This window comes from Kitasatospora sp. NPDC056076, from assembly GCF_042266305.1.
In the GTDB taxonomy this organism is placed as follows: domain Bacteria; phylum Actinomycetota; class Actinomycetes; order Streptomycetales; family Streptomycetaceae; genus Kitasatospora.
Genome location: NZ_JBHJWG010000031.1, coordinates 57,059 through 105,631, shown reverse-complemented (window position 1 = coordinate 105,631; position 48,573 = coordinate 57,059). Strand labels below are relative to the sequence as shown.

The following is a 48,573-nucleotide window of genomic DNA, read 5'->3' as shown; positions in this document are numbered from 1 at the left end:
TCCGATAAACAGCGCACGCCGAATAAGCACCGAGCCGAGACGCGTAAAAGCGAAACGACCGGCACGAACCGGAAGTGGTGATTCAAGGGATTGGCTGCCTCGGGACCGTCCGCGCAGTCGCGTGTCCGGTGCTCCCTTTCGGGCAGCTCGAAGAACTGTACGCGCATCTGAGTCCGGATGCAAACGGCCTGCAAAAGGGGGCAGGCCGGACCCCGGGGAGAGGGGTCCGGCCTGCCCGGTGCGAGAGCTCGGCGAGCCCTGCGGGCTCAGCTGTTGGTGGGGAAGCCGAGGTTGATGCCGCCGTGCGAGGGGTCCAGCCAGCGCTGGGTCACGGCCTTGCCGCGGGTGAAGAACTGGACGCCGTCGGGGCCGTACGCGTGGGCGTCGCCGAACAGCGAGGCCTTCCAGCCGCCGAAGGAGTAGTAGGCGACCGGCACCGGGATCGGCACGTTGATGCCGACCATGCCGACCTCCACCTCGAACTGGAAGCGCCGGGCCGCGCCGCCGTCGTTGGTGAAGAGGGCGGTCCCGTTGCCGTACGGGTTGGCGTTGATGAGCGCCAGGCCCTCGTCGTAGGAGGCGACGCGCACGACGGAGAGGACCGGGCCGAAGATCTCGTCGTTGTAGACGGACATGCCGGGCTTCACGTGGTCGAACAGCGTGGGGCCGAGCCAGAAGCCGTCGGCGGTCGGGCTGCCGTTCCTGTCCTCGGCGGTGACCGGGTGCTTGCGGCCGTCCACGGCGAGCTCGGCGCCGTCGGCGAGGCCGGACTCCACGTAGGAGGTGACCTTGTCACGGTGCTGGCCGGTGACCAGCGGGCCCATCTCGGAGTCGCCGTTGCAGCCGGGGCCGACCTTCAGGGTGGCGATCCGCTGCTTGATCTTGTCGACCAGCTCGTCGCCGATCGGGTCGACGGCGACCAGGACGGAGACCGCCATGCAGCGCTCGCCGGCCGCGCCGAAGCCGGCGTTGACGGCGGCGTCGGCGGCGAGGTCGAGGTCGGCGTCGGGCAGCACCAGCATGTGGTTCTTCGCGCCGCCGAGGGCCTGGACGCGCTTGCCGTAGCGGGTGCCGGTCTCGTACACGTAGCGGGCGATCGGGGTGGAGCCGACGAAGCTGACGGACTTGACGTCCGGGTGCTCCAGCAGGCGGTCGACGGCCACCTTGTCGCCGTGCACGACGTTGAAGACGCCGTCCGGCAGGCCGGCCTCCTTCCACAGCCCGGCCAGGAAGTTGGCCGCGGACGGGTCCTTCTCGGAGGGCTTCACCACGACGGTGTTGCCGGCCGCGATGGCGATCGGGAAGAACCACATCGGCACCATGGCCGGGAAGTTGAACGGCGAGATGATCGCGACCGGGCCGAGCGGCTGGCGGATCGAGTAGACGTCGATGCCGGTGGAGGCCTGCTCGGTGAAGCCGCCCTTGACCAGCTGCGGGATGCCGCAGGCGTACTCGACGACCTCCAGGCCGCGGGCGATCTCGCCCAGCGCGTCCGAGTGCACCTTGCCGTGCTCGGACACGATGATCTCGGCGAGCTCGTCCCGGCGGGCGTTCAGCAGCTCGCGGAAGGCGAAGAGCACCGTGCTGCGCCGGGCCACCGAGGCGGTGCGCCACTCGGCGAAGGCCGAGGCGGCGGCGGCCACGGCCTGGTCGACCTCGGCGATCCCGGCGAAGTCGACCTGGCCGGCGACCTGGCCGGTGGCCGGGTCGAAGATGTCGCCGCGGCGGGGCGCCGCACCGGCGGTGGCGACCGACCGGCCGCCGATCCAGTGGGTGATGTGCTTGCTCAAGTCCGTCTGCCTCCGAAGTCCCGGGCGGCGTCCTGCCACCGGTCCGGTCTGGCGCCGCCCGCGAGAGGGTCGGGCGACGGAATTCACGGGGCTACCGCGCTCGTCCCCCAGTCTGGTCGCCTCCGGAGTGCGGCTCAACGAACAGGCTGACGGGGATCGCGGATTCAGCCTTACAGGTCGTCCGGTCGCTGCGCCGAACGGGTGGGGCCACGGCCCGGGCGGCTCAGGACTCCTCGTCCTCCAGGTACGGGTCGTGCAGCCCGTCCGCCGCCTCCTGGGTCTCCAGCAGGTCCAGCCGCAGGTCCTGCGCCCAGGCCAGCGCCCACCGCTTGAGCCCGTCCACGGCGCCGGCCTCGACACCGCGGGCACGGAACCGGCCGTCCGCCGCCTCGGCCAGCGTCTCCAGCCGGTCGGCGAGCCCGCTCGGCTGGAAGTCCGGGTCCAACTCGGCGGCCAGGGCGAGCAGTTCCCCCTCACGGTAGTTGCGGGTGAGGGCGTGCACGTCGATCAGGTCCCGCGGCATGCCCCGGTCGACCAGCAGCGCGGTGGTGAGCGCGGCCGCGTCCTCCAGGGCCACCACCGGCAGCACCAACGGGGGCCCGTCCGCCTCCGGGGCGCCGAAGTCCAGCCGGACCGGCCGGTGGCCGAGCGGCTCCTTCCGCAGCTCCACCGAGTGGGTCCGCCCGCCCAGCGCCAGCCGTACGGTCAGCTGTTCCAGCCGCGGCGTGCCGGGCCGCTCGGCGACCCCGCCGCCCGCCGCGCGGTACGCCCCGGTCAGTGCGGCGGCCACCTCGGGCAGGTCGGCGCCGCCGGTGGCCAGGGTGAGTCCGTCCTGCCGGCAGGCCGGGACCCCGTGGGCGCGCAGCGCGTGCCCGCCGGCCAGCGCCAGCCCGTACCGGGTGCAGACGGGCTCGGCGAGGGCGGCCAGGCGCAGCTGGGCGGGGCCCGGCCGGAGGGAGGCGTCGACGGCGTGCGGGGCGGTGGTCACGCCTCCAGTCTGGCCCGGGCGCCCGCCCCGCGCGCTGCCACCCGCCAAGCGCCCGCGAACCGGCGCTCGCCACCGCGACCCGCCCGCGACCCGCCACCCGCGACCCGCCACCGGCGCCCACGGCCCCCCGCGCTACCGGCCGCCGAGCCCGGCCGCCGCCTCGTGCAGGGCCAGCTCCAGCAGCACCGGGTCGTTGAGCCGCCCGGACCCGTCGGGCGGCACCAGCCAGCGCACGCCCCGGCTGCGGCGCCGGGGGTGCGGGACGACGATCCAGGTGCCCTCCCCCGCGCAGCGCACCCCGGTGCCGACCCAGCGGGCGGCGGTGCCGACGGGCACCAGGAAGCTGACGTGCTCCTCGCCGAAGTCGGTGAGGACCGGGCCGCAGAAGCCGGTGTCCAGCACGTCCAGTGCCGGTCGCCCGAGCCGCCCGGGGACGGCGAGGACGTCCCAGCGGCGCCCGGCCGGTAGCAGGACCAGGCCCAGCCCGGTGCGTTCCCACTGCTCCCGGAAGTCCTCCGGGTCCGCTGCCACCTGGGCGAGCCAGTGCAGTCCGGTGCTCTCCATGTCGTGTCCCCGCTCCTCGCCGTTTCCTACGGTCGGACGCGGCGGGAGTGCGAGACCCGCCGTCACCGAGGAGAGGCGGACGGCGGGTCCCTCTTACACGGGTCGCGGGAGATACCCCCGATCGGTGGCGGTCAGCTGTCGAAGCCGAGCCCCATCCGGTCGAGGGTGCGCAGCCAGAGGTTGCGGTGGCCGCCGTTGCGGTCGGCGTGCTCCAGCGAGCGGGTGGTGATCTCGATCCCGGCCCAGCGCACCGGTTCGGGCGGGAACGGCAGCGGCTTGGAGCGCACCATGTCCAGCGAGGTGCGCTCGGTGCGCTCGCCGGCCAGCAGGTCGAGCATCACCTCGGCCCCGAAGCGGGTGGCGCCGACGCCGAGCCCGGTGTAGCCGACGGCGTAGGCGACCTTGCCCCGGTAGGCGGTGTCGAAGAAGGCCGAGAACCGGCTGCAGGTGTCGATGGCGCCGCCCCAGGCGTTGGTGAAGCGCAGCCCCTCCAGCTGCGGGAAGCAGCGGAAGAAGTGGTTGGCCAGGGTGCGGAAGGTCTCCGGGCGCTGGTCGTACTCGTGCCGGACGTGGCCGCCGTAGTGGTAGACGGCGTCGTAGCCGCCCCAGAGGATCCGGTTGTCGGCGGACAGCCGGAAGTAGTGGAACTTGTTGGCGCTGTCGCCGAGCCCCTGCCGGCCGCGCCAGCCGATCGAGGCGAGCTGCTCGTCGCTGAGCGGCTCGGTCATCAGGGCGTAGTCGTACACGGGGACGACGTACGGACGGACGCGCTTGAGCAGGGACGGGAAGACGTTGGTGCCGAGCGCGACCCTGCGGGCGAAGACCCGGCCGTACGGGGTGCGGGCGGCCGTGCCGCTGCCGTGCTCGCGCAGCTCGGTGGCCCGGGTGTGCTCGAAGATCCGGACGCCCAGGCCCAGGCAGGCCTCCTTGAGGCCCCAGGCGAGCTTGGCGGGGTGGACCATCGCCACCCCGTCCTTGTCCCAGAGGCCGCCGAGGAAGGTCGGCGAGTTCACCTCGGCGCGCAGCTGGTCGGCGTCCAGGACGGTGAGGTCGAAGCCGTAGCGGGCGACGGCCTCGGCGACCTCGTGCAGTTCCTCGACCTGGTGCGGCTGGGTGGCGACGTCGATCTCGCCGGTGCGCTCCCACTCGGCGTCGATGCCGTAGCGCTTGAGGGTGGCCTCGATGCCGTCCAGGTTGGCGGCGCCGAGGCGTTCCAGCTGGGCGAGTTCGGAGGGCCAGCGCTCCAGGCCGTTGCCGAAGCCGTGGGTGAGGCTGGCCGCGCAGAATCCGCCGTTGCGCCCGGACGCGGCCCACCCGACCTCGTTGCCCTCGACCAGGACGACGTCCAGCGAGGGGTCGCGCTCCTTGGCGATGAGCGCGGTCCACAGTCCGGAGTAGCCGCCGCCGACGACCAGCAGGTCGCAGGTGGTGTCGCCGACCAGGGCGGGCAGCGCATCGGGCCGGCCGGGATCCTCCAGCCAGAAGGGGGTGGGCCTGGCGTCACTGAGTGCGCGGGCGGATTCCATGCATTATCAGCCACTTTCCACGAATAGGTGATGGTACGTACCACCGCTGACCGACCGTACGTCAGGCGGTGGCCTTGCGGCGGTTGCCGAGCCACTGGCCGGCCACGGTCAGCGCGACCGCGGCCGCGAACATCGCGGTGCCGATGACGTTCACCTGCACCGGGATGCCGCGCTGCGAGGCGCCCCAGACGAACATCGGGAAGGTGACCGTGGTCGGGCCCGAGTTGAACTGGGTGATGATGAAGTCGTCGAAGGAGAGCGCGAAGCTGAGCAGCGCGCCGGCGGCGATGCCGGGGGCGGCCAGCGGGAGGGTGACCCGCAGGAAGGTCTGGACGGGGGTCGCGTAGAGGTCCTGGGCGGCCTGTTCGAGCCTCGGGTCCATGCTCATCACGCGGGCCTTGACCGCCGTCACGACGAAGCTCAGGCAGAACATGACGTGGGCGATGAGGATGGTGGTGAAGCCGAAGGGGATGCGCATGTTGAGGAACAGCGTCCCCAGCGAGGCGGCCATGACGACTTCGGGCATGGCCATCGGCAGGAAGATCATCGCGGTGGTGGCCGAGCGGCCGCGGAAGCGGTAGCGGGCCAGCGCGAAGGCGACCATGGTGCCGAGCACGGTGGCGCCGATGGTGGCGAGCACCGCGATCTGCAGGCTGAGCGAGAGCGACTGGCACATGTCGGCCACGCCGCAGGGGTTGGTCCAGGCGTCGGTGGAGAACTCGTTCCACTCGTAGTTGAACTTGCCGACCGGCTTGTTGAACGAGAAGGCCAGCACGACCAGGTTGGGCAGCACCAGGTAGGCCAGGGCCAGCAGGCCGGCCAGGACCACCAGGTGGGCGCGGACCCACTTCAGGATGCGGGACATCAGACCAGTTCCTCCGTCCCGGCCTTGCGCATGTAGACCGTCACCATGCCCAGGATCAGGGCCATCAGGATGAAGCTCAGCGCTGCCGCCGTGGGGTAGTCGAGCACGTTCAGGAACTGCTTCTGGATGCCGTTGCCGACCATCTGCTCGCTCGGCGAGCCGAGCAGCTGGGCGTTGATGTAGTCGCCGGAGGCGGGGATGAAGGTGAGCAGGGTGCCCGCGACCACGCCCGGCAGCGAGATCGGGAAGGTGACCTTGCGGAAGGTGGTGAACGGCCGGGCGTAGAGGTCGCCGGCCGCCTCGTGCAGCCGGGGGTCGATCCGCTCCAGCGAGGTGTACAGCGGGAGGATCATGAACGGCAGGAAGTTGTAGGTGAGGCCGCAGACCACGGCCAGCGGGGTGGCGAGCACCCGGTCGCCGGAGGTGAGCCCGACGGCGTTGGTGAGGTCCAGGACGTGCAGGGTGTTGAGCGCGCCGACCACCGGACCGCCGTCGGACAGGATGGTCTTCCAGGCCAGCGTGCGGATCAGGAAGCTGGTGAAGAACGGCGCGATGACCAGGATCAGGATGACGTTGCGCCAGCGCCGGCTCGCCTTGAAGGCGATGGTGTAGGCCAGCGGGTAGCCGATGGCCAGGCAGAGCACGGTGGCAATGGCCGCGTAGGAGAACGAGCGGACGAAGTGCCACTTGTACTCGACCAGGGCGTCCCAGTAGGTGGAGACGTGCCAGGTGACCTTGAAGCCCGCCTCCAGCGAGCCGGTCTGCAGCGAGGTGGACGCCTGGTAGACCATCGGCACGGCGAAGAAGACGACCAGCCAGGCGATGCCGGGCAGCAGCAGCCAGTACGGGGTGAGCTTGCGCCTCGGCTTCGGCGCGGGTTCGCCGAGCGGACTGCGGTCCGGAGGCGTGGCCCGGGGGGCGGCCGCCGGGGTGGTGGTGGTCATGCGGCCTCCTCCGCGGTGCCCGCGTCGATCGCCTGCGCGGCGTCCAGGGCGAAGGAGTGCGCCGGGTTCCAGTGCAGCTGCACGGGGGCGCCGGGGACGATCCGGGCGTCGCGCTCCATGTTCTGCTCGAAGACGGTGACCTCCTGGCCGCCGTCGGTGCGCACCACGTACTGGGTGGAGACGCCGATGAAGCTGGAGTCGAGCACCGTGCCGGCGAGCCGGTTGCGGCCCTCGGCGACCGGCTCGGAGGCGTGGCTGATGGTGATCTTCTCCGGGCGCACGCCCAGGTGGACCCGCTTGGCCTCGGTGGCGCAGCGCGCCCTCGGCACCGCGAGCCGGGTGCCGGCCACCGTGAGCAGCAGGTCCTCGCCCGCGCCGCCGGTGACCTCGGCGGGGAGCAGGTTGGACTGGCCGAGGAAGTTGGCCACGAAGGTGGTGCCGGGGTTCTCGTACAGGTCGGCGGGCGCGCCGAGCTGCTCGACCCGGCCGCCGTTCATCACCGCGATGGTGTCGGCCATCGTCATGGCCTCCTCCTGGTCGTGGGTGACGTGCACGAAGGTGATGCCGACCTCGGTCTGGATCCGCTTGAGCTCCAGCTGCATCTGGCGGCGCAGCTTGAGGTCGAGGGCGCCGAGCGGCTCGTCCAGCAGCAGCACCTGGGGGTGGTTGATCAGGGCGCGGGCGACCGCGACGCGCTGCTGCTGGCCGCCGGAGAGCTGGTGCGGCTTGCGCCGCGCGTACTGGCCGAGCTCGACCAGTTCCAGCATCGACTCGACCTGCTTCTTCACGTCCTTCTTGCCGCGCCGGCGCAGGCCGAAGGCGACGTTCTCGAAGATGTCCAGGTGCGGGAAGAGCGCGTAGCTCTGGAAGACGGTGTTGACCGGGCGCTTGTACGGGGGCAGCGCGGTGACGTCCTGGCCGCCGATCAGGACGGTGCCGCTGGTGGGCTCCTCCAGGCCGGCGATCATGCGCAGGGTGGTGGTCTTGCCGCAGCCGGAGGCGCCGAGCAGGGCGAAGAAGGAGCCCTGGGGCACGGTCAGGTCGAGCGGGTGGACGGCGGTGAAGGAGCCGTAGGTCTTGCCGATGCCGGTGAGGCGGACGTCGCCACCGGCCGCGGCGCGCAGCTGGTCTGTCATGGGGTGTCTTCCTGGGTCTTTCTGCCGGCAGTGTCTGGTGGACGCGTGGGGGTCAGGCGCCGATGAGCTTGGAGAACTTCTGCTCGAAGTCGCTCTCCTCGCCCTCGGTGAGGGTGCGGAACACGTGCGCCTTGACCGCCATCTCGGGGGTGGGTACGACCAGCGGGTTGGCCGCGCTGTCCGGGGCGAGGGTGGCGAGCTCGTCCTTCATCCCGGTGACGGCGGAGACGTAGCCGATGCCCGCGACCAGCTGCGCCGCGATCTTCGGCTGATAGTAGAAGTCGATCAACTTCTCCGCGTTCGCCTTGTGCCGCGCCTTGGCCGGGACCAGCATGTTGTCGGTCGAGGCGAGGTAGCCCTTCTCCGGGATGACGAACTCGATGTCCGGGTTGTCGGCGCGCAGTTGGATCAGGTCGCCGCCCCAGGCGACGCAGGCGGCGATGTCCCCGGAGGACAGCTCCTGGCCGTAGTCGTTGCCGGTGAAGCGGCGGATCTGCTTGTCGTCCACGGCCTTCTGCATCCGGGCGATCGCACCGGCGTAGTCGTCGGCGGTGAACTTCGCCGGGTCCTTGTCCATGTCGAGCAGGACCATCCCGATGCTGTCGCGCATCTCGGAGAGGAAGGTGACCCGGCCCTTGAGCTCGGGGTCGTCCAGCAGCTGGGCGACGCTGGTGACCTCCTTGCCCTTGGTCGCCTTCCGGTTGTAGGCGATGACGGTCTGGATGCCGGCCCAGGGGTAGGTGTAGAGCCGGCCCGGGTCCCAGTCGGGGGCGCGGAAGCGGGCCTCGACGTTGGTGATCGCGGTGGTGACGTTCGCCGGGTCGAGCTTCTGCGCCCAGCCGAGCCGGATCAGCCGGGCGGCCATCCAGTCGGTGAGCACCACCAGGTCGCGGCCGGTGTCCTGGCCGGCCGCCAGCTGCGGCTTGACCTTGCCGAAGAACTCGACGTTGTCGTTGATGTCCTCGTTGTACTTGACCTTGATGCCGGTGGCCGCGGTGAAGGCGTCCAGGGTGCCGTGCTTCTCCTTGTCCTTCTCGTCGGTGTCGATGTACAGCGGCCAGTTGGAGAAGTCGACCTCCTTCTCGCTCCCCGAGTGGTCCTCGGCGGCGTTGGCGGTCGAGTCACCGGTCGTCCTGGGGGCGGCCGGGATGCCGCAGGCGGCCAGGGTGCCCGCCCCGGCGGTCAGGGCGGCGGCGCGCAGCAGGGTGCGGCGGCCGACCGCGGCCCGACCGCTGGTCAGACTGCGTTCCCAGGCCCTGCGGACCGGTTCGGGCAGACCGTCGGTGAGCTCGTTGAACGCCTTGAACGCCATGGAACGGGCCTCCTGGGGGAAGAAGGGTGCGTGGGGGGAGCACCCGGGGCCTGCGGGGGGGGTTATCGGTCTCCGAAGACGGTGCGGTGCCAGTCCTTGCGGGCCACCGCGGTGGTGTCGAACATGACGTGCTTGACCTGGGTGTACTCGTCCAGCGAGTACTGGGACATGTCCTTGCCGTAACCGGACGCCTTGTAGCCGCCGTGCGGCATCTCGCTGATGATCGGGATGTGGTCGTTGACCCAGACGCACCCGGCGGCGATCTCCCGGGTGGCGCGCAGCGAGCGGTGCACGTTGCCCGTCCAGGCGGAGGCGGCCAGGCCGTACGGGGTGTCGTTGGCGAGCCGCAGGCCCTCGTCGTCGCCGTCGAAGGGCAGCACCACCAGCACCGGGCCGAAGACCTCGCCCTGGACCACCTCGCTGTCCTGGGCCGCGCCGGTGATCAGGGTCGGCGCGTGGTAGGCGCCCCGGGTGAGGTCGAAGCCGTCATGGCCCTTGTCCGATGCGGGGCCGCCGGTGACGACGGTGGCGTAGGAGCGGGCGCGCTCGACGAACCCGGCCACCCGGTCCCGGTGGGCGAAGGAGACCAGCGGGCCGAGGTCGGTGTGCGGATTGCGGGGGTCGCCGATCCGGACGGCCGCGAAGAGCTCGGCGACGCCGGCCACGAAGGCGTCGTAGAGCGGGCGCTGGACGTACGCGCGGGTGGCGGCGGTGCAGTCCTGGCCGCCGTTGATCAGCGAGGCGGCGACGGCGCCGTGCACCGCGGCGTCCAGGTCGGCGTCGTCGAAGACCACGAACGGGGCCTTGCCGCCGAGTTCCAGGTGGGTGCGCTTGACGCTCGCGGTGGCGAGTTCGGCGACCCGCCTGCCGACGGCGGTGGAGCCGGTGAAGGAGACCATCGCGACCCCCGGGTGGGCGACCAGGTGCTCGCCGGCGGTGCGCCCGGCGCCGGTGACCACGTTGACCACGCCGTCCGGGATGCCCGCCTCGGTGCAGGCCCGGGCGAACATCACCGAGGTCAGCGGGGTCAGCTCGGCCGGCTTGAGGACGATGGTGTTGCCCGCCGTGATCGCCGGGAGGATCTTCCAGGCGGCCATCTGCAGCGGGTAGTTCCACGGCGAGATCGAGCCGACCACGCCGATCGCCTCGCGCCGGACGTAGGAGGTGTGGTCGCCGGAGTACTCGCCGGCCGCCTTGCCCTCCAGGTTGCGGGCGGCGCCGGCGAAGAACGCGGCGTTGTCGACGGTGCCGGGGACGTCGAACTCGGTCGCCAGCTTCACCGGCTTGCCGGTCTGCGCGGTCTCCACCCGGGCGAGGTCGTCGGCGGTCGCGCCCAGGACGGCGGCCAGCCGGGTGAGCGCCTCGGACCGGGCCCCCGGGGTGGCCGAGGACCAGCCGGGCAGGGCGTCCCGCGCGGCGGCGACGGCGGCGTCCACGTCCCCGACGGTGGCCAGCGCGACCTCTTCGACCACCGTGCCGTCGGCGGGGTTGACGACCTGGAAGGGCTCGCCGCTCCCCCGGGCCTGACGGCCCGCGATGTACTGCGCGCCCGCGCCGAAGTCGGTCAGGTCCATCTGGGTTCCTCCAAGTGCCGGCGGTTCGACCGCGCTGCGGCGAAACGCTTCCGCGGTGGGGGTCTGCGGTCCCGCTGACCTTGCCAACTGCGGGGTTGACGTGACAAGGGTCACTTCGACAGTCTCGACACGAAGGGCCTTACAGAGTGCAAGGCTCCTCGCAGGGCAACAGGTCGTCGCGACGATGCATGATTCACCTGACACTCTGTCCCCTCCACCCCCTCCCCTCCCACCTCCCCCGCCCTGGAGGCCCGCGATGCTCCCCACCGTCGCCCGTGTGCTCGACCTGGAGGTGATGCGGCGCGGCCTGCCCCAGGTCGTGGCCGGCGCCGACCGCCTGGAGCGACCGGTCCGCTGGGTGCACGTCAGCGAGCTGCCCGACGTCGCCGGCGTGCTGCAGGGCGGCGAGCTCGTGCTGACCACCGGCATCGCGCTGCCCGAGGACCGCGAGGGCCTGGCCCGCTACGTCCGCGACCTGGACGAGGTCGGCGTGGCCGGCCTGGTGGTCGAGTTCGGCCGGCGTTACTTCGACTCGCTCCCGCGCGCCCTGGTGCACGCCGCCGAGCAGCGCGGACTGCCGCTGATCGCGCTCCGCCGCGAGGTGCGCTTCGTCGCCGTCACCGAGGCCGTGCACGCCCTGGTGGTGAACGCCCAGCTGGAGCAGCTGCGGGTCTCCGAATCGGTCCACCAGGTCTTCAACGAGCTGGTGGTCGAGGGCGCCGAGCCGCCCGAGGTGATCCGCCAGGTGGCCCGGATGGCGGGCGCGCCGGTCGTCCTGGAGAACCTGGCCCACCAGGTGCTCGCCCACGACAGCGCCGGACGCCCCGAGGCCGAGCTGCTGGAGGACTGGGAGCGCCGCTCGCGCGGGGTCCGCCCGCCCGGCCGCACCGGCCACGACCCGCGCAGCGGCTGGCTGGTGACCACCGTCGGCGCCCGCGGCCAGGACTGGGGCCGGCTGGTCCTGGTGCTGGAGCCGGGCCCGTTGGCGGAGGGCGAGGCCCACCCCCACGCCATGCTGCTGGAGCGCGGCGCCTCCGCGCTGGCGCTCAACCGGCTGGTGGTGCGCGACCGGGAGAGCCTGGAGCGGCAGACCCACCGCACCCTGCTCTCCGGCATCCTGACCCACGCGCTGACCGTCTCCGAGGTGGCCCTGCGCGCCCAGGCGCTCGGCGTCCCGCTGGAGGGCCGGCGGCTGGTCGGCGTGGTGCTGCGCCAGCGCCGCGGGCCGATCCCGGCCGCACTGGAGGCCCAGGCACGGCTGCGCGACTTCACCGAGCTGGCGGCCGGCGCGGTGCGGGCCAGCCGGCTCTCCGCCCTGGTCGGCGCGCTGGACGACGAGGGCGTCGGACTGCTGATCGCGCTCGGCGCCCAGCAGGACGAGCACTCCGCGCTGGAGGCCTTCTCGGCCACCCTGCGCCGGATGTCCGCCGAGTCCGGCCGGGAGCCCGCCGACACCCCGGGGCCGGTCGTCGCGGTCGGCTCCTCGGTCGGCTCGGTCCGCGACGCCCGGCGCACCCTGCTGGAGGCCGCCCAGGTCGCCGACGCGGCCCTGCACGACGCGCCCGGCGGGGGCAGGACCGCCTCCTACTACCGGCTGCCGGACGTCCGGCTGCGCGGCCTGCTCCACCTGCTGCGCGACGACGCCCGCCTGCAGACGTACGTGGAGCGGGAGTTGGGCCCGCTGCTGGCCCACGACGCCGAGCACAACGGCCAGTTGGTGCAGATGCTGCGGATCTACCTGGAACAGGGCCGGAACAAGTCGGCGGCGGCCGACGCCGCCCACCTGTCCCGGCCGTCCTTCTACGACCGGCTGCACAAGGTCGAGCGGATCCTCGGAGTCGACCTCGACCAGGTGGAGTCCTGCCTCTCCCTGCACGTGGCCCTGCTCGCGCTGGACGCCGTGCGCCGGTAGGGCCGGGCTGCGCCACTCCCCGGTACCCCTCACACCCCGGTGATGCGCCCCCAGACCTTGTGCAGCTCCGGCCGCTCGGCCGAGGTGACGTCCCGCATGCTGCGCAGCCGGGCGCGCATCTCCTCGGTCGGGAACACCAGCGGGTTCTCGGCGAGTTCGGCCTTGTCCTTGTCCCCGCTGTCCGCCAGCACCTCGCGGGCGGCCGGAACCGGGCAGATGTACTGGACGGCCGCGGCGAGTTCGGCGGCCACCTCGGGCTGGTAGTAGTAGTCGACCAGCAGCTCGGCGTTGCGCTTGTGGACGGCCCGGTTGGGGATCATCAGGCTCTCCGCCCACAGCTCGCCGCCCTCCTCCGGCACCACGAAGGCGATGTCGGGGTTCTCGGCGGTGAGCTGGACGGCGTCACCGGAGTAGGCCTGGCAGGCGATCGCCGCGCCGGAGGCGAGGTCGCTGGTGTAGTCGTTGCCGGTGAAGCGGCGGACGTGCCCGGTGTCGACCATCCTCTGCACCAGGTCCATCGCCTTGTGCGCGTCGTCGTCCCCGAACCGCGCGATGTCCGCGCCCTGGGAGAGCATCAGCAGCCCGAGTGCCTCGTCCAGCCCGGCGAACAGCGTGATCCGGCCCTTGAGGTCGGGCGCCCAGAGGTCGGCGGTGGACCTGAGCTCCCGGCCGAGCGCCTTGCGGTTGTACGCGATGCCGGTGATCCCGGACTGCCAGGGCACGCTGCGCCGGCGCCCCGGGTCGAAGACCGGGTTCGCCAGCTGCGGGTCCAGGTTGGCGGTGACGTTGGGCAGGCCGGCCCGGTCCATCTCCTGCACCCAGCCCAGCGAGACGTACCGCCCGGCCATCCAGTCGCTGATCACCATCAGGTCCCGGCCCGGGTCGGCGCCCTGGGTGAGCACCGGGCTGATCTTGCCGAAGAACTCGTCGTTGTCGTTGATGTCCTCGGTGTAGGTGACCGCGATCCCGGTCCTCTCGCTGAACGCGTCCAGGGTCGGGCGCTTCCCCTGGTCGTCGGTGTCGATGTACTGCGTCCAGTTGGAGAAGTTCAGCCGCTTGTCGTGCTCCGAGCGGTCCGGTGCCGAACGGCGGTCCTCGGCGACGTACGCGGACGGGATGCCGCAGCCGGTCAGCGTGCCGGCGCCGAGCAGCGCGGCCCCGCCGAGCACCGAACGCCGGCGGATGACGGGGGTTTGGGAGGAGCGTCGGGGCAGGGTGGAGCTGCGGGACATGGGAGGCCTTCCGGAGCGTGGAACGGCCCCGGGAACACGCGGGTGCGCCCGGGGCCGTCCTGGTAGGTACGTCAGACGGTGTGCGCGTCGGCCAGCGACAGCGCCTCGTCCAGCACCGCGAGGCCGGCCTTGGCCTCCTCCTCGGTGACGGTGCACGGCGGGACGACGTGGAAGCGGTTCATGTTGACGAACGGCCAGAGCCCGCGCTGCTTGCACGCGGCGGCCAGCTCGGCCATCGGCGCGTTGGCGGCGCCCGCGGCGTTGTAGGGGACGAGCGGCTCCCGGGTCTCCCGGTCCTTCACCAGGTCGAGCGCCCAGAACACGCCGAGGCCGCGCACCTCGCCGATCGAGGGGTGCCGCTCGGCCAGCTCGCGCAGGCCGGGGCCGAGCACCGTCTCGCCGATGTGCTTGGCGTTCTCGACGATGCCCTCCTCCGCCATGGCGTTGATGGTGGCCACCGCCGAGGCGCAGGCCAGCGGGTGCCCCGAGTAGGTGAGCCCGCCGGGGAACGGCCGCTCCGCGAAGGTGGCGGCGATCTCGGCGCTGATCGCCACGCCGCCCAGCGGGACGTAGCCGGAGTTGACGCCCTTGGCGAAGGTCAGCAGGTCCGGCACCACGCCCCAGTGGTCGGCGGCGAACCACTCGCCGGTGCGGCCGAAGCCGGCCATCACCTCGTCCAGGACGAACACGATCCCGTGGCGGTCGCAGATCTCCCGCACCCCGGCCAGGTACCCCGGCGGCGGGACCAGGATGCCGGCGGTGCCGACCACCGTCTCCAGGATGACCGCGGCCACCGTGCCCGGTCCCTCGAAGGCGATCACCTGCTCCAGGTGCACCAGCGCGCGCTCGCACTCCTGCGCCTCGTCCTCGGCGTGGAAGTTGGAGCGGTAGGCGTACGGGCCCCAGAAGTGCACCACGCCGGAGACGCCGGTCTCGTTGGCCCAGCGCCGCGGGTCGCCGGTGAGGGCGATCGCGTTGGCGGTGGCGCCGTGGTACGAGCGGTAGGTGGAGAGCACCTTCTGCCGGCCGGTGTGCAGCCGGGCCATCCGGACGGCGTTCTCGACCGCCTCGGCGCCGCCGTTGGTGAAGAAGATCTTGTCCAGGTCGCCGGGGGTGCGCTCGGCGATCAGCCGGGCCGCCTCGCTGCGCGCCTCGACCGCGAAGCCGGGGGCGATCGTGCAGAGCTTCGCCGCCTGCTCCTGGATCGCGGCGACCACCTTCGGGTGCTGGTGCCCGATGTTGGTGTTCACCAGCTGCGAGGAGAAGTCGAGGTAGCGGTTGCCGTCGTAGTCCCAGAAGTGCGAGCCCTCGGCGCCGGCCACCGCGAGGGGGTCGATCAGCGCCTGGGCGGACCACGAGTGGAAGACGTGCGCGCGGTCGGCGGCCTTGACCGCCTTTCCGGCGGCTGAGTCAGCGGTGGGGATGCTCATGCCGGTAAGGCTAGGGCCGAGCGCCCCCGAAGTGCAGTTTCATCCTGTCAGCCGGACGCACGACCCGCCGACAGGGTGCAAAGCGACAGGGCCCGGGTCGAAAAGACCCGGGCCCCTTGTCAGTTCAGCCGATTGATCAGATCGCGGTCATCCTGCGCCCGACGGCCATGACCCGCTAGATCGCGGTCATGACGTGCTTCACCCGGGTGTAGTCCTCGAAGCCGTACGCCGACAGGTCCTTGCCGTAGCCGGACTTCTTGAAGCCGCCGTGCGGCATCTCGGCGACCAGCGGGATGTGGGTGTTGATCCAGACGCAGCCGAAGTCCAGGCGGCGGGACATCCGCATGGCGCGGGCGTGGTCCTTGGTCCAGACCGAGGAGGCCAGCGCGAACTCGACGCCGTTGGCGTACTCGACGGCCTGCTCCTCGTCGGTGAACTTCTGCACGGTGATGACCGGGCCGAAGACCTCGTTCTGGATGATCTCGTCGTCCTGCAGCAGGCCGGAGACGACGGTCGGGGCGTAGAAGTAGCCCTTGTCGCCGACCCGGTGGCCGCCGGCCTCGACCTTGGCGTGGGCGGGCAGCCGCTCGATGAAGCCGGACACCTGCTTGAGCTGGTTGGCGTTGTTCAGCGGGCCGTAGAGCACGTCCTCGTCGTCCACGCCGCCGGTCTTGGTCTCGGCCGCGGCCTTGGCCAGTGCCTCGACGAAGGCGTCGTGGATCGACTCGTGCACCAGCACGCGGGTGGCGGCGGTGCAGTCCTGGCCGGCGTTGAAGTAGCCCGCCACCGAGATGCCCTCGACGGCCTCGGCGATGTCGGCGTCCTCGAACACCACGACCGGGGCCTTGCCGCCCAGCTCCAGGTGGACCCGCTTGACGTCCTTGGAGGCCGACTCGGCGACCTGGATGCCGGCCCGGACGGAGCCGGTGATGGAGGCCATCGCCGGGGTGCGGTGCTCGACCATCAGCTTGCCGGACTCGCGGTCGCCGCAGATGACGTTGAAGACGCCGGCCGGCAGCTCCAGGTCCTTGAGGACGCCGCCGATGATCTCGGCCAGCAGCACGGTGGAGGCCGGGGTGGTGTCCGAGGGCTTGAGGACCACGGTGTTGCCCGCGGCGATGGCCGGGGCGAACTTCCAGACCGCCATCATCATCGGGTAGTTCCACGGCGCGACCTGGGCACAGACGCCGACCGGCTCGCGGCGGATGATCGAGGTCATGCCGTCCATGTACTCGCCGGCGGCCTTGCCCTCCAGCAGTCGGGCGGCACCGGCGAAGAAGCGGAGCTGGTCCACCATCGGGCCGATCTCCTCGGAGAGGGTCAGCGCGCGGGGCTTGCCGGTGTTGCGCACCTCGGCGTCGACGATCTCGTCGGCCCGGGCCTCGACCGCGTCGGCGATCTTGAGCAGCAGCTTCTGCCGGGTGCTCGGGGTGGCGTCGCGCCAGACCGGGAAGGCGGCGGCGGCCGAGGCCATGGCCGCGTCCACGTCAGCGGCGCCGGACAGCGGCGACGTCGCGTAGACCTCGCCCGTGGTCGGGTCGACGATGTCGAGCGTGCGGCCGTCAGCCGCGTCGACGAACTCACCGTTGATGTAGTTGCGCAGCGTGCGAAGGTCGCTCACGGGTCTCTCCTCGGTCTGGGCCTGCGGCATTGCAGATTCCGGCGCCATGGTACGTCGACGGATCCGGCCTACGAAGGGTGCCGAGTGGCCCGGCCGGGAGCGGCGCGGTCCACTGGTGGCGGAATGCGCGGCGCCCTGCGGGGGCGCGCGCGTACCGTGCCAGAGTAGCCGCAGGACTGCCGGGATCGACAGGCGCGGTGCGCGTCCGCGATGAAATCCGCATGGAATTTCCGGGAGCACGACGAAATCAGCAGTTTCCACGCTTGCGAACAGGGGAACGATCAGGCACAGTGGCCGCGTGGCCAACCGCGACCGGAACGCGAGTGTTCCCCTCGACGCCGCCTCCAAGGCGATCATCGAGCAGCTCCAGGAGGACGGGCGCCGCCCGTACGCCGCCATCGGCAAGGCCGTCGGCCTGTCCGAGGCAGCCGTACGGCAGCGCGTCCAGAAGCTGCTCGACCAAGGCGTGATGCAGATCGTCGCCGTCACGGACCCGCTCACCGTCGGCTTCACCCGCCAGGCGATGGTCGGAATCCGGGTCGAGGGCGACATCGAGCCCGTCGCCGACGCGCTGGCCGCCCTCGACGAGGTCGACTACGTCGTCTGCACCGCAGGCTCGTTCGACCTCCTGGCCGAGCTGGTCTGCGAGGACGACGAGCACCTGCTCGAAATGATCAACAAGCGCATCCGCGCGCTTCCCGGCGTGCGGAGCACCGAGAGCTTCGTTTACCTGAAACTCCGGAAACAGACCTACACCTGGGGCACCCGATGACAGCCGACCCGGCCCAGAAGGACCTTTCCAAGACCGCCTACGACCACCTGTGGATGCACTTCACCCGCATGTCGTCGTACGAGAACTCCCCCGTACCGACCATCGTCAAGGGCGAGGGCACGTACATCTGGGACGACAAGGGCCGGAAGTACATCGACGGCCTGGCCGGCCTGTTCGTCGTGCAGGCCGGTCACGGCCGCACCGAGCTCGCCGAGGTCGCCGCCAAGCAGGCCAAGGAACTCGCGTTCTTCCCGATCTGGAGCTACGCGCACCCCAAGGCCGTCGAGCTGGCCGAGCGCCTGGCCAACTACGCCCCGGGCGACCTCAACAAGGTCTTCTTCTCCACCGGTGGCGGCGAGGCCGTCGAGACCGCCTGGAAGCTCGCCAAGCAGTACTTCAAGCTGATCGGCAAGCCGACCAAGTACAAGGTCATCTCGCGTGCCGTCGCCTACCACGGCACCCCGCAGGGCGCCCTGTCCATCACCGGTCTGCCGGGCCTCAAGGCCCCGTTCGAGCCGCTGGTGCCGGGTACCCACAAGGCGCCGAACACCAACATCTACCGCGCCCCGGCCTTCCTCGAAGGCCCGGACGGCACCGTCGACCCCGAGGCGTACGGCCGCTGGTGCGCCGACGAGATCGAGGTCGCCATCCTCAACGAGGGCGCCGACACCGTCGCCGCCGTCTTCGTCGAGCCGGTGCAGAACGCCGGTGGCTGCTTCCCGCCGCCGCCCGGGTACTTCCAGCGCCTGCGCGAGATCTGCGACCGCCACGACGTGCTGCTGGTCTCGGACGAGGTCATCTGCGCCTTCGGCCGCCTCGGCACCATGTTCGGCGCCGACAAGTTCGGCTACGTGCCGGACATGATCACCTGCGCCAAGGGCATGACCTCGGGCTACTCCCCGATCGGCGCCACGATCATCTCGGACCGCATCGCCGAGCCGTTCTACAAGGGTGACAACACCTTCCTGCACGGCTACACCTTCGCCGGCCACCCGGTCTCCTCGGCCGTGGCGCTCGCCAACCTCGACATCTTCGAGCGCGAGGGCCTGAACCAGAAGGTCCTCGACAACGAGGCCGCCTTCCTGGGCACCCTGAACAAGCTGCGCGACCTGCCGATCGTCGGCGACGTCCGCGGCAACGGGTACTTCTACGGCATCGAGCTCGTGAAGGACAAGGTCACCAAGGAGTCGTTCAACGACGACGAGGTCGAGCGCGTGCTCTACGGCTTCCTGTCGAAGGCCCTCTTCGACAACGGCCTGTACTGCCGCGCCGACGACCGTGGCGACCCGGTCATCCAGCTGGCCCCGCCGCTGATCTCCGACCAGTCGACCTTCGACGAGATCGAGCAGATCCTGCGGACCAGCCTCACCGACGCGTGGGCGAAGCTCTGATCCCCTGAGCCCTCTTCCCCACCCTCCGCCGAAGGGCGGTCCCGCACCCGCGGGGCCGCCCTTCGGCGTTCACACAACGCCACGCAACATCACAGTCGTACGACCAAACATGCCTGAATGCGGGTGATTTGCCCGTGATGGACCAGAGCGCCGCAACCGCGACCGGCCCCGGTCGTTCTAATCTGACGACTGTCATATCCCTGCGGCCACCCAGGATGGAACCTCATGTCAGCGGCACCGCCTGACAACGACGTGCTGTGGGCCCGAGGGATCGTCAAGTCCCACGACGGCACCCCCGCCCTGCGCGGCATCTCCATCGGCGTCCGCGAGGGCGAGGTGCTCGCCGTCACCGGCCCGCGCGGCTGCGGCAAGAGCACCCTGCTCGGCTGCCTCTCCGCCCAGCTCCCGGTCGACGAGGGCGAGGTCTGGTTCAACAGCTCCCCCGTCCACACCCTCGGCCGCGCCGGACGCGAACGGCTGCGCCGCGACCGCTTCGGCTTCGTCGGCTCCGAACCCCACCTGGTGCCCGAGCTCAGCGCCCGCGAGAACGTCGCCCTGCCGCTGCTGCTCGCCGGCGCCGGCAACAAGGCCGCCTACACCGCCGCCGACGAGTGGCTGGAGCGCCTCGACGTCGGCGACATCGGCCGCCGGCGCCCCGACCGGCTGGTCCAGAGCCAGCGCCAGCGGGTCGCCGTGGCCCGCGCCCTCGCCCCGCTGCCGCCCGTCGTCTTCGCCGACGACCCCACCGCCCCGCTGCACCGCGAGGCCGCCGACCAGGTCCTGCGGATACTGACCAGCGCGGCCCGCTCGCACCAGCTCACCCTCGTCCTGGCCACCCACGACCCCGAGCTCGTCCGGTTCGCGGACCGCTCCGTCGCCCTCGTCGACGGACGGCTCACCGCCCCCGCCGCCCCCGTCCCCCGCGGCGCCGCCGCCCCGGCCGCGACCGGTGCCTCCGCCGTCACGGCCACCCGCCGCTGACCGCCTCCAGTCGCTGACAGAGCCGAGCCGCTGAAAGAGTCGACGTGTTCTACCTCCGTCTGGCCCGGGGCTACCGGGTGACCGACCTCGGCCGCTGGCTGCTCACCACACTGGCGGCCGCCGCCGTCGCCGCCTTCCTGCTGCGCTCCCTCGGCCGCGCGCTGAGCGACCCGCTCGGCGGCGCCGACGCGCTGGCACGACTGCTCTGGTGCCTGCCGCCGCTCGCCGCCGTCGCCTGGTTCGCGGCCGTCGCCGCCCGCTCGGTGCCCGCCCGACGGCCCGAGCGGATCGCCGGCCTCACCGCCGCCGGAGCCGGCTCCCGCCGGATCCGCACCCTGATCGCCGGTGAGGTCGCCCTCGCATGCACCCTCGGCAGCGTGCTCACCCTGCTGCTCTTCCTGGTGCTGCGCAACGACATCGCCGGCCCCTCGCTCGCCCCCGACCTCGGCATGGGGGTGCCGCTGCCCGCGGCCGCACCGGTCACCCTGCTCGCGCTCGTCCCGCTCACCGCAGGCCTCGCCGCCGGCTTCTCGGTGCCCGTCGCCGAAACCCTGCCCGGCGGCCGCGCCCGCGGCCGCACCGGCTTCGGCCCGCTGCGGATCGCCGTACCGGTCGGACTCGTGGTGATCGGTGCCGCGCTCGAACTCATCGCCCTGCGGCCCGGCGCCCCCGCCGACGGCCGTCCGATCCACCTGCCCGCCGGACTGGGCACCACCAGCACCGCCGCCCTCGGCGGCTGGGCCGGCGGCGCGCTCGGCCTCGCCCTGCTCACCGGCCCGCTGCTCGCCTGGACCGGACGGCTGCTCGCCCTCGGCCGGCCCACCCCGCTGCGGCTGCTCGCCGGACGCGGCCTCACCGCCCAGGCCCGTCGGCTCGGCCCGCCGCTGGCCGTGCTCACCCTGGTCGTCGCCCTGGTGCTGACCACCGTCCGCTACTGGATCGGCACCCCCGACAGCGCCGACGCGCTGCCCGCCGTCGAGGCCTGCCTGGTGCTCGGCTGCACGGTCGCCGCGGTGATCGCCCGGCTCGCCGAGGTCCGCACCGACCGCCGGGAGATCACCGAGTCGCTGCTGCGCCTCGGTGCCTCGCCCCGGCTGCTGTTCGGCGCGGTCGCCCTGCGCACCCTCGCGGTGGGCACCACGCTGCTGCTGACCGGCGGGGCGACCGCCGCGCTGGCGGCCGCCGGACTGCGATAGGGCGTGCCTCGTGGATCAGGCCGGGCACACCGATCTGACCCCACAAGACACGCCCTGGCCCCCGGCAGGCTCCTACCCGGCTCCTCAGCCCGCCGCGGCGAGCTGGCCGCAGGCGCCGTCGATCTCCTGGCCGCGGGTGTCGCGGACGGTCGTCGGCACGCCGTGCGACTGGAGCCGACGGACGAACTCACGCTCGTCCTCCGGCCGGGAGGCGGTCCACTTGGAGCCCGGGGTCGGGTTCAGCGGGATCAGGTTGACGTGCACCCGGTGGTTCTTGATCAGCCGGCCGAGCAGGTCGGCGCGCCAGGCCTGGTCGTTGATGTCCTTGATCAGCGCGTACTCGATGGAGATCCGGCGGCCGGACTTCTCCGCGTAGTTCCACGCCGCGTCCAGCACCTCGGCGACCTTCCACCGGGTGTTCACCGGGACCAGCTCGTCGCGCAGCTCGTCGTCCGGCGCGTGCAGCGACAGCGCCAGGCGGCAGCTGAGGCCCTCGTCCGCCAGCCGGTTCATGGCCGGCACGAGGCCGACCGTGGAGACCGTGATGCCGCGCTGGGACAGGCCGAAGCCGTCCGGGGCCGGGTCGGTCAGCCGGCGGATCGAGGCCAGCACCCGGTTGTAGTTGGCCAGCGGCTCGCCCATGCCCATGAAGACCACGTTCGACAGCCGCGCCTCGCCACCGGGGATCTCGCCGGCCTTGAGCGCGCGCATCCCGGCGGCGATCTGCTCGACGATCTCGCCGGTCGACAGGTTGCGGGTCAGCCCCGCCTGGCCGGTGGCGCAGAACGGGCAGTTCATGCCGCAGCCGGCCTGCGAGCTGATGCACATGGTGACCCGGTCCGGGTAGCGCATCAGCACCGATTCGACGAGCGTGCCGTCGAACAGCTTCCAGAGCGTCTTGCGGGTGGTGTCGTCGTCGCAGGAGACGTGCCGCACCACCGACATCAGCTCGGGCAGCAGGCCCTCGGTCAGCTTCTCCCGGCTGGCGGCGGGGATGTCCGTCCAGCTCGCCGGGTCGTTCGACATCCGGCCGAAGTAGTGGTTCGAGAGCTGCTTGGCGCGGAACGCCTGCTCGCCCAGCTCGGCGACGGCCTCCTTGCGCTCGGCGGGGCTCAGGTCGGCGAGGTGTCGCGGGGGCTTGGCGCCGCGCGGCGCGACAAAGGTGAGTTCTCCGGGCTTAGGCATGGTTGTTCCAGTGTCGCAGACGCGCGGGGGCCCCGGACGCCTGGCGTCCGGGGCCCCGTCGCGGAACGGTCGGTGGGCGGGTCAGCTCCCGACGAAGGCCGCCAGCAGCAGCCAGACCACCGGGGCGGTCGGCAGCAGCGAGTCCAGCCGGTCCATGATGCCGCCGTGGCCGGGCAGCAGGGTGCCCATGTCCTTGATCCCGAGGTCGCGCTTGATCATCGACTCGCCCAGGTCGCCCAGGGTCGCGGTGACCGCGGCGCAGCCGCCCAGGATCAGGCCCTGCCACCAGCTGCCGCCGTCGATGATCAGCTGCATCAGCACGGCGCCCGCCAGCATCGACAGGCCGATGCCGCCGGCCAGGCCCTCGCGGGTCTTGCCGGGGCTGATCGTCGGGGCCAGCTTGGTGCGGCCGAACTTGTAGCCCACCGCGTAGGCGCCGGTGTCGCTGCAGATCGTGACGATCAGGAAGAGCACGATCCGCTGGGGGCCGTCGTCGGCCGCCAGCATCATCGCCACGAAGGTCGCCAGGAACGGCACGTAGAAGGCGGTGAACACCCCGGCCGTTATGTCCCGCAGGTAGTTCTCCGGCGGCTCGGCCATCCGCCAGACCATCACCGCCAGCCCGGTCAGCGCGAGCGAGGCCGCGGCCCACTCGACGCCGGCCCAGTAGCCGGTGGCGATCATGGCGATGCCGCCCACGACCAACGGGATCAGCGGCGCCTTGATCTGCTTGCGCTCGGACAGCCGACTGGTCAGCTCCCAGACGCCGACCGAGGCCGCGGCCATCACGACGAACAGGAACAGCGCCTTCACCACGAACAGCGAGGCGATGATCACCACGCCGAGGCCGACGCCCACGCCTATGGCGGCCTGGAGGTTACGGCCGCCGCGCTGCTTGCGCGGCTCCGGCTGCGGGGCGGGCTGGGCGGCCACGGGTGTCTCCTGCCCTGGATGGGACGACGGCACGAAGGGGGGCTGCCCGGCCGCCCAGTGGCGCTGCGGCGGCGCGGGATGCACCGGAGCCCCCGGGTACGGCGGGGCGCCGTGGCCGGGGGCGGGGGTGGCGTCGCCGGTTATCGCGCGCAGCACGACCGTCTCCGTCACGCCCGGCGGCGTCCCGGGCTGCTCGGCCCGGCCGTTCGCGGCGCCGTTCGAGGGCCCGCTCGCAGCGCCGTTCGAGGAGCCGTCCCCGGCACCGTTCGAGGAGCCGTCGGAGGGTCCGCTCGCGGCACCGTTCGCCGGCCCGTGGTCGGGCGCACCGGGGTGCGGGCCGGGATCGGCCGGTACGGGAGGCATGACCTGAGTCTCCTCCGCGTCGCCGCCCCAGTACACCGGAGGCTGCTGCGAGTGATCCGAACGGAGGTCCTGGCCCCCCGGGACGGCACCCGGCCCGCCCTGGTGGGCGGTCCGGGGCTCCGGGTGGCCGGGGTGCCCCGGCGCCGGACTGGCCGGCGGCCGGGGTGCCTGCGGCTGCGGCGCCGGGCGGTAGGGCTGGAACTGCTGGTCGGACGGGCCCCAGTAGCCAGGGGCGTCAGGGGCGTCGTTCATCAGACCTCGAGCAGCTCGGCTTCCTTGTGCTTGAGCAGCTCGTCGACCTGGGCCACGTACTTGGCCGTGGTGTCGTCGAGCTCCTTCTCGGCGCGGCGGCCGTCGTCCTCGCCGACCTCGCCGTCCTTGACCAGCTTGTCGATGGCGTCCTTGGCCTTGCGGCGGACGGCGCGGATCGAGACCTTGGCGTCCTCGCCCTTGGTCCGGGCGATCTTGATGAACTCCCGGCGGCGCTCCTCGGTCAGCTCCGGCAGCACCACTCGGATGATGGAACCGTCGTTCGAGGGGTTGACGCCCAGGTCGGAGTCGCGGATCGCCTGCTCGATGGCCTTCAGCGCGGTCTTGTCGAACGGCGAGACGACCGCCATGCGCGGCTCCGGCACCGAGAACGAGGCCAGCTGGTTGATCGGCGTGATGGCGCCGTAGTACTCGGCGACGATCTTGGCGAACATCGCCGGGTGCGCACGGCCGGTACGGATGGCCGCGAGGTCGTCCTTGGAGACGGCGACGGCCTTCTCCATCTTTTCCTCGGCCTCGAGGAGGGTCTCTTCGATCACTGTGAACTCCCTGTCCGGTTCATCTGCTGTTGTCCCGACCGGTGTCGGCATCGGGGCCGGTCGCGGCGGACGCCGTCCCGTACGGCGGGTTGCTGCTCAGGCCCGGACAGAATCCTGGCTGATGAGTGTGCCGATCTTCTCACTCTTCACCGCACGCGCGATATTGCCCTCCGCCAGCAGTTCGAAGACCAGCATCGGGAGGTTGTTGTCCTTGCACAGGGTGATCGCGGTGAGGTCCGCGACCTTGAGGTCGCGCGCGATGACCTCGGAGTACTCCAGTGCGTCGAACTTGACCGCGTCCGGGTTGGTCCGGGGGTCGGAGTCGTAGACGCCGTCCACGCCGTTCTTGCCCATCAGCAGGACGTCGGCGTGGATCTCCAGCGCGCGCTGGACGGCCGTGGTGTCGGTGGAGAAGTACGGCATGCCCATACCGGCACCGAAGATCACCACACGGCCCTTCTCCAGGTGCCGGACGGCTCGCAGCGGCAGGTACGGCTCGGCGACCTGGCCCATGGTGATGGCGGTCTGGACCCGGGTCTCGATGCCCTCCTTGACCAGGAAGTCCTGCAGCGCCAGGCAGTTCATGACGGTGCCCAGCATGCCCATGTAGTCGGAGCGGGCCCGGTCCATGCCGCGGACCTGCAGCTCGGCACCCCGGAAGAAGTTGCCGCCGCCGATGACCACCGCGACCTCGGTGCCGGCGCGCACGACCGTGGCGATCTCACGGGCGATCGCGTGCACGACGTCCGGGTCGACGCCGAGCCCGCCACCACCGGCGAAGGCTTCACCGGACAGCTTGAGCAGCACCCGGCGGCGCGAGCCCGCCTTGGGGTCCTGCGCGGTCTCCTGCGTCTCCTGCATGGACTTCTCCTTTAGTGCACCTGCTGGCTCACAGGCCTGGGCGTGCGGATGCCCGGCCTGCGCGTACACGAGAGGAGGCCACTGCCGCGGGAACCGGTTCGGTGTCCTGCACGGCAATGGCCTCCTCGTCGTTCATGGTGCCGACACGGCCCACCCATGGACGGCTGGCGCCGGGTGAGCCCGTTCGGCGATCCGCCCGCCCCGGTCAGTGGGCGGGGGCGGCTCCCAGCCTAGAGGGGCCGGGGACCGGGTGGAACGTGGCTCAGGCGCCGACGCGGAAGCGGGCGAAGCGCTTGAGGGAGACGCCGGCCTCCTCGAGGACCTTGGCGACGGTCTTCTTGTTGTCCTTGGCGAAGGCCTGCTCCAGGACGGAGTTCTCCTTCACGAAGCCGGTGACGCGACCCTCGACGATCTTCGGCAGGGCGGCCTCGGGCTTGCCCTCCTCGCGGGCGGTGGCCTCGGCGACGCGGCGCTCGTTCTCGAGGGCCTCGGCCGGGATCTCCTCGCGGGACAGGTACTTCGGCGCGAAGGCGGCGATGTGCTGCGCGACGTCCTTGGCGACCTCGGCGTTCTCCTTGTCCAGCTCGACCAGGACGCCGACGGCCGGCGGCAGGTCGGGGCTGGTCTTGTGGAGGTAGACCGCGACGAAGCCGTCACCGTCGAACTGGGCGAAGCGACGGAGGACGATCTTCTCGCCCAGGGTCGCGTTGGCCTCGTCCACGAACTGCTGGACGGTCTTGCCGGCCTCGATCTCGGACGCCAGGGCGGCGTCCAGGTCGGCCGGGGCGCTCTTGGCGAGGTGGGCGGCGATCGCGTCGGCGACCTGGACGAAGTTGTCACCCTTGGCGACGAAGTCGGTCTCGCAGTTCAGCTCGACCAGGACGCCGGACTTCTTGTCCTCGGCGATCAGCGCGGCGACGGCGCCGTTGGAGGCGTCACGGCCCTCGCGCTTCGCAACGCCCTTCTGGCCCTTGATGCGCAGGAGCTCGACGGCCTTCTCGACGTTGCCCTCGGCCTCGTCCAGGGCCTTCTTGCAGTCCATCATGCCGGCGCCGGTGAGCTCACGGAGCTTCTTGACGTCCGCGGCGGTGAAGTTCGCCATGGTGTGAATCTCTTCTCGCGTCTCGCGTGTCTGCGTGGAGTGGCGCCGGGACCGATGGTTCGGTCCCGGCGCGGGAGAGAGGGGCACCCGCCGGTGTCGTACCGGCGAGTGCCCCTCACCCGTGGTACGTCAGGCCTGCTCGGCCGGCGCGTCGGTGGCCGGAGCCTCGGCGACCGGGGCCTCGACGGCCGGGGTCTCGGCAACCGGAGCCTCGGCGGCGGGGGCCTCAGCGGCCGGAGCCTCGGCGGCGGCGGGGGCCTCCTCGGCCTTCTTCTCGCCCTCGATGAGGTCCTTCTCCCAGTCGGCCAGCGGCTGGTCGGCGCCCGGCTCGGCCTTGGTGTCGCCCTTGGCGACACCGGCGCGGGACTTCAGGCCCTCGGCGACGGCGTCGGCGATCACGCGGGTCAGCAGGGTGACGGAGCGGATCGCGTCGTCGTTGCCCGGGATCTTGTAGTCGACCTCGTCCGGGTCACAGTTGGTGTCGAGGATGGCGACGACCGGGATGTTGAGCTTCCGGGCCTCGCCGACCGCGATGTGCTCCTTCTTGGTGTCCACGATCCAGACAGCGCTGGGAACGCGCTGCATGTCGCGGATACCGCCGAGGGTCTTCTCCAGCTTGTCGTGCTCGCGCTGGAGGACCAGGAGCTCCTTCTTGGTGAGGCCGGAACCGGCCACGTCCGAGAAGTCCAGCTCGCCGAGCTCCTTGAGGCGCTGCAGGCGCTTGTAGACGGTCGAGAAGTTGGTCAGCATGCCGCCGAGCCAGCGCTGGTTCACGTAGGGCATGCCCACGCGGGTGGCCTGCTCGGCGATGGCCTCCTGGGCCTGCTTCTTCGTGCCGACGAAGAGGACGCTGCCGCCGTGGGCAACGGTCTCCTTGATGAACTCGAAGGCGCGGTCGATGTAGTTCAGCGACTGCAGCAGGTCGATGATGTAGATGCCGTTGCGCTCGGTGATGATGAAGCGCTTCATCTTCGGGTTCCAGCGGCGGGTCTGGTGACCGAAGTGGACGCCGCTCTCCAGCAGCTCCCGCATCGTGACGACGGCCATTGCCGTGCTCCTCAGGTGTTACGGCCCGACTGTGGCCGCCCTCGGGGGGTTCCCCTCGGGCGAAATGCCTACGGCCGGGTCAGTCTCGGTTGTCCGTGGCGGCCAGGTGACAGCCACGCCTGACGCCCCGATCGTGCCGAGCCGCTTCCACCCGCTCGGTCCGGGGACCGGTCGGGCTCGGCGGACCGAGCGGCACTCGCACCTGGCGGAGGCCGCGGAAGAACCGTGTCCGACCACCGGTGGCGGGGCGTGCGAAGTCGACCCGGTGGACCGGGTCGCGTGTGAAGTGTACGGGAAGCGCCGAGCGGCGAGCGACTTCTCGGGCGCCCGGGGGCCCGCGGGCGGACCGCGCCCGAGCGGCGGATGGCCTGGGGGAAGCCCGGGAAACGGCCGCGGCGGACGGGGCCGCGGCGACCGGCGAACGGGCGCCGGCTGGTCGGCTCCCTGCCCACCGACCGGTCCTCGTATGCCGTTTGTCCACCGGACGGCGGCACCCGTACACCCGTCGGGGGGACGGCGACCGGCGGTGGGGGCGGTTTGTCCACAGGAATCCGGAAGGGGGTGGTCTGGGCAGCGGGGCCCGGCCAGCCTCGGGGCATGACTGGGCGCAGCGGGGTTCGAGGGGCGGTCGCGGAGGCGATCGGGTGGATGGCCGGCTGGATGGCCGGGTGGGCGCGTGGCCGACCGGTGGGGGTGGGCGGGGTGGCCGGTGCGGTGGTCACACGGGTGGTGCGGGGGATCGCACTGGGGGTGGTGCTCGCCCTGATGGCGGGTGCGGGGGTCGCGCGGGCCGCTGCGGCGGGTGAGGGCGGCGCGGGTGCAGGTGGCACGGGTTCAGGCGGCACGGGCGGGGGCTCCACCGGCCGGGGGCCGGCGCGGGCCTGGCCGGTGGGCGGGCCCGGCGGGGTGCTGGGGCGCTTCGAGCCGCCGGCCAAGCCGTGGGCGGCCGGGCACCGGGGCGTGGACCTCGCCGCCGCGCCCGGGGCGGAGGTGCGGTCGGCGGCCGCCGGGGTGGTCGCGTTCTCCGGGCTGGTGGCGGGACGGCCGGTGGTGACCGTCGTCCATCCGGGCTCCGGGACTCCCCCGCTGCGGACCACCTACCTCCCCGTCACCGGCACCGTCCCGGTCGGCACCGGGGTGGCCGCCGGGCAGGTCGTCGGACGGCTCGCCCCCGACGGACGGCACTGCGGCGCACGGGACTGCCTGCACTGGGGGCTGCTGCGCGGGGGCCGCTACCTCGATCCACTGGCCCTGCTGGGCACGGGACGGGCCCGTCTGCTGCCGCTGGGCGGAACGTGAACGCGCGGAACGGCGGCGCGGCAGGGCGGAACGGACGGGGCAGGGGCGCGCGGCGGGGCAGGGGCTCGCGGCGGGACGGAACGAGGAACGGGCGGGGCGGGTCAGGTCCGGTCGAGGCCGTGCAACGCCAGGGCCACCGCCGCGTCCGCGACCGCCTCCGGGGACTCCACCGGGCAGCCCGTACGGTCCCCGCCGGCGAACTGCTCGGTCCGGCGGACGGCCGCCTCCACGATCCCCTGCAGCAGTGCCGCGGCGAGTCGGGGCTGGTCGTGGCCGAGTTCCTCCAGCGCCCGGACGACCAGGCCGACGAGCCCGCCGTGCGCCGCCCGGATGCGCTCGCGCGCGGCCTCGTCCAGCTCCAGCGCCGAGATGGCCGTGACCGCCCGGTGCCTGGGGTCCCCGGCCAGCGCCAGCTGGCCCCGGACGTACGCCTCGATCCGCTCGGCGGCGGTCTCGCAGCTCGCCATCCCGGCCTCGATCTCGGCCGCCCAGAGCGGGAAGTCCACCTCGCACAGTGCCTCGACCACGGCGGCACGGGAGCGGAAGTACTCGTAGACGGAGGAACGCGCCAGCCCGGTACGGGCGGCGAGCAAGGGGAAGGTCAGGGCCTCCATGCCGCCCTCGGTGAGCAGGGCGCGGGCAGCGTCCAGGAGGGCTGCCCGCTGCAGCTGGCGATGCTCGGCCACCGTGGCCGCTCGGATCTTCGGCACGGACCCACTGTACGGAGCCGCGCGCGCGGCCGGAACGGCGCCGCGCATTCGAAGGAGGAGCCGGCCCGGCGGGCGGCTCCGGCGCCCGCTACCGGACGTCCGAGAGCTTGGCCCGCAACTGGAGGACGGACTTGGTGTGGATCTGGCTCACCCGGCTCTCCGTCACCCCCAGCACCTGGCCGATCTCGGCGAGGGTGAGGCCCTCGTAGTAGTAGAGCGTGACCACGGTCTTCTCCCGCTCGGGGAGGGTGTTGACCGCCTGGGCCAGCAGCCTGCGCAGCTCGCGGTCCTCGGCCACCTCGACCGGGTCGTCGGCGCCGTGGTCCTCCAGGGTGTCCACCAGGCTGAGCCGGTCGCCGCCCTCCCCCACCGGGTGCAGCAGTTCGTCCAGGGCCACCACGTTGGCGAGCGACAGCTGGCTGAAGATCGCGTGCAGGTCCTCGATCGCGATGCCCATCTCGGCCGCGACCTCGGGCTCGTGCGGCGTCCGGCGCAGCCGGGCCTCCAGCGTCGCGTACGTCCGCTCGACGGCCTTCGCCTTCTGCCGCACCGAGCGGGGGATCCAGTCCAGGGCACGCAGCTCGTCGATGATCGCGCCGCGGATGCGGCTGATCGCGTAGGTCTCGAACTTGATGGCGCGGTCGATGTCGAACTTCTCGATCGCGTCGATCAGCCCGAAGACCCCGGAGGAGACGAAGTCGGCCTGTTCGACGTTGGAGGGCAGGCCGACCCCGACCCGCCCCGCCACGTACTTGACGAGTGGTGAGTAGTGGAGGATCAGCTGCTCGCGCAGCCGCTGGTCGCCGGTCTCCTTGTAGGAGCGCCAGAGCTCTTCGAGCGCGCTGCGCCCCTGGGCACCGGGCTCCCGGGCGTCCCGGGCGCTCCGGGGCTCCTGGGCGCTCCGGGTGTCCCTGGCCTGCGCCCCCCGCCCCGCCCCGGGCTGGTCCCGGCGGGGCCGGGGCCCGGGTGGGGAGGTGGCGTCCGGCGCCGGGGCGCTCGAAGGCAACCGGGGGGCGCGGGGTACGGCCGCACCCCCCGGCGCGTCCGCCTCGCCGAGCGCCCCGGTGCCGTGGACCGTCTCGACACCGCACGCGGCGTCGGCACGCTGGGCCGGGTCGGCGTCCCTGGTCGTGTCCGCGGGCTGGCCCGGCACCACCGTCGGCCGGCCGCCCTGACGCGACAGGCCCCCCTTCGTCCCCGCCGCCTTGGACGGGAACTCGGTCGCGGGTCGCCGCTCGGTCCGCGGCCCTCCCGCGGACCGAGCGCCACCGGTCACTCTGTGTCCGGGAATGTGTGTGGGCATACGTAGGTCTGCGCCGTTCTGCCGAGTCATGTGCTGATAGGGAAGGCATGTGGAGCGTAGCGTGACCGACTCACTGCAAAGCGCTACCGCCACTCGGTCGTCCCCCGATCCGGTGGCGTTCACCCATCGGATCCGGGCAGACGAGCGGAAGACCCGGATCAGCAGGTCAGCCGGGCCGTCCCGACCCGCCTCCCGCGGGCGCACCCGTGTTCGTACCCCCGGGCGCTCACCTCCTCCGCACCACGCGCCAGTGCGCGCCGTGCCGCTCCACGAAGCCGAGCGAGGCCAACTCGTAGAGCCGTTGCAGGACTTCGTCCGGCGGGAGGCCGGACTGCCGGGCCAGTCGCTCGACCGGAGCGCCTTCGGCCGTGGCCGGTACGGCCTCCAGCACCCGGGCCACCGGTGGTTCCAGCAAGTCCCGCGGCAGCACCGGTCCGCCGCGCTGCGGGGCCAGGTCGTCCCCGATCGCCCCGACCAGTTCGGTGATCTCGGCCGCGTCGGTGACCAGCGTGGCGCCGCCGCTGCGGATCAGCGCGTGCACCCCGGCGGAGAGCTCGGAGGTGACGGGCCCCGCGACGCCCATGGTGTGGCGGTTGAGGTCCCGCGCCCGTCTGGCCGTACTCAGGGCGCCGCTGCGCACGGCCGCCTCGACCACCACCGTGCCCCGGGTCAGCGCCGCGATGACCCGGTTGCGGAGCACGAAGCGGAACCGGTTCGGGTGCTCGCCGGGCGGGAGTTCGCTGACCAGCAGGCCCTGTTCGCCGATCCGCCGGATCAGTTCGGCGTTCCCCTTCGGGTAGGCCACGTCGACCCCGCAGGCGAGCACCGCGACCGTCATCCCGCCGACGGCCAGTGCCCCGCGGTGGGCCGCCGCGTCGATCCCGTACGCGGCCCCGGACACCACCACCCAACCGCGCTCGGCCAGTTGGGCCGCGAGCTCGCCGGCGACGTGCGCGCCGTAGGCCGTGCAGGCCCGGGAGCCCACCACCGCCACCGAGCGCAGGGCGAGCAGCCGCAGTGAACCGGTACCGGTCGTCCACAGCCCGATCGGGCGTCCGTCGCCCAGGTCGTCCAGTTGACTGGGCCATTCCGTGTCCCCCGGAATGATGAAGCGTCCACCGACGTCCCGCACCCGTTTCAGGTCGGCCACCGGGTCGAGCCCGGGGAGTCGGGCCTGGTAGGCGGCCAGCCGGGCCTGGTCCAGCCCGGGGTGGTCGGGGACGGCGCCCTCCCGGATCGCCCGCACCACGTCCACGGCGGGGAGTCCGTCGAGCCAGCGGCCGACCACGGCGTCGCCCGGTTCGCTGAGCCGGTTGAGCAGCACCCGGGCGAGGCGCTCCGCCTCGGGCGCGGCCGCCGGACCGGCTTCGTCCGCGTGGGCTGCCCGGGAGTGCCGCAACAGCTGGTTCATGCCGCCTCCTCGTCCTTCGCCGGGAGCCCCTCGGGCTCCGACCGTGGTCCGGGCCGGTCGTCGGGGCCGCTCCGGCGCTGGGCCGGGATGCCGCCGAGGCGGCCGTGACCGCGCTCGGGCAGCGGCAGCCCCTGCTCGACACCGGTGCGCAGGACCAGGGCGGTGCGCACGTCCCGCTGGTCCGGCCGGTCGCGGCCGGCCAGGTCCGCGACCGTCCAGGCGACCCGGAGCACCCGGTCCAGGCCGCGGGCCGTCAGCAGCCCGCGCTCCAGCTGGCGGGCGACGTCGTTGAGCGCTCCGGCCGAGAGCTGCCAACGGGTGCGCAGTTCGTGGCCCGGCACCTCCGCGTTGGTCCGCCACGGGGTGTGCGCCAGCCGCGCGGCGGCCCGCTCCCGCGCCTCCAGCACCCGGGCGGCGACGGTCGCGGTGGTCTCCGCCGTGGTGTCCCGCTCCATCAACTCGATCCTGGTCACCGGGGCGACCTGGACCTGGAGGTCGACCCGGTCCAGCAGCGGCCCGGAGAGCCTCCCCTGGTACCTGCTGACCATCACCGGAGTGCACTCGCAGCCCTCGCCCCGCCGTGAGTACCGGCCGCACGGACAGGGGTTGGCGGCCAGGCAGAGCAGGAACCGCGCCGGGAGCCGCAGCGAACCGGCCGAACGGGCGATCACCACCTCGCCCGACTCCAGCGGCTGGCGCAGCGCGTCGAGCACCCGCACGGGGAACTCGGGCGCCTCGTCCAGGAAGAGCACGCCCCGGTGGGCGAGGGAGACCGCGCCCGGCCTCGGCAGGCCGCTGCCGCCGCCGACGATCGCGGGCATCGTGGTGGAGTGGTGCGGGGCGCAGTAGGGCGCGGTGTCGATCAGCGGGCGCCCGACCGGGAGCAGGCCCGCCACCGAGTGGACGGCCGTGACCTCGAGCGACTCCTTCTGGGTCAGCGGCGGGAGCAGCGCGGGCAGCCGCTCCGCCAGCATCGTCTTGCCCGCGCCCGGCGGCCCCTTGAGGTAGAGGTGGTGGCCTCCGGCGGCGGCGATCTCCAGGGCGCGCCGGGCCTCGTACTGACCGGCCACGTCCGCCATGTCCAGGCGCAGGGTCCGCTCGTCGGGCAGGCCCCGGACGCCCGCGCTGGGCAGCATCAGCCCGGCCATCAGCGGGTCCGGCCGGCCGCCGAGCAGGTCCGGCGGCTCCTCCGGCGCCTCCGCCCCGGTCAGGACGGCGACCAGCTGGCGCAGGCTGCGCACCCCGATCACCGTCACGCCCGGCACGAGCGAGGCCTCGGGCGCCGTCTGCTCGGCGACCACGACCCGTTCGTACCCGGCGTCGGCCGCGGCCAGCACCGAGGGCAGCACCCCGCGGACCGGCCGCACCCGGCCGTCCAGCCCCAGCTCGCCGATCAACAGCAGGTCGGCGATGGCGGACGGGTCCAGCCGTTCGGCGGCGGCCAGCACGGCGCAGGCCACCGCGAGGTCGAAGCCGCTGCCGCTCTTGGGCACCGAGGCGGGGCTGAGCCCGACGGTCAGCTTGCGCTGCGGCCAGGCCTCCCCGCTGTTGCAGACCGCGGCGCGGACCCGGTCGCGGGCCTCGGTGAGTGCCTTGTCGGGCAGGCCGACCAGGGTGAACGCGGCCACCCCGGGCTCCAGATCGGCCTGGACCTCGACGATCACTCCGTCGACCCCGACCAGCGCGACGGAACAGGTACGGGCGAAGGCCATCTCAGACCACCCCCCGCAGGTGGTCGACCAGGGCCGCACCCCGCGCCCGGTTGACCACGGCCACCAGGTCGATCCGCACCCCGCCCGGTGGGGCGGGCGGCCACTGCGGATCGGACGGCCCGGGGTCGTACCCGGGCCCGGCCAGCCGGGCGAAGTGCTCGGGCCAGCGTTCGGCCAGCCAGCGCTCGGCGAGCCGCCGCAGCCGGGCGGCCTTGGCCCGGTCGATGGCCTCGCTGGGTTGTTGGAAGCCCCGCTCGGAGCGGGTCTTCACCTCGCAGACCGCGACGGTGTCGCCGTCGAGGGCGACGATGTCCAGCTCACCCTCGACGCAGCGCCAGTTGCGGTCGAGGATGCGGAGCCCGGCGTCCGTGAGGTGCCGGGCGGCGACCCGCTCGCCGTAGCGGCCGAGCCCGTTCCTGGTGCTGCGGTCCTCCCCGGCCTCCCCGGCCCCGCCGTCCGCCCCGGTCGCGGCCGCGTTCGGTACGGCCAGGTCCTGCACGGTCTGGTCCTGCTCGATGGTGTTCTGCACGGTGACCACCTCCGCCGAGGAGGCTGCACCACCGTGCACACCGATGCCGGGAAATTCCGTTCCCCTGTGGATAACCCGGGCCTGTGGACAACTCTTGTCACCCGCAGGAGTGAGAAGCCCCCGTCACGCGAAAATCGGCTGGACAACGCGGGACGGAGTCGTCCAACGTCAGTTCCCGAAGCCGGACTCGTCCGAGGGCAGCTCCAGATCGCTCTTCGCGAGTTCCTCGATGTTCACGTCCTTGAAGGTCAGCACCCGGACCTTGCGGACGAACCGGGCCGGCCGGTACATGTCCCAGACCCACGCATCCGCCATCGACACCTCGAAGAACACCTCGCCCTGGACCGAGTGAACCTGCAGCTCGTAGTCGTTGGTGAGGTAGAACCGTCGCTCGGTCTCGATCACGTACTTGAACAGGCCGACGACGTCCCGGTACTCCCGGTAGAGCTTGAGCTCCATCTCGGTCTCGTACTTCTCGAGATCTTCGGCACTCATCCAGGCGTCCCCTCAACTTGTCACGTCCACCCATTGTGGACCACCGCACCCACGCTCAGAGCCGTACCGGATCGACCGGTGGGCCCTCTGCGAGCAGTCGCTCCAGGAAGTCCGCCAGTCCGGCCGGATGGACCGTCTCGGCGGTCCCCCGCAGTTCCTCGACCGTCCACCAGCGCGCCGCGAGCAGCTGGGCGTGCTCGTCCTCGCCCATGCCCGAGTGGTCCAGGCCCGTCTCCGTGGTCCGGGCCAGGTGGAACCACTGCTCCTGCTCGTAACGCTGTCCCCGAAAGGAGAACGACACCGTGCCGTACGCCACCAAGGGCCCCAGGGCCACACCCCGCAAGCCGGTCTCCTCCGCGAGCTCCCGCTCGGCGGCCGCCCGCACGTCCTCCCCCGGCTCCAAGCCGCCCCCGGGCGTGAACCACCACGTCTCGTCGGGCACCGCGGGATCGACGCCCAGGAACAGGAGGATGCGGTCCAGCCCGTCCAGCAGCAGGATCCGCGCCGCCCGGCGACGCTGTGCAGTCATCGCGGCGCTCCACGCTCCTTCGGTTCGCATCGGTGGTGCTACCGATCCTGCCACCCGGCGCGGCCGTCCGGGGCGATGTTCGGCAGAGCGGCCCGACCCGCGACGGCCGTGCTCAGGAGCTGCGCCCCCGGCCGAGCCGGCGCGCCAGGCCGGCCACCCCGCCCACCGCCGAGGTCAGCACGATCAGCGCCGCGCCCGCGACGCTGGCGTAGGCGGCGGGCTCCAGCGGGCCCGGCTCCGCGGCTCGGGGGCCCGCGAAGCCGTCGAAGGCCGAGGTCCGCTCCAGCAGGGCGGTCCGGCCGAGGGGCAGCAGGGTGGCCTCGACCCTCGCCTCGACGGCGGTGGCCGGGACGGTCCCGCCGTCGACCTCCAGGTGGGTGCGGGAGTCCAGCGAGCCGACCCGGTTGTCACCGAGCAGGAACAGCCGGCCCTGCGGCACCGTCACGCTGAACGCATCGCCCTGACGGCCCTGGGTCGCGAGGTACGGCTCGTCCACGGGCTGCCCGTCGACCGTCAGCCGGTGGTCCGCGGCGGTGGTGGCGACGGTGTCGCCGCCGACCGCGACCACCCGCTTGACCATGAGCTCCCCGCCCCAGGCCTGGTCGCGGAAGACCACCACGTCGCCCCGGCCGACGGCGCCGCCGTCGACCTTGCGGGCGAGCACGGTGTCGCCGATCCGGAGCGTCGGGTGCATCGAGGCGGTGGGGATCTTGTACGGCCGGTAGTCGACCGCGATGAGGGCGAATCCGCCGATCATCAACACCAGCCCGAGCGCGATCGCGACCCCCTGCAGCACTGCGGCGGGCCGGCGGCCGGACCGGGCGGGCGCGGCCGAGTGGTCGGCCGGCTGTTCCACGACACTGCTCATCGACACCGTCCACCTTTGGCCGACCGGAGAACACCACTGGCACGCCGGTGGCTCGGGGGCGAACGCCGACGGGCCGTGGCACGTCCGAGCAGATTACTCGTCGGTACCACGGCCCGCGCAAGGGTCGGGGAGGAGCAGGTGGAGCTCAGGACTCCTTCCGGCGCTCCGTCCGGGCCCGCGCCCGACGCACCAGCGGAAGCAGGGCGACGGCACCCACCGCACCGGCCACGGGAGGCGCGGCCGGCAAGGCCGCCGCCAGGCCCTTCTGGTCGAAGGTGCCCGGCACCGGGAGCGTGGACCAGTGGCCGACCGGCCAGGCCACCACGAAGGCACGCCCGATCACGTTGTCCACCGGCACGGTCCCGCCGCCCGGCTGGTCCATGTGGAAGCGGGAGTCCAGCGAGTCCGCGCGGTGGTCGCCCATCACCCAGATCCGGCCGTTCGGCACCTTGATCGGGCCGAAGGGCTGAGTCCCGCAGGGGGTGTTGCCCGGGTAGATGTACGGCTCGTTGAGCGCGACACCGTTGACCTTGACCGGACCGTCGTCCTTGCACTCGACGGTGTCGCCGCCGACCGCGATGACCCGCTTGATCAGGTCCTTCTCGTTGGCGGAGGGCATCAGCCCGACGAAGCTGAGCACGTCCTGGACACCGCGGACGAAGGAGTTGCTGCTCTGCTGGGTCGGCTCGTCGCCCAACCAGCCGCCCGGGTCGTGGAACACCACGACGTCCCCGCGCTCGGGCTCGGCGCCGAACCACGGGGTCAGCTTGTCCACCAGCACCCGGTCGCCGACCTGCAGCGTGTTCTGCATCGACTCGGACGGAATGGAGAACGCCTGGACGAAGAAGGTCTTGATCACCAACGCCAGGATCAGTGCGATGCCGACCAGGATCGGCAACTCCTTCAGGAAGGAGCGCTGCTTGCGCGGCTTGGCCGGAGCCTCCGACTCCGACTCGTCGGTCGGCCCGCTCTCCGGCCGCCCGGGCTCCGCCGGGCCGTCGGCCCCGCTCCCGTGCTCGTCGGCGGTCTGGGCGGCCGTGTCCTCGACCGCGGCGGACGGCGCCGAGGACTCGGCGGACCGGGTCACCCGACCGCCCGGGCCCTCGGGTTCCCCGGCGCCTGAGCGGGCGCCGATCACCAAATCCCCCACAACGTCTCCTCCCTGCTGTGCGGACGCCTGCGCGCCCGCGCTCAGAGTGCCGCACAGCGGGCACCACGCTCACCACGACCGTGAACGCATCAGGATTGCCCACAGCAGGCTCTCCTGACACCAACCCGACCCCGGCTCACGACCGGGACCGCTCCCGGCCGCACCTGCACTTCTCTATCACTCCAGGGCATCCGGCCCGCGGTTCCACACGCGCCGTCCGGCCGTCCGCCGGCCGGGGCGGCTCACCGCGGAGGCCGCCCCGGCCGGCGAACGACGAACGGAAGGATGCCCAACACACCCATAACGAGCGGTGGTTCCAATGGAACCGGCCCAATGCCCATCGATTGCGGCGCAGTTCCGCCGGGCCGCGAGGTCGCGGCGAGAGAGGAGAGTGAACCGGGCTCGTCGAGTTGATGGAGCCGACCCAGCGGCCACCCGATCATGAAGGCGCGACCGACCACGTCGCTCAGCGGGACGGTGCCCTGCCCGGGGTTGCCCATGTGGAAGCGGGAGTCGGCGGAGACGTCGCGGTGGTCCCCCATCACCCACAGCCGCCCCTTCGGCACCGTCACCTTGAACGGCTGGCGGGACGGCGGGTTGCCCGCCGCGAGGTACGGCTCGTCCACCGCACGGCCGTTGACGCTGAGCCGCCCCTGCGGGTCGCAGCACTCGACGGTGTCCCCGCCGACGCCGATCACGCGCTTGATCAGGTCCTGCTCGTTGTCGGACGGCAGCAGCCCGACGAAGGTCAGCACGTGCTTCGCCGGGGCCAGGACCGGACCGTCGTCGGCCGCCTTGTGGTCGCTCTCCAGCCAGCCGCCCGGGTCCTTGAACACCACCACGTCGCCACGCTGCGGCTCACTGCCGAACCAGGGGGTCAACTTGTCCACCAGCACCCGGTCCCCGACCTGGATGGTCTGCTCCATCGAGCCCGAGGGAATCACGAACACCTGGATCATGAAGGTCTTCATCACCAGTGCCACCAGCAGGGCCACCAGGATGATCAGCGGGAACTCGCGCAGCAGCGAGCGCTTGCGCCGTCGGGCCACGCGGCGGGCACTGCGACGACGATCGGCGCGGCCGCGGACCGGCGCGACCGGTTCCGCCCCGGACTCCGCTGCTTCGCCCCCGCCCCCGTCCCCGCCCGGTTCCGGAGCCGGCCGGTCGGCGACCCGGCCCCTACCCCTGGTCCCCACGGCCACCCGTCCCCGGGACCGCGGTGAAGGCCGCGGGCCGGTCCAGGCCGGTCAGGCGCGAGAACGGGTAGACCACCCAGTCCGCCCGGCCGATCACCTTGTCCTCGGGCACGAAGCCGCCACCGGGCTCCCCGAGGTGGTCCCGGGAGTCCCGGGAGGCACTCCGGTGGTCGCCCAGCACGAACAGCTTGCCGTTCGGTACCAGGACGTCGAAGGCCACGGCGGACGGCTGGTCGCCCGGGGCCAGGTAGGCGCTCTCGTCCACCGGCACGCCGTTGACGGTGAGCGGCGCCCCCGGGCCGGTGCTCCGCACCCGGTCCCCGGCGACGCCGATCACGCGCTTGACGTAGACCGTGTCGCCGGCCGGGACCAGCCCCAGGTCCCGGCCAGCCGAGCGGAGGTCGTCCCAGAACCCCGGCGGCTGGGCCGAATCGCGGAGGAAGGAGCCCGTCCCGTCGAAGACCACCACGTCACCGCGCTGGGGGTGCCCGCCGAAGGCGTAGGCGAGCTGGTTGGCGATCAACCGGTCGCCCGGCCGCAGGGTGTCCTCCATCGAGCCCGAGGGCACCGTGAACGGACGGGCCACGAAGGCGTTCACCAGGAGCAGGGCCGCCAGACAGATCCCGGCCAACAGCAGCAGGTCCCGCGAGCGCGACCGCCCGGGCTCCTCGGCCTCGTCCTCGGCCCCCGGCTCGGGCTCCGCCCGCGCGACCCCCGAGGCCTCGGACCCCTCCGCGGCCCCCGAGGCCCCCGGCCCTTCGAGCTGCTCCGGCCCCTCGAGCCGCTCCGGCTGTTCGAGCCGCTCAGGCCGCGCAGCCCGATCCGGCTCGGAAACGACCGCGGACCGCGACAGCGAGTCCGCACCGGTGGGTGCGGGACTGCCGTCGCGGTCCGCGGGTGGTTCGTGCGTGCTCATCGGGCGCAGAGCTTACCTTGCGGTGGCCCGGTCCCTCGGAGCGTTCCGGTCCCCCGGCGCGGCCGGGGGGCGGTGGATCAGCGGTCGCGCTTCTCCTTGATCTTCGCGGCCTTGCCGCGGAGGTCACGCAGGTAGTACAGCTTGGCGCGGCGAACCGCACCGCGGGTCACGACCTCGATCTTCTCGACGACCGGGGTGTGCACCGGGAAGGTGCGCTCCACGCCGACGTTGAAGCTGACCTTGCGGACGGTGAAGGTCTCACCGACGCCGGCGCCGTGGCGGCGGATGACGACGCCCTGGAAGACCTGGACACGGGAGCGGTTGCCCTCGATGACCCGGACGTGAACCTTCAGGGTGTCACCGGCGCGGAAGGCCGGGATGTCGGTGCGCAGCGAGGCAGCGTCGACAGCAGCGAGCTTGTTGCTCATGTTGCTCTCCATCGCAGGCGCCACGGGCCGCCCACGGAAGTTCGTCACAATGGGGTGAGCTGCGGGCCGCATCGGCTGACGGCGATCCCCCCGTGGCGAGGGCGCCGGTCCACGTGCCCCCTACGGAAGGGTGCCAGCGACAGACAGCAGCGGCCTATTATTCCACATCGACGGCCGTGGACCGAAATCGGCCGAGCTCCTCGTCCCAGGCCAGGCCCAGGACGTCGAGCGCCGCCCGGTCCTTCTTGTCGAAGGCCCCGTACTGCCAGCGCCCGACCAGGTCGGGCCGGTTGGCCAGGGTGCGGGCGAAGGCCTGCTCCCGCCGCCAGCGGGCGATCTTGCCGTGGTTGCCGCTGAGCAGGACGTCCGGGACGGTCCGGCCTCGCCACTCGGCGGGCTTGGTGTAGACCGGGCCCTCCAGCAGGTCGGCCATCGCGCCGGGCGCGAAGGAGTCGTCCCGGTGCGACTCGGCGTTGCCGAGCACGCCGGGCAGCAGCCGGGCGATCGCCTCGACCATCACCAGCACCGCGACCTCGCCACCGGCCAGCACGTAGTCGCCGATCGAGGCCTCGACCACCGGCATCCGGGTGGCCGCCTCCTCGATGACCCGGCGGTCGATGCCCTCGTACCGCGCGGGGGTGAACGCCAGCCAGGGGCGCCCGGCGAGCTCCTGGGCGAGCTCCTGGGTGAACGGCCGCCCGCTGGGCGTGGGAACGACCAGGGTGGGCAGCTCGCCCTCGGGGCCGCCGGCCACCACCGCGTCCAGCGCCTCGCCCCACGGCTCGGGCTTCATCACCATGCCGGGGCCGCCGCCGTACGGGCTGTCGTCCACCGTGCGGTGCACGTCGTGGGTCCATCCGCGCAGGTCGTGGACGTGCACGTCCAGCTGGCCGCGGGCCCGGGCCTTGCCGACCAGCGAGATGTTCAGCGGCTCCAGGTACTCCGGGAAGATCGAGACGACGTCGATCCGCATTCCCGACTGGACGGTCCCCGACTGCACGGTCCCCGGCTGCACCATCCCCGACTGCCCATCGGGGGCAGCCGCCGAAGCACTCTCCGAAGCACTCTCCGAAGCACTCTCCGGGGCGGGCACGGGAGCGGGCTCGGGAGCGGCCGTCGGCGCGAGGTCCTGCTCGGCGCTCACTCCGACTCCTCCGGCTCCTCCGAGGCGCTGCCGACGACCTCGGCCTCGTCGAGGTCGATCAGCCCTGGCGGCGGGGTGATCACGGCCCGCTGGTTCTCCAGGTCGATGGTCGGCACGATCTGGGTGACGAAGGGCACCAGCACCTCCGTGCCGTCGGCCTTCTCCACCGTGAGCAGGTCCTGGTACGGCAGGTGGACGACCGCGGTCAGCTCGCCGACCGGGGTGCCGTCGAGCAGCACCACGTCGAGGCCGACCAGCTGGTGGTCGTAGTACTCCTCCGGATCGTCCGGACGCTCCTCCGGGTCGACCTCGGAGATCAGCACGGTGCCCCGCAGCGCCTCCGCCGCGTTGCGGTCCTTGACGCCGGCGAAGCGCAGCAGCAGCCGGCCGCTGTGCACCCGGCCGGACTCGACGGTCAGGGGCCCGGCCGAGGCCGGGTCGGTGAGCAGGACGGCACCGGGGCCGAGCCGGAGTTCCGGCTCGTCGGTGCGGACCTCGACACTGACGTCCCCCCGGATGCCGTGGGCACGGCCGATCCTGCCGACGACGAGCTGCACGGTGATCGTTCTCCTGGAGTTGCTGGGCGAGAAGGCAGAGACAAGGGCAGAGACAGAAGCGGTCACGAAGACCGGTGACGACAGCCGAGGACAGCGGCCGGAGGCAGAAAGCCGGAGACAGAAAAAGGCCGACCGGGACGACATGCGTCCCGGTCGGCCTCAAGCCCGACGGCTGAACGAGCAGCTGCGTCAGCGAATGTTGTCCACGTCGACCAGGTCGACCCGGACGTTGCGACCGCCGAGGGCGCCGACCACGGTGCGCAGTGCGCGCGCCGTGCGGCCACCCCGGCCGATCACCTTGCCGAGGTCATCGGGGTGCACCCGCACCTCGATGGTGTTCCCCCGACGCAGGTTGCGCGAGCGCACCTGCACCTCGTCGGGGTGCTCGACGATGCCCTTCACCAAATGGTCGAGGGCGTCCTCGATCACGATCAGGCCTCGGCGCCGGCGTCGGCCTCAGCCTCGGCCTTGTCCGACTTCTTGGCCTTCGGGGTGATGGCGACACCGGTGGTGGCGTCCTCGAAGCCGGCGACGGCCTTCGCGAACAGGTGCGAGAAGTCCTCGACCTTGGGCTCGGCGACCAGCAGCGGCGCCGGGGCCGGCAGGCCCTTGAACTTCTGCCAGTCACCGGTCAGCTTGAGGATGGCGAGCACCGGCTCGGTCGGCTGGGCGCCGACGGACAGCCAGTACTGGGCGCGGTCGGTGTCGACCTCGATCTTCGAGGGGTTGTAGGTCGGCTGGTAGATGCCGATCTCCTCGATCGCGCGGCCGTCACGCTTGGTGCGCGAGTCGGCGACGACGATGCGGTAGTGCGGGGCGCGAATCTTGCCGAGACGCTTGAGCTTGATCTTGACTGCCACGGGAGTGGATTCTCCTGGTGTTGACGTGGGTGAGCGGTCTCGCCGTCCGCGTGGGGTTGCGGGGCGGTCCGCTCAAGGGACACGCCAGCCGTAGGAGAGAGGGGTCCTGCTCGGCTGCCGAGTACTCAGCTGTCCATTCTGCCATATCGGCGGCAGGGCTCTTCACCCGGCCTTCGCAGACGGAGCCGGGGAGCACCTGTGCCGCGGCCGGGGCGACCGGGCCGGAACAGGGGGACGGTTCAGGGGGACGGTTCAGGGCTCGACCGGGAGCCCCCGCTCCCGGTCAGCCCACAGACTCACCGATGCCACCGGTGCCACCGGTGTCGATCATCCCGGCCGAGCCGACTGCCCGCACAGTCGCCGACCGGTCCCGACCCCGGATTACGCGATCTTGAACGGCTGCTGGCACGCGCCGCAGACGATGGACGCCTGGGCGAGCACCGACGGCACGACGCGGACGTTGCGCCCGCAGCCGCACACCGCCTTGACCCGGACGCCGCCCCCGGAGGAGCCGTGCCGGGCGGCCGGGCCGCGGAACGCGCGGTTGGCGCCGTCGCCGGCCACCGCCTCCTGGTGCGCGCCGAGGGCGCGGTCCAGTCGCTCGATGGTGTCGGCGTAGCGCTCCTGCGTCTCCTTGAGCATGGTCACCTGGGAGAAGCCGCTGCTGGCGTGCGGCTCGACCGGGTGCGCCAGGCCCAGCTCGGAGGCGAGCATCAGGAAGCGCCGGTTGTGGTAGCGGCCGGCCCGCGAGGTGTCCCGGATGTCCCGGGCCGCGGCCAGACCGTGGGCAGCCTCGTGGAGGAGCCGCTCGAAACCGAGCCGCGTGCCACAGGCCGAGGAGGACTCGCCGATCAGTGCCTCGGGCGAGGCCAGGTCGGGGAGGTCCTGGTGGTAGGCCTGGATGTCGCTCCAGGCGGCGGCCAGTTCGGCCGCGAGGACGAGGGGCTGTGTCGTGCTCACGCTAGACCAACGATGCAGAGTGCGCCGATGTTCCGCATGTTCCCGTTCTCCGGGAATTCCCAGGGAACTCCCAGGAATGCACGACTGCGCGCGAATTGCGCGTTCCGGATCTGAGGCAAGACCAACCCCCTGCGGGTTTCGGCCCGTCGCAACGTCGGCGGGCCTCGTGAATTCCGTCCGGGGAGCGGGCTGTCGCCCCCTGGACGTACGGCCCGTGGACCCGTCGAAGTTGACAGGGCCACGGGCCGTACACCGTACCGCTATTCCGTTAATACCGGCAGTTGACCGGCCAGTAGGGATGTCACCTACTCGGCCCCCTCCGGCAGAGTTACCGGATTCTTACCCGCCCGCATTTCGGGCAAATGTCGCCGCCACCGGTCATTACCCGACGACCGCCGACATCGGTGGGCGGCACGCGATCAGTACGCGCACGCCGCGATGACGTCAGTACGAACGCGCGACGATCGCGATATTGCCGTCCTGGTCGTCCGCCTGCGGCACCGAACCGTCGGCCGCGACGATGCAGCGCACCGTGACGCCCTGCTCGGCCAGCTTGGCCTCGCCCTCCGGGCCGAGGTCGGCCCAGGAGATCCGGGCCCAGCCGGTCGCGGCGGCCTCCACGGCCTCGTCGAGGGTCTTGACGTCGACGGTGCGGGACTCGCGGCGCTCGCGGGACTGGCGCAGCAGCAGCGCCTGGTCCTCCTCCAGGAGGCCCGGCAGCAGGGCGGCCAGCGCGTCGATGGAGACCGGCTCCTTGCCGCCCGGGATGCGGCGGGCCAGCATCGCGGTGCCGTTCTCCAGGTCGCGCGGGCCGACCTCGATGCGCACCGGAACGCCCTTGAGCTCCCAGTCGACGGCGCGACGGCCGAACGGGGTGTCGGTGCGGTCGTCGACCACGACCCGGATGCCGACGGCCTCCAGCTGGGCGCCGATCTCACGGACCTTGGCGATGACGGCGTCGTCGCCCTTGATGGCCAGCACCACGGCCTGGACCGCGGCCAGGCGCGGGGGCACCCGCAGGCCGTTGTCGTCGCCGTGGGACATGATCAGGCCGCCGACCATGCGGGTCGAGACGCCCCAGGAGGTCTGCCAGACGTGCTCGCGCTCGGCGCCCTGCAGCTGGTAGGTGGTGTTGAACGCCTTGGCGAAGTTCTGGCCCAGCTCGTGGCTGGTGCCCATCTGCAGCGCCTTGCCGTCACCCATCATGCCTTCGAGGGTGAGGGTGTTGATGGCGCCGGCGAAGCGCTCCTTGGCGGTCTTGCGGCCGAGCACGACGTCGATGCCGAGCACGTTGGTCATGAAGTCGCCGTAGACCTGGGTGTGGATCATCGACGCGTACGCGCGGGCGTCCTCGTAGGTGGCGTGGGCGGTGTGGCCCTCCTGCCAGAGGAACTCGGTGGTGCGCAGGAAGACGCGCGGGCGGAGCTCCCAACGGACCACGTTGGCCCACTGGTTGATCAGCAGGGGCAGGTCGCGGTGGCTCTGCACCCACTTCGAGAAGTACTCGTTGATGATGGTCTCGGAGGTCGGCCGGACGACGACCGGCTCCTCCAGCTGCTTGCCGCCGCCGTGGGTGACCACCGCGAGCTCGGGTGCGAAGCCCTCGACGTGCTCGGCTTCCTTCGTCAGGTAGGACTGCGGGATGAACATCGGGAAGTAGGCGTTCTGGGCGCCCGCCTTCTTGATGCGCGCGTCCATCTCCTGCTGCATCCGCTCCCACAGCCCGTAGCCGTACGGTCGGATGACCATGGTGCCGCGCACCGGACCGTTGTCGGCCAGCTCGGCCTTGTTGATGAGGTCCTGGTACCAGCGCGGGAAGTCTTCCGCCTGAGGGGTGAGAACGGGTGCCTTAGCCATGGGCGGAATGGTACGGGGATCGGCCCCCTCACTTCGAATCGGTATCACACCGACGAGGGGGTGAGGACACCCTCAGTCGTGGCACACCGACCGCGGTCCGTCCGCAGGGGGCGCACGACCGCGACACGCGCGCACCACCCTGCACCCCTCTGGACGCCGGGCCCGACCCGCTGTTCGCTGGAGTGGGGCGGGACTTTGGGGGAGCCGTAGCTGCACACCGAAGGACCGGATGGGAGGCCGCGATGGCTTCAGCTCGGACGACCGGCACGACCGCACGACCAGGGACCGCACGACCAACCGGCGCACGACCGACCGGCGCACGACCGCACCACCCCCCGCAGGAGGCCGCGGGGCCCGCGCGGGCGCGCGACTGGGCGGAGATCCAGGAGCGCATGCTGGTGCCGCTCTACGAGGCGGTGCACGACCGCCTGGAGGTCGGCCCGGCGAGCAGCGTGCTGGGACTGGGCTGCCGGTCCGGACTGGCCCTGCTGCTGGCCGCCGGACGGGGCGCCCAGGTCGCCGGGCAGGAGCCGCGGGACGAGCTGCGCGAGCTGGCCCGGGGGCGTCGGCTGCGGGTGTGCGCGGGGGCCCGGCCGGCCGCCGCCGTCCCCCGCTCGGCCCATTCGCTGGTGACGGTCTTCGACCAGTTGCCCGGCTCCGCCGAGCCCGGGCCGGTGGTCGCCGAGGCGGCCCGGCACACCCTCCCGGGCGGGCACGTGGTGCTCGCCGCCTGGGGACCGCCGGAGCGCTGCGAGAGCGCCCCGGTGCTGGACGCGGCCCGCCGGATGGCCGGACGGACCACCGCCCGCGACCCGTTCGAACTGAGCGCGCCGGGAACGCTGGAGGACCTGCTGGCCCCGGCCGGCCTGCGCCCGGCCGGCAGCGGGCGGGTGAGCTGCCCGTTCGCCTACCCGGACCTCGACAGCGCGGTGCGCGGCCTGCTCTCCACCGGACTGTTCGAGGCGGCCGAGGAGTTCTCCGGTGCCCCGCTGGTGGCCAAGGAGCTGGAGGAGGCGCTGCAGCCGTACCTGCGCCCGGACGGCTCGGTCCGGATGGAGAACGTCTTCCGCTACCTGATCGCCGAGCGGCCGCGCTGAAAGCCCCCGACCCACGGAAACCGGGGGCGCCCGCCACCACGGCGGGCGCCCCCGGCTCCCCGGCTCACGCCTCCTCGGAGGCCTTCCGCGGCACCCCGGCGGCCCGGTAGGCCGCCTCCTCGTCGAGGGTCTCCGCCTCCAGCAGCGCCGCCGCCAGCGCGTCCAGCCGCTGCCGCTCCTCGTTCAGGATCCGCACCGCGTCCTCGTAGCACTCGGCGACGATCCGCCGGGCCTCCTCGTCCACCGCGTCCAGCGTGGTCGGCGCCGCCGAGAGCCCGTACGCGCCCTGGGCGTCCGCGGGCACGGCGGTGAGCCGCCCGACCCGCTCGCTCATCCCCCAGCGCCCGGCCATCCCGCGGGCGATGTTGGTGACCTGCTCCAGGTCGCTCTCCGCGCCGGTGGTGATCACCCCGTAGACCACCTGCTCGGCGGCCATCCCGCCGAGCGCGCCGATGATCCGGCCGCGCAGGTAGGGCTCGGTGTACGAGTAGCGGTCGTTCTCCGGGGTGGAGAGGGTGACGCCGAGGGCCCGGCCGCGCGGCACGATGGTGATCTTGCGGACCGGGTCCGCGCCCGGCTGGAGCATGCCCAGCAGCGCGTGGCCGCTCTCGTGGTACGCCGTCCGCTCGCGCTCCTCCTGCGGCATCACCAGCGGTCGCACGGCGCCGAGTTGGACCTTCTCCAGGGCGTCCGAGAGGTCCCGCTCGTTGACCGCGTCCTGCTCCCGCTTGACGGCCAGCAGGGCGGCCTCGTTGACCAGGTTGGCGAGTTCGGCGCCGGTCATCCCGGGGGTGACCTTGGCCAGCTGGGTGAGGTCGGTGTCGCCGGCCAGCGGGACGGTCCGGGTGTGGATGCGCAGGATCGCGGCGCGCCCCTCCCGGTCGGGCGGGCTGACGGTGATCCGGCGGTCGAAGCGGCCGGGGCGCAGCAGCGCCGGATCGAGCACGTCGGCCCGGTTGGTCGCGGCGATCACGATGACGCCCTCGGAGCCGGTGAAGCCGTCCATCTCGGTGAGGATCTGGTTGAGCGTCTGCTCGCGCTCGTCGTGCCCGCCCATGCCGCCGCCGGCGCCGCGCTGGCGGCCGATGGTGTCGATCTCGTCGATGAAGATGATCGCCGGGGCGACCTTGCGGGCCTCGGCGAACAGTTCGCGGACCCGGCTGGCGCCGACACCGACGATCATCTCGATGAACTCGGAGGCGGAGGCGGAGAAGAACGGCACGTCCGCCTCGCCGGCCACGGCCCGGGCCAGCAGGGTCTTGCCGGTGCCGGGCGGGCCGCTGAGCAGCACCCCGCGCGGCATCTTGGCACCGAGCTTGCGGTAGCGCTCGGGGTGCTTCAAGTAGTCGACCACTTCGGTGAGTTCGGCCTCGACCTCGTCGATGCCGGCCACGTCGGCGAAGGTGGTGCGCTTGCCCTGGTCGGCGGTGACCGGCTTGGGCGGGGCCTTGCGGCCGAGCGGTCCGCCGCCGAGCCCGCCGGCCATCCGACGGGCCAGCAGCACCCAGATGAAGACCAGCAGCAGCATCGGGGCGAGCGAGAGCAGCAGGTTGGTCAGGAAGCTGCGCTGCTGGACCGGGGAGGTGGCGGTGACCTCGACGCCCTGCTGCTGCAGGGTGGTCCACAGGTTGTCGCCCGCGAAGGAGGGGCGCTGGGTGTCGAAGTCGGTGTAGTCGCCCTTGCCGCCGTCGGGTTTGGGCTGGGCGCTCTTGAGGGTGCCCTCGATCGCGTCGCCCTTGGAGTAGATCTTGGTGATGTTGCCCTTGTTCAGCTGGTTGTTGAACTCGGTGTAGGAGATCGTGGTGGCGCCCTCGTTGCCGAAGAACGACAGCAGCAGGTCGGAGATCAGGAACACCACGAGTGCGGTCAGGACGAGGCCCGCCCAGCCGCCGGGCATCCGGCGGCGGGGCGGCGGCGGGGGCGGGGCGCCCTCGGACCGCCAGGGCTGGTCGGGGGTCTGGCGCGGCGGCACGGGTTCGGTCACCCACCGGACGATACGGACAGCCACTGGGGCGGGC

At 72.3% G+C, this 48,573-nt stretch carries 44 protein-coding genes; 7 read left to right on the top strand and 37 right to left on the bottom strand.

All coding sequences use genetic code 11. The features are described from left to right. Positions 1 to 266: 266 nt before the first annotated feature. The 9 genes from ACFC1T_RS24650 to ACFC1T_RS24610 form a co-directional block, all read right to left on the bottom strand. Positions 267 to 1,790 carry a CoA-acylating methylmalonate-semialdehyde dehydrogenase gene (locus tag ACFC1T_RS24650; protein WP_375891820.1) on the bottom strand — a complete coding sequence of 508 codons (1,524 nt, stop codon included), beginning with the start codon at positions 1,788 to 1,790 and terminating at the stop codon, positions 267 to 269. Between the two features lie 223 nt (positions 1,791 to 2,013). Continuing rightward, positions 2,014 to 2,778: a nucleotidyl transferase AbiEii/AbiGii toxin family protein gene (locus ACFC1T_RS24645; RefSeq protein WP_375891819.1), complete on the bottom strand. Its 765-nt coding sequence runs from the start codon at positions 2,776 to 2,778 to the stop codon at positions 2,014 to 2,016. 132 nt (positions 2,779 to 2,910) lie between these two features. Beyond that, positions 2,911 to 3,342: a hypothetical protein gene (locus ACFC1T_RS24640; RefSeq protein WP_375891818.1), complete on the bottom strand. Its 432-nt coding sequence runs from the start codon at positions 3,340 to 3,342 to the stop codon at positions 2,911 to 2,913. 131 nt (positions 3,343 to 3,473) lie between these two features. Continuing rightward, the gene (locus ACFC1T_RS24635) at positions 3,474 to 4,868 is read right to left on the bottom strand and encodes an NAD(P)/FAD-dependent oxidoreductase (protein WP_375891816.1); all 1,395 of its coding nucleotides are present in this window, start codon (positions 4,866 to 4,868) and stop codon (positions 3,474 to 3,476) included. Between the two features lie 61 nt (positions 4,869 to 4,929). Next, positions 4,930 to 5,733: an ABC transporter permease gene (locus ACFC1T_RS24630; protein ID WP_375891815.1), complete on the bottom strand. Its 804-nt coding sequence runs from the start codon at positions 5,731 to 5,733 to the stop codon at positions 4,930 to 4,932. Continuing rightward, positions 5,733 to 6,677, bottom strand: coding sequence for an ABC transporter permease (locus ACFC1T_RS24625; RefSeq protein ID WP_375891814.1), 945 nt, complete (start codon positions 6,675 to 6,677; stop codon positions 5,733 to 5,735). The genes ACFC1T_RS24630 and ACFC1T_RS24625 overlap by 1 nt, the downstream gene beginning before the upstream one ends. Beyond that, positions 6,674 to 7,813, bottom strand: a complete 1,140-nt coding sequence (locus tag ACFC1T_RS24620) for an ABC transporter ATP-binding protein (protein WP_375891812.1) — start codon at positions 7,811 to 7,813, stop codon at positions 6,674 to 6,676. The genes ACFC1T_RS24625 and ACFC1T_RS24620 overlap by 4 nt, the downstream gene beginning before the upstream one ends. A 52-nt stretch (positions 7,814 to 7,865) precedes the next feature. After that, positions 7,866 to 9,125 carry a spermidine/putrescine ABC transporter substrate-binding protein gene (locus ACFC1T_RS24615; RefSeq protein ID WP_375891811.1) on the bottom strand — a complete coding sequence of 420 codons (1,260 nt, stop codon included), beginning with the start codon at positions 9,123 to 9,125 and terminating at the stop codon, positions 7,866 to 7,868. Between the two features lie 62 nt (positions 9,126 to 9,187). After that, a complete protein-coding gene (locus tag ACFC1T_RS24610; protein WP_375891809.1) occupies positions 9,188 to 10,699 on the bottom strand; it encodes a gamma-aminobutyraldehyde dehydrogenase in 1,512 nt (503 codons plus the stop codon). A gap of 256 nt (positions 10,700 to 10,955) precedes the next feature. Here ACFC1T_RS24610 and ACFC1T_RS24605 point away from each other — a divergent pair, with 256 nt between their 5' ends. Then, positions 10,956 to 12,611: a PucR family transcriptional regulator gene (locus ACFC1T_RS24605; protein ID WP_375891807.1), complete on the top strand. Its 1,656-nt coding sequence runs from the start codon at positions 10,956 to 10,958 to the stop codon at positions 12,609 to 12,611. A 29-nt stretch (positions 12,612 to 12,640) separates the two neighbouring features. On the opposite strand, the gene ACFC1T_RS24600 is transcribed toward ACFC1T_RS24605, so the two are convergent. The 3 genes from ACFC1T_RS24600 to ACFC1T_RS24590 all read right to left on the bottom strand — a co-directional run bounded on the left by ACFC1T_RS24600 (position 12,641) and on the right by ACFC1T_RS24590 (position 16,924). Then, positions 12,641 to 13,843: a spermidine/putrescine ABC transporter substrate-binding protein gene (locus tag ACFC1T_RS24600; RefSeq protein WP_375891806.1), complete on the bottom strand. Its 1,203-nt coding sequence runs from the start codon at positions 13,841 to 13,843 to the stop codon at positions 12,641 to 12,643. Positions 13,844 to 13,914: 71 nt separating this feature from the next. After that, the gene (locus ACFC1T_RS24595; RefSeq protein WP_375891805.1) at positions 13,915 to 15,273 is read right to left on the bottom strand and encodes an aspartate aminotransferase family protein; all 1,359 of its coding nucleotides are present in this window, start codon (positions 15,271 to 15,273) and stop codon (positions 13,915 to 13,917) included. Between the two features lie 175 nt (positions 15,274 to 15,448). Beyond that, entirely contained in the window at positions 15,449 to 16,924 is a 1,476-nt protein-coding gene (locus ACFC1T_RS24590; RefSeq protein ID WP_375891804.1) for a gamma-aminobutyraldehyde dehydrogenase, read from the bottom strand. Between the two features lie 268 nt (positions 16,925 to 17,192). Here ACFC1T_RS24590 and ACFC1T_RS24585 point away from each other — a divergent pair, with 268 nt between their 5' ends. From ACFC1T_RS24585 to ACFC1T_RS24570, 4 genes are all read left to right on the top strand, one after another. After that, complete coding sequence (locus tag ACFC1T_RS24585) at positions 17,193 to 17,666, top strand: Lrp/AsnC family transcriptional regulator (protein WP_030306695.1); 474 nt, start codon at positions 17,193 to 17,195, stop codon at positions 17,664 to 17,666. Continuing rightward, positions 17,663 to 19,057 (top strand): aspartate aminotransferase family protein, encoded by a 1,395-nt coding sequence (locus ACFC1T_RS24580; protein ID WP_363555973.1) that lies wholly within the window; start codon positions 17,663 to 17,665, stop codon positions 19,055 to 19,057. The genes ACFC1T_RS24585 and ACFC1T_RS24580 overlap by 4 nt, the downstream gene beginning before the upstream one ends. 225 nt (positions 19,058 to 19,282) lie before the next feature. Beyond that, positions 19,283 to 20,038 carry an ABC transporter ATP-binding protein gene (locus ACFC1T_RS24575; RefSeq protein WP_375891803.1) on the top strand — a complete coding sequence of 252 codons (756 nt, stop codon included), beginning with the start codon at positions 19,283 to 19,285 and terminating at the stop codon, positions 20,036 to 20,038. Positions 20,039 to 20,082: 44 nt separating this feature from the next. Continuing rightward, the gene (locus tag ACFC1T_RS24570) at positions 20,083 to 21,234 is read left to right on the top strand and encodes a hypothetical protein (RefSeq protein WP_375891801.1); all 1,152 of its coding nucleotides are present in this window, start codon (positions 20,083 to 20,085) and stop codon (positions 21,232 to 21,234) included. A gap of 84 nt (positions 21,235 to 21,318) precedes the next feature. Here the strand turns inward: ACFC1T_RS24570 and rlmN are convergent, their stop codons facing one another. The 6 genes from rlmN to rpsB form a co-directional block, all read right to left on the bottom strand. After that, complete coding sequence (rlmN, locus tag ACFC1T_RS24565; RefSeq protein WP_375891799.1) at positions 21,319 to 22,419, bottom strand: 23S rRNA (adenine(2503)-C(2))-methyltransferase RlmN; 1,101 nt, start codon at positions 22,417 to 22,419, stop codon at positions 21,319 to 21,321. A gap of 81 nt (positions 22,420 to 22,500) precedes the next feature. Next, positions 22,501 to 23,715 (bottom strand): phosphatidate cytidylyltransferase, encoded by a 1,215-nt coding sequence (locus ACFC1T_RS24560; RefSeq protein ID WP_375891798.1) that lies wholly within the window; start codon positions 23,713 to 23,715, stop codon positions 22,501 to 22,503. Between the two features lie 251 nt (positions 23,716 to 23,966). After that, complete coding sequence (gene frr / locus ACFC1T_RS24555; RefSeq protein ID WP_360233219.1) at positions 23,967 to 24,524, bottom strand: ribosome recycling factor; 558 nt, start codon at positions 24,522 to 24,524, stop codon at positions 23,967 to 23,969. Between the two features lie 96 nt (positions 24,525 to 24,620). Further along, positions 24,621 to 25,385 (bottom strand): UMP kinase, encoded by a 765-nt coding sequence (gene pyrH / locus ACFC1T_RS24550; RefSeq protein WP_030056790.1) that lies wholly within the window; start codon positions 25,383 to 25,385, stop codon positions 24,621 to 24,623. Positions 25,386 to 25,647: 262 nt separating this feature from the next. Continuing rightward, positions 25,648 to 26,487 carry a translation elongation factor Ts gene (tsf, locus tag ACFC1T_RS24545; protein ID WP_375891797.1) on the bottom strand — a complete coding sequence of 280 codons (840 nt, stop codon included), beginning with the start codon at positions 26,485 to 26,487 and terminating at the stop codon, positions 25,648 to 25,650. 129 nt (positions 26,488 to 26,616) lie between these two features. Next, on the bottom strand, positions 26,617 to 27,534 hold the full coding sequence (gene rpsB / locus ACFC1T_RS24540; protein WP_375891795.1) for a 30S ribosomal protein S2: 918 nt from the start codon (positions 27,532 to 27,534) through the stop codon (positions 26,617 to 26,619). A 597-nt stretch (positions 27,535 to 28,131) separates the two neighbouring features. Between rpsB and ACFC1T_RS24535 the strand changes: the two genes are divergently transcribed. After that, a complete protein-coding gene (locus tag ACFC1T_RS24535; RefSeq protein WP_375891794.1) occupies positions 28,132 to 28,833 on the top strand; it encodes a peptidoglycan DD-metalloendopeptidase family protein in 702 nt (233 codons plus the stop codon). Positions 28,834 to 28,934: 101 nt separating this feature from the next. Here the strand turns inward: ACFC1T_RS24535 and ACFC1T_RS24530 are convergent, their stop codons facing one another. The 18 genes from ACFC1T_RS24530 to proS form a co-directional block, all read right to left on the bottom strand. Further along, positions 28,935 to 29,519, bottom strand: coding sequence for a TetR/AcrR family transcriptional regulator (locus ACFC1T_RS24530; RefSeq protein ID WP_375891830.1), 585 nt, complete (start codon positions 29,517 to 29,519; stop codon positions 28,935 to 28,937). 112 nt (positions 29,520 to 29,631) lie between these two features. Then, on the bottom strand, positions 29,632 to 30,549 hold the full coding sequence (whiG, locus tag ACFC1T_RS24525) for an RNA polymerase sigma factor WhiG (RefSeq protein ID WP_375891828.1): 918 nt from the start codon (positions 30,547 to 30,549) through the stop codon (positions 29,632 to 29,634). Positions 30,550 to 31,072: 523 nt separating this feature from the next. Then, positions 31,073 to 32,257 carry a DNA-processing protein DprA gene (gene dprA, locus ACFC1T_RS24520; protein WP_375891792.1) on the bottom strand — a complete coding sequence of 395 codons (1,185 nt, stop codon included), beginning with the start codon at positions 32,255 to 32,257 and terminating at the stop codon, positions 31,073 to 31,075. After that, entirely contained in the window at positions 32,254 to 33,969 is a 1,716-nt protein-coding gene (locus ACFC1T_RS24515; RefSeq protein WP_375891790.1) for a YifB family Mg chelatase-like AAA ATPase, read from the bottom strand. The genes dprA and ACFC1T_RS24515 overlap by 4 nt, the downstream gene beginning before the upstream one ends. 1 nt (position 33,970) lies before the next feature. Further along, the gene (locus ACFC1T_RS24510; RefSeq protein ID WP_375891788.1) at positions 33,971 to 34,498 is read right to left on the bottom strand and encodes a YraN family protein; all 528 of its coding nucleotides are present in this window, start codon (positions 34,496 to 34,498) and stop codon (positions 33,971 to 33,973) included. 168 nt (positions 34,499 to 34,666) lie between these two features. Then, on the bottom strand, positions 34,667 to 34,993 hold the full coding sequence (locus ACFC1T_RS24505) for a DUF2469 domain-containing protein (protein ID WP_030056781.1): 327 nt from the start codon (positions 34,991 to 34,993) through the stop codon (positions 34,667 to 34,669). Between the two features lie 55 nt (positions 34,994 to 35,048). Continuing rightward, a complete protein-coding gene (locus ACFC1T_RS24500) occupies positions 35,049 to 35,522 on the bottom strand; it encodes an NUDIX hydrolase (protein WP_375891786.1) in 474 nt (157 codons plus the stop codon). Between the two features lie 112 nt (positions 35,523 to 35,634). Beyond that, the gene (gene lepB, locus ACFC1T_RS24495; RefSeq protein WP_375891784.1) at positions 35,635 to 36,390 is read right to left on the bottom strand and encodes a signal peptidase I; all 756 of its coding nucleotides are present in this window, start codon (positions 36,388 to 36,390) and stop codon (positions 35,635 to 35,637) included. A 145-nt stretch (positions 36,391 to 36,535) separates the two neighbouring features. Next, entirely contained in the window at positions 36,536 to 37,540 is a 1,005-nt protein-coding gene (gene lepB / locus ACFC1T_RS24490; RefSeq protein WP_375891783.1) for a signal peptidase I, read from the bottom strand. Positions 37,541 to 37,782: 242 nt separating this feature from the next. Beyond that, positions 37,783 to 38,589: a signal peptidase I gene (lepB, locus tag ACFC1T_RS24485; protein ID WP_375891781.1), complete on the bottom strand. Its 807-nt coding sequence runs from the start codon at positions 38,587 to 38,589 to the stop codon at positions 37,783 to 37,785. 130 nt (positions 38,590 to 38,719) lie between these two features. After that, positions 38,720 to 39,652, bottom strand: coding sequence for a signal peptidase I (lepB, locus tag ACFC1T_RS24480; protein WP_375891779.1), 933 nt, complete (start codon positions 39,650 to 39,652; stop codon positions 38,720 to 38,722). Positions 39,653 to 39,729: 77 nt separating this feature from the next. Further along, entirely contained in the window at positions 39,730 to 40,080 is a 351-nt protein-coding gene (rplS, locus tag ACFC1T_RS24475; RefSeq protein WP_030243502.1) for a 50S ribosomal protein L19, read from the bottom strand. Positions 40,081 to 40,237: 157 nt separating this feature from the next. Continuing rightward, on the bottom strand, positions 40,238 to 41,053 hold the full coding sequence (gene trmD / locus ACFC1T_RS24470) for a tRNA (guanosine(37)-N1)-methyltransferase TrmD (protein WP_375891777.1): 816 nt from the start codon (positions 41,051 to 41,053) through the stop codon (positions 40,238 to 40,240). Positions 41,054 to 41,220: 167 nt separating this feature from the next. Then, entirely contained in the window at positions 41,221 to 41,781 is a 561-nt protein-coding gene (gene rimM, locus ACFC1T_RS24465; RefSeq protein ID WP_375891775.1) for a ribosome maturation factor RimM, read from the bottom strand. A gap of 189 nt (positions 41,782 to 41,970) precedes the next feature. After that, on the bottom strand, positions 41,971 to 42,210 hold the full coding sequence (locus ACFC1T_RS24460; RefSeq protein ID WP_030056773.1) for an RNA-binding protein: 240 nt from the start codon (positions 42,208 to 42,210) through the stop codon (positions 41,971 to 41,973). A 2-nt stretch (positions 42,211 to 42,212) separates the two neighbouring features. Next, positions 42,213 to 42,641, bottom strand: a complete 429-nt coding sequence (gene rpsP / locus ACFC1T_RS24455; protein WP_375891773.1) for a 30S ribosomal protein S16 — start codon at positions 42,639 to 42,641, stop codon at positions 42,213 to 42,215. A gap of 381 nt (positions 42,642 to 43,022) precedes the next feature. Then, the gene (locus tag ACFC1T_RS24450) at positions 43,023 to 43,601 is read right to left on the bottom strand and encodes a hypothetical protein (protein ID WP_375891771.1); all 579 of its coding nucleotides are present in this window, start codon (positions 43,599 to 43,601) and stop codon (positions 43,023 to 43,025) included. Between the two features lie 444 nt (positions 43,602 to 44,045). Further along, the gene (gene proS, locus ACFC1T_RS24445; protein WP_375891770.1) at positions 44,046 to 45,458 is read right to left on the bottom strand and encodes a proline--tRNA ligase; all 1,413 of its coding nucleotides are present in this window, start codon (positions 45,456 to 45,458) and stop codon (positions 44,046 to 44,048) included. 392 nt (positions 45,459 to 45,850) lie between these two features. On the opposite strand from proS, the gene ACFC1T_RS24440 reads away from it, so the two are divergent. After that, positions 45,851 to 46,555, top strand: coding sequence for a class I SAM-dependent methyltransferase (locus ACFC1T_RS24440; RefSeq protein WP_375891768.1), 705 nt, complete (start codon positions 45,851 to 45,853; stop codon positions 46,553 to 46,555). A 64-nt stretch (positions 46,556 to 46,619) separates the two neighbouring features. Here the strand turns inward: ACFC1T_RS24440 and ftsH are convergent, their stop codons facing one another. Further along, positions 46,620 to 48,539 (bottom strand): ATP-dependent zinc metalloprotease FtsH, encoded by a 1,920-nt coding sequence (gene ftsH / locus ACFC1T_RS24435; protein WP_375891766.1) that lies wholly within the window; start codon positions 48,537 to 48,539, stop codon positions 46,620 to 46,622. Positions 48,540 to 48,573: the final 34 nt, after the last annotated feature.

Excerpts from the sequence above, each read along its gene's own strand:
- ACFC1T_RS24500 (WP_375891786.1), bottom strand. The coding sequence starts at position 35,522 with ATGACTGCACAGCGTCGCCGGGCGGCGCGGATCCTGCTGCTGGACGGG.
- lepB (WP_375891784.1), bottom strand. The coding sequence starts at position 36,390 with ATGAGCAGTGTCGTGGAACAGCCGGCCGACCACTCGGCCGCGCCCGCC.
- pyrH (WP_030056790.1), bottom strand. The coding sequence starts at position 25,385 with ATGCAGGAGACGCAGGAGACCGCGCAGGACCCCAAGGCGGGCTCGCGC.
- proS (WP_375891770.1), bottom strand. The coding sequence starts at position 45,458 with ATGGCTAAGGCACCCGTTCTCACCCCTCAGGCGGAAGACTTCCCGCGC.
- dprA (WP_375891792.1), bottom strand. The coding sequence starts at position 32,257 with ATGAACCAGCTGTTGCGGCACTCCCGGGCAGCCCACGCGGACGAAGCC.
- tsf (WP_375891797.1), bottom strand. The coding sequence starts at position 26,487 with ATGGCGAACTTCACCGCCGCGGACGTCAAGAAGCTCCGTGAGCTCACC.
- ACFC1T_RS24635 (WP_375891816.1), bottom strand. The coding sequence starts at position 4,868 with ATGGAATCCGCCCGCGCACTCAGTGACGCCAGGCCCACCCCCTTCTGG.
- rlmN (WP_375891799.1), bottom strand. The coding sequence starts at position 22,419 with ATGCCTAAGCCCGGAGAACTCACCTTTGTCGCGCCGCGCGGCGCCAAG.
- ACFC1T_RS24590 (WP_375891804.1), bottom strand. The coding sequence starts at position 16,924 with ATGCCGCAGGCCCAGACCGAGGAGAGACCCGTGAGCGACCTTCGCACG.
- rplS (WP_030243502.1), bottom strand. The coding sequence starts at position 40,080 with ATGAGCAACAAGCTCGCTGCTGTCGACGCTGCCTCGCTGCGCACCGAC.
- ACFC1T_RS24625 (WP_375891814.1), bottom strand. The coding sequence starts at position 6,677 with ATGACCACCACCACCCCGGCGGCCGCCCCCCGGGCCACGCCTCCGGAC.
- ACFC1T_RS24535 (WP_375891794.1), top strand. The coding sequence starts at position 28,132 with ATGACTGGGCGCAGCGGGGTTCGAGGGGCGGTCGCGGAGGCGATCGGG.
- ACFC1T_RS24505 (WP_030056781.1), bottom strand. The coding sequence starts at position 34,993 with ATGAGTGCCGAAGATCTCGAGAAGTACGAGACCGAGATGGAGCTCAAG.
- ACFC1T_RS24605 (WP_375891807.1), top strand. The coding sequence starts at position 10,956 with ATGCTCCCCACCGTCGCCCGTGTGCTCGACCTGGAGGTGATGCGGCGC.
- ACFC1T_RS24440 (WP_375891768.1), top strand. The coding sequence starts at position 45,851 with ATGCTGGTGCCGCTCTACGAGGCGGTGCACGACCGCCTGGAGGTCGGC.
- ACFC1T_RS24620 (WP_375891812.1), bottom strand. The coding sequence starts at position 7,813 with ATGACAGACCAGCTGCGCGCCGCGGCCGGTGGCGACGTCCGCCTCACC.
- ACFC1T_RS24515 (WP_375891790.1), bottom strand. The coding sequence starts at position 33,969 with ATGGCCTTCGCCCGTACCTGTTCCGTCGCGCTGGTCGGGGTCGACGGA.
- ACFC1T_RS24575 (WP_375891803.1), top strand. The coding sequence starts at position 19,283 with ATGTCAGCGGCACCGCCTGACAACGACGTGCTGTGGGCCCGAGGGATC.
- ACFC1T_RS24630 (WP_375891815.1), bottom strand. The coding sequence starts at position 5,733 with ATGTCCCGCATCCTGAAGTGGGTCCGCGCCCACCTGGTGGTCCTGGCC.
- rpsB (WP_375891795.1), bottom strand. The coding sequence starts at position 27,534 with ATGGCCGTCGTCACGATGCGGGAGCTGCTGGAGAGCGGCGTCCACTTC.
- ACFC1T_RS24580 (WP_363555973.1), top strand. The coding sequence starts at position 17,663 with ATGACAGCCGACCCGGCCCAGAAGGACCTTTCCAAGACCGCCTACGAC.
- ACFC1T_RS24560 (WP_375891798.1), bottom strand. The coding sequence starts at position 23,715 with ATGCCTCCCGTACCGGCCGATCCCGGCCCGCACCCCGGTGCGCCCGAC.
- ACFC1T_RS24640 (WP_375891818.1), bottom strand. The coding sequence starts at position 3,342 with ATGGAGAGCACCGGACTGCACTGGCTCGCCCAGGTGGCAGCGGACCCG.
- ACFC1T_RS24600 (WP_375891806.1), bottom strand. The coding sequence starts at position 13,843 with ATGTCCCGCAGCTCCACCCTGCCCCGACGCTCCTCCCAAACCCCCGTC.
- lepB (WP_375891779.1), bottom strand. The coding sequence starts at position 39,652 with ATGAGCACGCACGAACCACCCGCGGACCGCGACGGCAGTCCCGCACCC.
- ACFC1T_RS24615 (WP_375891811.1), bottom strand. The coding sequence starts at position 9,125 with ATGGCGTTCAAGGCGTTCAACGAGCTCACCGACGGTCTGCCCGAACCG.
- ACFC1T_RS24595 (WP_375891805.1), bottom strand. The coding sequence starts at position 15,273 with ATGAGCATCCCCACCGCTGACTCAGCCGCCGGAAAGGCGGTCAAGGCC.
- trmD (WP_375891777.1), bottom strand. The coding sequence starts at position 41,053 with ATGCGGATCGACGTCGTCTCGATCTTCCCGGAGTACCTGGAGCCGCTG.
- ACFC1T_RS24610 (WP_375891809.1), bottom strand. The coding sequence starts at position 10,699 with ATGGACCTGACCGACTTCGGCGCGGGCGCGCAGTACATCGCGGGCCGT.